Annotated in this window: 54 protein-coding genes (1 of these 54 running past the window's edge); 22 read left to right on the forward strand and 32 right to left on the reverse strand. The window is 66.4% G+C overall.

What is annotated here, in order from left to right; genetic code table 11:
• Positions 1-215: 215 nt before the first annotated feature.
• A complete protein-coding gene (locus AC5O77_RS13745) occupies positions 216-2,144 on the reverse strand; it encodes a M1 family metallopeptidase (protein WP_478057561.1) in 1,929 nt (642 codons plus the stop codon).
• A gap of 302 nt (positions 2,145-2,446) precedes the next feature.
• Positions 2,447-3,208 (reverse strand): bifunctional demethylmenaquinone methyltransferase/2-methoxy-6-polyprenyl-1,4-benzoquinol methylase UbiE, encoded by a 762-nt coding sequence (gene ubiE, locus AC5O77_RS13750; RefSeq protein ID WP_005411082.1) that lies wholly within the window; start codon positions 3,206-3,208, stop codon positions 2,447-2,449.
• An 80-nt stretch (positions 3,209-3,288) separates the two neighbouring features.
• Between ubiE and AC5O77_RS13755 the strand changes: the two genes are divergently transcribed.
• The 4 genes from AC5O77_RS13755 (at position 3,289) to AC5O77_RS13770 (ending at position 5,087) form a co-directional block, all read left to right on the forward strand.
• Complete coding sequence (locus AC5O77_RS13755; protein WP_094002387.1) at positions 3,289-3,741, forward strand: nucleoside deaminase; 453 nt, start codon at positions 3,289-3,291, stop codon at positions 3,739-3,741.
• Between the two features lie 198 nt (positions 3,742-3,939).
• Entirely contained in the window at positions 3,940-4,200 is a 261-nt protein-coding gene (locus AC5O77_RS13760) for a hypothetical protein (RefSeq protein ID WP_317216848.1), read from the forward strand.
• Positions 4,201-4,275: 75 nt separating this feature from the next.
• Positions 4,276-4,602 (forward strand): hypothetical protein, encoded by a 327-nt coding sequence (locus AC5O77_RS13765; RefSeq protein WP_014038526.1) that lies wholly within the window; start codon positions 4,276-4,278, stop codon positions 4,600-4,602.
• 62 nt (positions 4,603-4,664) lie between these two features.
• A complete protein-coding gene (locus AC5O77_RS13770) occupies positions 4,665-5,087 on the forward strand; it encodes a low affinity iron permease family protein (RefSeq protein WP_032129005.1) in 423 nt (140 codons plus the stop codon).
• An 83-nt stretch (positions 5,088-5,170) separates the two neighbouring features.
• Here the strand turns inward: AC5O77_RS13770 and smeF are convergent, their stop codons facing one another.
• The 3 genes from smeF to smeD form a co-directional block, all read right to left on the reverse strand.
• Complete coding sequence (smeF, locus tag AC5O77_RS13775) at positions 5,171-6,571, reverse strand: multidrug efflux RND transporter outer membrane subunit SmeF (RefSeq protein ID WP_478057562.1); 1,401 nt, start codon at positions 6,569-6,571, stop codon at positions 5,171-5,173.
• A 109-nt stretch (positions 6,572-6,680) separates the two neighbouring features.
• A complete protein-coding gene (smeE, locus tag AC5O77_RS13780; RefSeq protein ID WP_032129007.1) occupies positions 6,681-9,803 on the reverse strand; it encodes a multidrug efflux RND transporter permease subunit SmeE in 3,123 nt (1,040 codons plus the stop codon).
• 12 nt (positions 9,804-9,815) lie between these two features.
• A complete protein-coding gene (gene smeD, locus AC5O77_RS13785; protein WP_032129008.1) occupies positions 9,816-11,000 on the reverse strand; it encodes a multidrug efflux RND transporter periplasmic adaptor subunit SmeD in 1,185 nt (394 codons plus the stop codon).
• Between the two features lie 227 nt (positions 11,001-11,227).
• Here smeD and smeT point away from each other — a divergent pair, with 227 nt between their 5' ends.
• Together smeT and AC5O77_RS13795 are read left to right on the forward strand one after the other, a co-directional pair.
• Positions 11,228-11,887, forward strand: coding sequence for an efflux transporter SmeDEF transcriptional repressor SmeT (gene smeT, locus AC5O77_RS13790; protein WP_032129009.1), 660 nt, complete (start codon positions 11,228-11,230; stop codon positions 11,885-11,887).
• A gap of 45 nt (positions 11,888-11,932) precedes the next feature.
• Positions 11,933-12,925 carry a Gfo/Idh/MocA family protein gene (locus AC5O77_RS13795; RefSeq protein ID WP_478057563.1) on the forward strand — a complete coding sequence of 331 codons (993 nt, stop codon included), beginning with the start codon at positions 11,933-11,935 and terminating at the stop codon, positions 12,923-12,925.
• A 54-nt stretch (positions 12,926-12,979) separates the two neighbouring features.
• Here AC5O77_RS13795 and hslU read toward each other — a convergent pair whose 3' ends face one another.
• From hslU to AC5O77_RS13840, 9 genes are all read right to left on the reverse strand, one after another.
• A complete protein-coding gene (gene hslU / locus AC5O77_RS13800; RefSeq protein ID WP_014038532.1) occupies positions 12,980-14,353 on the reverse strand; it encodes an ATP-dependent protease ATPase subunit HslU in 1,374 nt (457 codons plus the stop codon).
• 103 nt (positions 14,354-14,456) lie between these two features.
• Complete coding sequence (gene hslV / locus AC5O77_RS13805) at positions 14,457-15,008, reverse strand: ATP-dependent protease subunit HslV (RefSeq protein WP_005411093.1); 552 nt, start codon at positions 15,006-15,008, stop codon at positions 14,457-14,459.
• 172 nt (positions 15,009-15,180) lie between these two features.
• A complete protein-coding gene (locus AC5O77_RS13810) occupies positions 15,181-15,381 on the reverse strand; it encodes a DUF3079 domain-containing protein (RefSeq protein WP_010481389.1) in 201 nt (66 codons plus the stop codon).
• Between the two features lie 77 nt (positions 15,382-15,458).
• Positions 15,459-16,349 (reverse strand): tyrosine recombinase XerC, encoded by an 891-nt coding sequence (gene xerC / locus AC5O77_RS13815; RefSeq protein ID WP_032129012.1) that lies wholly within the window; start codon positions 16,347-16,349, stop codon positions 15,459-15,461.
• 13 nt (positions 16,350-16,362) lie between these two features.
• Positions 16,363-17,037, reverse strand: coding sequence for a DUF484 family protein (locus AC5O77_RS13820; protein WP_032129013.1), 675 nt, complete (start codon positions 17,035-17,037; stop codon positions 16,363-16,365).
• Complete coding sequence (dapF, locus tag AC5O77_RS13825) at positions 17,034-17,885, reverse strand: diaminopimelate epimerase (RefSeq protein WP_164081256.1); 852 nt, start codon at positions 17,883-17,885, stop codon at positions 17,034-17,036. Before dapF ends, AC5O77_RS13820 begins: the two co-directional genes overlap by 4 nt.
• A complete protein-coding gene (gene lptM, locus AC5O77_RS13830) occupies positions 17,878-18,150 on the reverse strand; it encodes an LPS translocon maturation chaperone LptM (protein WP_478057564.1) in 273 nt (90 codons plus the stop codon). Before lptM ends, dapF begins: the two co-directional genes overlap by 8 nt.
• A gap of 82 nt (positions 18,151-18,232) precedes the next feature.
• A complete protein-coding gene (locus tag AC5O77_RS13835; RefSeq protein WP_478057565.1) occupies positions 18,233-18,658 on the reverse strand; it encodes a YbaN family protein in 426 nt (141 codons plus the stop codon).
• Between the two features lie 54 nt (positions 18,659-18,712).
• On the reverse strand, positions 18,713-20,824 hold the full coding sequence (locus tag AC5O77_RS13840; protein ID WP_478057566.1) for a S9 family peptidase: 2,112 nt from the start codon (positions 20,822-20,824) through the stop codon (positions 18,713-18,715).
• A gap of 192 nt (positions 20,825-21,016) precedes the next feature.
• Between AC5O77_RS13840 and AC5O77_RS13845 the strand changes: the two genes are divergently transcribed.
• Positions 21,017-22,204, forward strand: coding sequence for a pyridoxal phosphate-dependent aminotransferase (locus AC5O77_RS13845; RefSeq protein ID WP_478057567.1), 1,188 nt, complete (start codon positions 21,017-21,019; stop codon positions 22,202-22,204).
• A gap of 136 nt (positions 22,205-22,340) precedes the next feature.
• Here AC5O77_RS13845 and AC5O77_RS13850 read toward each other — a convergent pair whose 3' ends face one another.
• Complete coding sequence (locus AC5O77_RS13850; RefSeq protein ID WP_478057568.1) at positions 22,341-24,437, reverse strand: prolyl oligopeptidase family serine peptidase; 2,097 nt, start codon at positions 24,435-24,437, stop codon at positions 22,341-22,343.
• Between the two features lie 69 nt (positions 24,438-24,506).
• Complete coding sequence (locus AC5O77_RS13855) at positions 24,507-24,833, reverse strand: hypothetical protein (RefSeq protein WP_049399225.1); 327 nt, start codon at positions 24,831-24,833, stop codon at positions 24,507-24,509.
• 127 nt (positions 24,834-24,960) lie between these two features.
• On the opposite strand from AC5O77_RS13855, the gene AC5O77_RS13860 reads away from it, so the two are divergent.
• Positions 24,961-25,563, forward strand: coding sequence for a lipocalin family protein (locus AC5O77_RS13860; protein ID WP_197615757.1), 603 nt, complete (start codon positions 24,961-24,963; stop codon positions 25,561-25,563).
• A gap of 40 nt (positions 25,564-25,603) precedes the next feature.
• On the opposite strand, the gene AC5O77_RS13865 is transcribed toward AC5O77_RS13860, so the two are convergent.
• From AC5O77_RS13865 to AC5O77_RS13885, 5 genes are all read right to left on the reverse strand, one after another.
• Positions 25,604-25,903 (reverse strand): HigA family addiction module antitoxin, encoded by a 300-nt coding sequence (locus AC5O77_RS13865; protein WP_049463234.1) that lies wholly within the window; start codon positions 25,901-25,903, stop codon positions 25,604-25,606.
• A 10-nt stretch (positions 25,904-25,913) separates the two neighbouring features.
• The gene (locus tag AC5O77_RS13870) at positions 25,914-26,192 is read right to left on the reverse strand and encodes a type II toxin-antitoxin system RelE/ParE family toxin (RefSeq protein WP_080356578.1); all 279 of its coding nucleotides are present in this window, start codon (positions 26,190-26,192) and stop codon (positions 25,914-25,916) included.
• Positions 26,193-26,456: 264 nt separating this feature from the next.
• The gene (locus AC5O77_RS13875; RefSeq protein WP_032129021.1) at positions 26,457-27,146 is read right to left on the reverse strand and encodes a methionine ABC transporter permease; all 690 of its coding nucleotides are present in this window, start codon (positions 27,144-27,146) and stop codon (positions 26,457-26,459) included.
• Positions 27,143-28,150: a methionine ABC transporter ATP-binding protein gene (locus tag AC5O77_RS13880; RefSeq protein ID WP_032129022.1), complete on the reverse strand. Its 1,008-nt coding sequence runs from the start codon at positions 28,148-28,150 to the stop codon at positions 27,143-27,145. The genes AC5O77_RS13875 and AC5O77_RS13880 overlap by 4 nt, the downstream gene beginning before the upstream one ends.
• A 200-nt stretch (positions 28,151-28,350) precedes the next feature.
• Positions 28,351-29,247 carry a DMT family transporter gene (locus AC5O77_RS13885; RefSeq protein WP_049399222.1) on the reverse strand — a complete coding sequence of 299 codons (897 nt, stop codon included), beginning with the start codon at positions 29,245-29,247 and terminating at the stop codon, positions 28,351-28,353.
• Between the two features lie 150 nt (positions 29,248-29,397).
• On the opposite strand from AC5O77_RS13885, the gene AC5O77_RS13890 reads away from it, so the two are divergent.
• On the forward strand, positions 29,398-29,880 hold the full coding sequence (locus AC5O77_RS13890; RefSeq protein ID WP_006471121.1) for a YajQ family cyclic di-GMP-binding protein: 483 nt from the start codon (positions 29,398-29,400) through the stop codon (positions 29,878-29,880).
• Positions 29,881-29,915: 35 nt separating this feature from the next.
• Here the strand turns inward: AC5O77_RS13890 and AC5O77_RS13895 are convergent, their stop codons facing one another.
• The 3 genes from AC5O77_RS13895 to AC5O77_RS13905 all read right to left on the reverse strand — a co-directional run bounded on the left by AC5O77_RS13895 (position 29,916) and on the right by AC5O77_RS13905 (position 33,784).
• A complete protein-coding gene (locus tag AC5O77_RS13895) occupies positions 29,916-31,010 on the reverse strand; it encodes a helix-turn-helix domain-containing protein (protein ID WP_478057569.1) in 1,095 nt (364 codons plus the stop codon).
• Between the two features lie 162 nt (positions 31,011-31,172).
• The gene (locus AC5O77_RS13900; protein ID WP_494506913.1) at positions 31,173-32,300 is read right to left on the reverse strand and encodes an NAD(P)-dependent alcohol dehydrogenase; all 1,128 of its coding nucleotides are present in this window, start codon (positions 32,298-32,300) and stop codon (positions 31,173-31,175) included.
• A gap of 17 nt (positions 32,301-32,317) precedes the next feature.
• Positions 32,318-33,784, reverse strand: coding sequence for a benzaldehyde dehydrogenase (locus AC5O77_RS13905; RefSeq protein WP_049421407.1), 1,467 nt, complete (start codon positions 33,782-33,784; stop codon positions 32,318-32,320).
• A 193-nt stretch (positions 33,785-33,977) separates the two neighbouring features.
• On the opposite strand from AC5O77_RS13905, the gene AC5O77_RS13910 reads away from it, so the two are divergent.
• Positions 33,978-34,544: a DUF1415 domain-containing protein gene (locus AC5O77_RS13910; RefSeq protein WP_032129027.1), complete on the forward strand. Its 567-nt coding sequence runs from the start codon at positions 33,978-33,980 to the stop codon at positions 34,542-34,544.
• Positions 34,541-35,344, forward strand: coding sequence for an SDR family oxidoreductase (locus tag AC5O77_RS13915; protein ID WP_478057571.1), 804 nt, complete (start codon positions 34,541-34,543; stop codon positions 35,342-35,344). The genes AC5O77_RS13910 and AC5O77_RS13915 overlap by 4 nt, the downstream gene beginning before the upstream one ends.
• 72 nt (positions 35,345-35,416) lie before the next feature.
• On the opposite strand, the gene AC5O77_RS13920 is transcribed toward AC5O77_RS13915, so the two are convergent.
• Entirely contained in the window at positions 35,417-37,447 is a 2,031-nt protein-coding gene (locus AC5O77_RS13920; RefSeq protein ID WP_478057572.1) for a M3 family metallopeptidase, read from the reverse strand.
• A 170-nt stretch (positions 37,448-37,617) separates the two neighbouring features.
• Between AC5O77_RS13920 and AC5O77_RS13925 the strand changes: the two genes are divergently transcribed.
• Entirely contained in the window at positions 37,618-38,022 is a 405-nt protein-coding gene (locus AC5O77_RS13925) for a hypothetical protein (protein WP_329913800.1), read from the forward strand.
• Positions 38,023-38,123: 101 nt separating this feature from the next.
• Here AC5O77_RS13925 and AC5O77_RS13930 read toward each other — a convergent pair whose 3' ends face one another.
• Positions 38,124-39,236: a PLP-dependent cysteine synthase family protein gene (locus tag AC5O77_RS13930; RefSeq protein ID WP_065724642.1), complete on the reverse strand. Its 1,113-nt coding sequence runs from the start codon at positions 39,234-39,236 to the stop codon at positions 38,124-38,126.
• 125 nt (positions 39,237-39,361) lie between these two features.
• On the opposite strand from AC5O77_RS13930, the gene gloA reads away from it, so the two are divergent.
• A complete protein-coding gene (gloA, locus tag AC5O77_RS13935; protein ID WP_478057573.1) occupies positions 39,362-39,877 on the forward strand; it encodes a lactoylglutathione lyase in 516 nt (171 codons plus the stop codon).
• Between the two features lie 90 nt (positions 39,878-39,967).
• Positions 39,968-40,396, forward strand: a complete 429-nt coding sequence (locus AC5O77_RS13940; RefSeq protein WP_012512160.1) for a VOC family protein — start codon at positions 39,968-39,970, stop codon at positions 40,394-40,396.
• A gap of 67 nt (positions 40,397-40,463) precedes the next feature.
• On the opposite strand, the gene AC5O77_RS13945 is transcribed toward AC5O77_RS13940, so the two are convergent.
• Entirely contained in the window at positions 40,464-40,895 is a 432-nt protein-coding gene (locus tag AC5O77_RS13945) for a CBS domain-containing protein (RefSeq protein ID WP_006394252.1), read from the reverse strand.
• 443 nt (positions 40,896-41,338) lie between these two features.
• The gene (gene glmS, locus AC5O77_RS13950; protein ID WP_049399202.1) at positions 41,339-43,177 is read right to left on the reverse strand and encodes a glutamine--fructose-6-phosphate transaminase (isomerizing); all 1,839 of its coding nucleotides are present in this window, start codon (positions 43,175-43,177) and stop codon (positions 41,339-41,341) included.
• A 203-nt stretch (positions 43,178-43,380) separates the two neighbouring features.
• On the opposite strand from glmS, the gene AC5O77_RS13955 reads away from it, so the two are divergent.
• The 7 genes from AC5O77_RS13955 to AC5O77_RS13985 all read left to right on the forward strand — a co-directional run bounded on the left by AC5O77_RS13955 (position 43,381) and on the right by AC5O77_RS13985 (position 51,179).
• Positions 43,381-44,658, forward strand: a complete 1,278-nt coding sequence (locus tag AC5O77_RS13955) for an efflux RND transporter periplasmic adaptor subunit (protein ID WP_180837270.1) — start codon at positions 43,381-43,383, stop codon at positions 44,656-44,658.
• Between the two features lie 35 nt (positions 44,659-44,693).
• Positions 44,694-45,419 (forward strand): ABC transporter ATP-binding protein, encoded by a 726-nt coding sequence (locus AC5O77_RS13960; RefSeq protein ID WP_032129038.1) that lies wholly within the window; start codon positions 44,694-44,696, stop codon positions 45,417-45,419.
• 10 nt (positions 45,420-45,429) lie between these two features.
• A complete protein-coding gene (locus AC5O77_RS13965; RefSeq protein WP_478057574.1) occupies positions 45,430-46,728 on the forward strand; it encodes an ABC transporter permease in 1,299 nt (432 codons plus the stop codon).
• Between the two features lie 20 nt (positions 46,729-46,748).
• Positions 46,749-47,966: an ABC transporter permease gene (locus AC5O77_RS13970; RefSeq protein WP_049399196.1), complete on the forward strand. Its 1,218-nt coding sequence runs from the start codon at positions 46,749-46,751 to the stop codon at positions 47,964-47,966.
• 16 nt (positions 47,967-47,982) lie between these two features.
• Positions 47,983-48,360 (forward strand): PDZ domain-containing protein, encoded by a 378-nt coding sequence (locus AC5O77_RS13975; protein ID WP_182267888.1) that lies wholly within the window; start codon positions 47,983-47,985, stop codon positions 48,358-48,360.
• A 123-nt stretch (positions 48,361-48,483) separates the two neighbouring features.
• A complete protein-coding gene (locus AC5O77_RS13980) occupies positions 48,484-49,830 on the forward strand; it encodes a sigma-54-dependent transcriptional regulator (protein ID WP_478057575.1) in 1,347 nt (448 codons plus the stop codon).
• Positions 49,827-51,179 carry a sensor histidine kinase gene (locus tag AC5O77_RS13985; RefSeq protein ID WP_478057576.1) on the forward strand — a complete coding sequence of 451 codons (1,353 nt, stop codon included), beginning with the start codon at positions 49,827-49,829 and terminating at the stop codon, positions 51,177-51,179. Before AC5O77_RS13980 ends, AC5O77_RS13985 begins: the two co-directional genes overlap by 4 nt.
• Positions 51,180-51,226: 47 nt before the next feature.
• On the opposite strand, the gene AC5O77_RS13990 is transcribed toward AC5O77_RS13985, so the two are convergent.
• Positions 51,227-51,760, reverse strand: coding sequence for a GNAT family N-acetyltransferase (locus AC5O77_RS13990; RefSeq protein ID WP_478057577.1), 534 nt, complete (start codon positions 51,758-51,760; stop codon positions 51,227-51,229).
• Positions 51,729-53,096 (reverse strand): bifunctional UDP-N-acetylglucosamine diphosphorylase/glucosamine-1-phosphate N-acetyltransferase GlmU, encoded by a 1,368-nt coding sequence (glmU, locus tag AC5O77_RS13995; protein ID WP_478057578.1) that lies wholly within the window; start codon positions 53,094-53,096, stop codon positions 51,729-51,731. The genes AC5O77_RS13990 and glmU overlap by 32 nt, the downstream gene beginning before the upstream one ends.
• Positions 53,097-53,179: 83 nt before the next feature.
• On the opposite strand from glmU, the gene AC5O77_RS14000 reads away from it, so the two are divergent.
• On the forward strand, positions 53,180-53,563 hold the full coding sequence (locus tag AC5O77_RS14000) for a GtrA family protein (RefSeq protein ID WP_164080126.1): 384 nt from the start codon (positions 53,180-53,182) through the stop codon (positions 53,561-53,563).
• 204 nt (positions 53,564-53,767) lie between these two features.
• Here the strand turns inward: AC5O77_RS14000 and AC5O77_RS14005 are convergent, their stop codons facing one another.
• Positions 53,768-54,190, reverse strand: a complete 423-nt coding sequence (locus AC5O77_RS14005; protein WP_005419509.1) for a F0F1 ATP synthase subunit epsilon — start codon at positions 54,188-54,190, stop codon at positions 53,768-53,770.
• 113 nt (positions 54,191-54,303) lie between these two features.
• Positions 54,304-55,439 carry the 3' portion of a F0F1 ATP synthase subunit beta gene (atpD, locus tag AC5O77_RS14010; RefSeq protein ID WP_032129045.1) on the reverse strand. 271 nt of this gene lie beyond the right edge of the window, so the window shows 1,136 of its 1,407 coding nt (coding positions 272-1,407); its start codon lies off the right edge, out of view; it ends in the stop codon at positions 54,304-54,306.

The raw sequence follows: 55,439 nt of genomic DNA on the forward strand, positions 1-55,439 counted from the left end.
GGGCGCGCGGTCGGCCGCGGGCGACATCGCCGCTGGGCCGCCCGCCGCCCCGCGGCCCCGGGCGCGCCCCCCCCTCACAAGCGCTCTACCCCGCGCGCCTCCGTCTTTTTAGAAACAATATCTGCAGCCGCACCCCCCCCCCCCCCCCCCCCCCCCCCCCCCCCCCCCCCCCCGACTCTACAAAAAAAGCGCCGGGGGATGCCCGGCGCGTTTTCTTACTTGGCTTCGGCCTTGGCCAGCATGTCCTGGACCGAGGCGGTGGTGATCGGGTGGTAGCCCGGCTTGGCCTTTTCGAAGGCCTGCTTGGCCAGCTCCAGCCCCTTCGGCGTCTTCACCAGTTCGGCGTAGATCGGCAGGATCAGCTTGCGACGGCCGACGCGCTCGATGAACGCAGCGGCCCCTTCGTTGGCCTGCTCGTAACCGCTGCGGATCGCCAGCGGGTACCAGCGCATGGCGATCTCGCCATTCGGGGTACCGGTGAAGTGGAACGCCTTGTCCAGCGTGGCCAGCTTGTCCAGCGGCTGTGTCGCGCCCAGGCCGTCGATGAAGCGCACCCATTCCTGCGTGCTCCAGTCGGCGATGACCTGGCTGCTCGGCACGGTGCCGGCGCTGGCAAAGGCGATGCGTGCGGTATCGACGCTGCTGAAGTTGCGCGACTGCGCCTTGGCCGCGAACGCCGGGATGCCCGGCTCGTCCAGCCACGCCTTCAGTTCGGCATCGGTCACTGCCGACGGATTCTTCGGCAGCAGGTTCTTCTTCAGGTACTCGACGAACTGGTCGGTGTTCGCGCTCTGGAAGGCGTGGTCATCGAACCAGCCACGCAGGAACGGATCGAAGGTTTCGCGGCCGAAGCGCTGCTCCAGGAATTCCAGGAACCACGAACCCTTGACGTAGGCGACCTGGCTCAGGGCTTCGTCGGGGTCACGCTCGTTCAGCGGCGGCAGCGCCAGCGCCTGGTCGGCCGGACTCATGTCCTTCACTTCGGCCAGCAGGTCGGTCTGGTCGATCTGCTTCTCCATCTCGGCCATTTCCTTGCCGTACAGAGCTTCGGTGATGCGGCCCTGGACGTAGGTGGTGAAGCCTTCATTGAGCCAGATGTCCTTCCAGCTGGCGTTGGTCACCAGGTTGCCCGACCAGCTGTGCGCCAGTTCGTGGGCGACCAGCGAGACCAGCGACTTGTCACCGACGATCACGGTCGGGGTGGCGAAGGTCAGGCGCGGGTTCTCCATGCCGCCGAACGGGAATGACGGCGGCAGCACCAGCATGTCGTAGCGGCCCCAGCGGTATTCGCCGTACAGCTTCTCGGCAGCACCGATCATCTTCTCGGTGTCTTCGAACTCCTTGGCGGCCTTGTTGACCATGGTCGGCTCGGCCCAGACGCCGGAGCGGCCGGAGATCGGCTCGAACACCAGGTCGCCGGCGGCGATGGCCAGCAGGTACGACGGAATCGGCTGCGGCATCTTGAAGGTGTAGTCACCGTCACGCGCGGCCTTCGGATCGTTGTCGGCGCTCATCAGCACCATCACGTCCGGGCGCGAGACCACGTGCGCGCTGTAGGTGAAGCGCACGCTCGGGGTGTCCTGCAGCGGCACCCAGGAACGGGCGTGGATGGCCTGCGACTGGCTGAACATGAAGGGCAGCTTCTTGCCCTCGGTCATCGACGGTGCCAGCCACTGCAGGCCCGAGGCGGTCGGCGCGGTGTGGTAGGTCACTTCCACCTTGGCCGGCTGTTCCGGGGCTTCGATGGTCAGCTTGCTGCCGAACACCTTGTCAGCGGCGGCCAGCTCGAACTTCAACGGGCTGCGCGCACCATCGCCAGCGACGGCCTCGACCTTGGACACGGTCAGCTCGCGGGTGTCGAGCACCAGCTGCTTGGCGTCCTTCTGCTTCCATTCCAGGGTGTAGGTGGCGGTGCCGCCGATCTGCTTCTGGTCGAAGTCCAGCTTCAGGTCCAGCGCGATGTCCTTGATGACGACCTTGTCCGGCTCGGCGTACGAGCTTTCGTCGTGGCTGCGGTTCTCGGCGTTCACGGGGGCGGCGGGGGCCTTGGCGGCAGTCGGGGCGGCGGCGGGCGCGGCCGCCTCCTGGGAGCAGCCGGCGGCCAGGGCCACGGCCAGCGGAAGGAGCATCAGCGGATTACGCATGAATCGGGACCGTTACGGGGATCAGACCCCCAATGGTAACTCCCTCCGGCCCCGCAGGCGTTGCGCGGTGCGGGGTAATGGCGGGCGGGGCCGATCCTGCGCCTCGGGCGCATGCCAACCAAGGTTGGCCTCTACCGGAATGGCAGCGGACGCGGTACGGGCGGCCGGGGCTGCGCTGCGCCTCCGGCGCATGCCAACCAAGGTTGGCCTCTACCGGTAGGTGCCAACCTTGGTTGGCACGGATCTTTCATCGCTCGCGGCCGGCGTGTGCCAACCAAGGTTGGTACCTACCAGAGCAGGAACTACAGCTTGTAGCCGGAGTGGATCGAGACGATGCCGCCGGTCAGGTTCTTGTAGTGGCAGCGCTCGAAGCCGGCCTGCCCCATCATCGCCTTCAGCTCATCCTGCGGCGGATGCTTGCGGATGCTTTCGGCCAGGTACTGGTAGCTGTCCGAATCGTTGGCGAACAGCTTGCCTAGCTTGGGCAGGATCTTGAACGAGTGGAAGTCGTAGATCGGCTTGAACCAGTCGGCGGTGACTTCGGAGAATTCCAGCACGCGGGCCTGGCCACCCACCTTCAGCACGCGGTACATCTCGCGCAGGCCAGCGTCCTTGTCGGTCACGTTGCGCAGGCCGAAGGCGATGGTGACCAGATCGAAGCTGTTGTCCGGGAACGGCAGGGCTTCGGCGTTGCACTGCACATAGTCCAGGCCGAGCACCAGGCCGCGGTTGGTCAGACGGTCACGGCCGACCGACAGCATGCCGGCGTTGATGTCGCCCAGCACCACCGAGCCCTCGGCGCCGACGCGCTCCTTCAGCAGGGCGGCGATGTCGCCGGTGCCGCCTGCCAGATCGAGCACGCGGTCGCCCGGCTTCACCTGCGCGGTCGCCACGTAGTAGCGCTTCCACGCCCGGTGCACGCCCAGGCTCATCAGGTCGTTCATCAGGTCGTAGTTGCGCGCGACCGAGGTGAACACCTGGCCGACCAGCTTCTGCTTGTCCTTGGCGGCGACGTCGCGGAACCCGAAATGGGTGGTACCGGCTTTGTAGGGGGATTCGCTCATGGCCCCGATTATCGCACCGCCGGGGGCCAGCGGCACCCCCTGCCCGTATCATGGCGGGCCACGACTTACCGGAGCCCCGCATGATCACCACGCCCGACTACCAGGCCCTGCTGCAGACCGCCATCGCCGAAGCCCGCCAGGGCCTGGCCGAAGGCGGCGTGCCGATCGGCGCGGCGCTGTACCACAACGACGGCCGCCTGCTCGGCTGCGGCCACAACCGCCGGGTGCAGGAAGGCGACCCGTCGGTGCACGGCGAGACCGATGCGTTCCGCAAGGCCGGCCGCCAGCGCCGCTACCAGGACACCATCATGGTCACCACCCTGGCGCCGTGCTGGTACTGCTCGGGCCTGGTGCGCCAGTTCAACATCGGCACCGTGGTGGTGGGCGAATCGCGCACCTTCCAGGGTGGCATCGACTGGCTGCGCGAAAACGGCGTCAACGTGATCGACCTGGACAGCCAGGAATGCGTGGACCTGCTGGGCGGCTTCATTGCGCAGTACCCGGAGATCTGGAACGAAGACATCGGTGAATGATCACCACGCAGTGTGCTGTTGAACCCGCTTAATGAACGCTTCAGTGCCGGCACGCCCTAGTGCCGGCAGCGTTTGCGGCCAATGCCGTGAACCTGTGCACAGTCAGCTGCGCTGCATGCACACGCTGCGGTAACACCCCACCCCGCTGCCGCGCCTAGGGTGGGGTTACCGGGACTTCCTTCCCCGGCGGAGCCAGCCATGTGCGCGCACGCCGTACGCCCCACGCCCGACCCGATCCTCGACGCCATTCGCAAGCGCCTGCAGCAGCAGTATGCGCTGCACCAGCGTGGCGCCCTGTTCTGGACCGCCTACCAGGGCCTGCAGCTGGAACTGGTGCGCGGCCACCCGCTCGACCATGAGCGCCTGTGCAACGCAATGGCCGACATGGCCGAAGACCTCGGCGCGGTCGAGCATGCGCAACTGATAGGCAATCGCAACGCCGGCTGCACATCGCGCTGACGCGGCTTCCACTGCCGCATCGGCCACACTCGGATGAACCCCCACTCCCTTTCCACTCAACCGAACTGGATTGTCATGCACGCTGAAGTCCCCACCATTCCCCCGGTCATCAACGTTGACGCCGAGCTTGACCACTGGCGCCGCCAGCATGCCGACGGCGCACTACCGCACAACTCGTTCGGCTCCTACGTGCCGTGGATCAAGTTCGCCTGTGATTCGCTGATCACCCAGCCGCGCGCCAGCAATGCGCAGCGCGACGAGATGTTCCAGACCCAGTACGCCCTGCAGATCATGCCGCGCCTGAGCGAAGCCCAGGCCCGCGAATTCGTCGACCGTTGCTGGCAGCACGTCTACCAGACCAGCCCGGTGCGCCTGCAGGACGCCCCGCGCCTGCGCGCCTGAGCTGCACGGCCCCTGCACGAGCCACCGCCGATCATCCTCGTCACCTGAGTGGGACGACGACGATGAAAGCACGCAACCTGTTCAATACGATCGCCAAGAAGGCCGCGGCCGCCACCGGCTCGCCGTGGACCTTCCTGGCCGCGGTAGCGATCGTGGTGATCTGGGGCATCAGTGGCCCGGTATTCGGTTTCAACGACACCTGGCAGCTGGTGATCAACACCGGTACCACCATCATCACCTTCCTGATGGTGTTCCTGATCCAGCACACGCAGAACGCAGATACCGCCGCGATGCAGATCAAGCTGGACGAGCTGATCCGCGCGACGGCCGAAGCCAACAACGAACTGTTGGATCTGGAAGAACTGGACGAGGAGCGGCTGGAAGAGATCCGGCGCGAGTACGAGCAGATGGCGCGCGAAGCTGGCGACGCGCTGGCGCGTGTGCGCGCCTGCCATGCAGCGCGGCGCGACGATGAAGCGGTGTAGCAGTTCCTGAAATGACAATGCCGGCCCGCGGCCGGCATTACCATCGATCATCAAGGTAGAGCCGGCCGCTGGCCGGCTGTCCTTCAGCTGCGCTCGTGCCAGCCGCCGCCCAGCACCTTGTACAGGGTGATGCGGTTGGCCTGCTGGGCCAGCTGCGCCTGCAGCTGGGTCTGCTGCGCGTTGTAGGCGGTACGGCGCGCATCAAGCAGGGTCACGAAGCTGTCCAGGCCAGCGTCGTAGCGTGCCTGCGACAGGCGGTTGGCCTGTTCGGCCGCTTCCACCAGGCGCTGCTGTGAACTCACCTGCTCATCCAGGCTGACGTTCAACGCCAGCGCATCGGCGGTTTCGCGGAAGCCCACCTGGATCGACTTCTCGTACTGCGCCAGCGCAATGTCACGGTCCGCATTGGCGATGGCCAGATTGGCGCGCAGCTTGCCGCCCTGGAAGATCGGCAGCGTGATCTTCGGCAGGAAGCTCCACACGCGGGTGCCACTGTCGAACAGGTTGGACAATTCGCTCGAACCACTACCGATGCTGCCGGTCAGCGAGATGCTCGGGAAGAACGCCGCGCGTGCCGCACCGATGTTGGCGTTGGCCGCCAGCAGCTGATGTTCGGCGGCCATGATGTCCGGGCGCTGCAGCAACACGTCGCTGGGCAGGCCGGCCGGCGGCGGTGCCAGTGCCAGCAGCTGCGGTTCGATGCTGTCCGGCAGCAGTGCCGGATCCAACTGGCCACCGGCCAGCAGCGCCAGCGCATTGCGGTCCTGGGCCAGCTGGCCACGCAGGCGTGCAGCATCCGTACGTGCGGTCTCGACCAGGGTACGGGTCTGGGTCAGCTCCAGCGCCGAACTGCCACCACGATCGTGGCGGGCCTCGGCCAGGCGCAGCGAATCCTCGTAGGTCTTCAGCGTGGCATCGGCGATCTTCAGCCGCTGCGCATCAGCCCCGTAGGTCAGCCACGCCGTGGCGGTCTCGGCTACCAGGCTCAGCTGCGCGTTGCGGCGGTTGGCGGCCACGGCGAAGTACTGCTGCAGCGCCGCTTCACTGAGATTGCGCACGCGGCCGAACAGATCCAGCTCGAACTCGGCTACGCCAACACCGGCGGTGAACTGCTCGGTGACACCGGCGTCGGTACCACGGCGGTCCATCTGGCCGGTGACGGCCACGCCGGGCACGCGATCAGCGCGCTGCACGCGGTACTGGCCGCGCGCGCGTTCAACGTTGAGTACGGCCACGCGCAGGTCGCGGTTGTTCTGCAGCGACTGGTCGATCACCTGCTGCAGGCGCGCATCGGTGAAGAAGTCGCGCCAGCCGACGGCGGCGACATCGGCCACCTCGCCCTGCACAGCCTCGGCCGGCCACTGCGCCGGAATGGCCGGAGCAACGGCGGTGTTCTTCGGCACCAGGGTGGAGCAGCCGGCGAGCGCGAGCGCGGCGGCAATGGAAAGAAACAGGGATGCACTTTTCATGGGAATGACTTCCATCGGTACTGCCGGATGGCAGGAGGTAGTGCCGGCCGCTGGCCGGCAACCTCGTTGGATTCACATCACGCGGGCAGTAGGTGCCGGCCAGCGGCCGGCACTACCGTCTCGCTTACGTGGAGGATTTGCGCTTGAACACGCGCTGCACCACCACGAAGAACAGCGGCACGAAGAACACGCCGAGCACGGTGCCGACGATCATGCCGCCAAGCACGCCGGTGCCGATCGCCTGCTTGGCACCGGAGCCGGCACCGGTGGAGATTGCCAGCGGCACCACGCCCATGCCGAAGGCCAGCGAGGTCATCACGATCGGGCGCAAGCGGTCGCGCACGGCGTGCATGATCGACTCGATCAGGCTGGCCCCCTTCTCCAGGTTTTCCTTGGCGAACTCGACGATCAGGATCGCGTTCTTGCTGGTCAGGCCCACCGTGGTCAGCATCGCCACCTGGAAGTAGATGTCGCGTTCCAGGCCCTTGAAGGTATTGGCCAGCACCGCGCCGAGGATACCCAGCGGGGCCGCCAGCAGCACCGCGGTCGGCACGCTCCAGCTTTCATACATCGCGGCCAGGCACAGGAACACGATCATCAGCGACAGCGTGTACAGCAGCGGCGTCTGCGAGCCGGCCTGGCGTTCCTGGTAGGACATCGCCGTCCACTCGATGCCGAAGCCCGCCGGCAGCTGCTTGGCCAGCTGTTCGATCTCGGCCATGGCATCACCGGACGCGACACCCGGGGCCGGTTCGCCCTGGATTTCCATCGCCGACACACCGTTGTAGCGCTCAAGACGCGGCGAACCATAGTCCCAGTGCTTGGTGGCGAACGCGCTGAACGGCACCATCTCGCCCTTGTCGTTCTTCACGGACCACAGATCGAAGTCCTCCGGCACCATGCGGAACGGCTGGTCGGCCTGCACGAACACACGCTTGACGCGGCCACGATCGACGAAGTCGTCGATGTACGAGCTGCCCCATGCGGCGGCCAAGGTACCGTTGATCTGGTCGATCGACAGCCCCAGCGAGGTCGCCTTGGCTGCATCGATGTCGATGCGGAACTGCGGCGTGTCTTCCTGGCCGTTCGGGCGCACGTTGGCCAGCTTCTTGCTGCCGGCGGCGAGGCCCAGCAGCTGGTTGCGCGCGGCCACCAGTGCCTCGTGGCCCTGGCCGCTGTTGTCCTTCAGGAAGAAGGTGTAGCCCGATGCGGTACCCAGTTCCGGAATGGCCGGCGGCGGGAAGGCGAAGATGAAGGCATCCTTGATCTGGCCCAGTGCCGCCATCGCGCGACCGGTGATCGGCATCACGCCATTGTCGGCGTCACGCTCGCTCCAGTCCTTCAGCTTGACGAATGCCATGCCCGCGTTCTGGCCCATACCGGCGAAGCTGAAGCCCTGCACCGAGAACACCGAGTCCACCGCATCCTTCTCGTTCTGCAGGAAGTGGTTTTCCAGTGCCGCGATCGATTCCAGCGTACGTTCCTGGGTGGCACCGACCGGCGCCTGCACCAGCGCCATCAGCACGCCCTGGTCTTCGTTGGGCAGGAACGAGCTGGGCAGGCGCACGAACAGCACGCCCATCAGCACGAACAGTGCCGCCACGATGCCCATGAAGCGCCACGGACGGTGGATGATGCCGCGCACACCGCGCTGGTAGCTTTCGCTGGTGCGGTCGAAGCCGCGGTTGAAACCATTGAAGAAACGACCGGACCAGCCCTTGTGTGCGACGTGGTGCTCACCCTTCTTCAGCGGCTTGAGCATGGTCGCGCACAGCGCCGGGGTCAGCACGATCGCGACCAGCACCGACAGCGCCATCGCCGAAACGATCGTGGCCGAGAACTGGCGGTAGATCACGCCGGTGGAGCCGCTCATGAAGGCCATCGGCACGAACACCGCCGACAGCACCAGGCCGATACCCACCAGCGCGCCGGTGATCTGGCCCATCGACTTGCGGGTGGCCTCAAGCGGCGACAGTCCTTCCTCGGACATGATGCGCTCGACGTTCTCCACCACCACGATGGCATCGTCCACCAGCAGGCCGATCGCCAGCACCATCGCGAACATGGTCAGCATGTTCACCGAGAAGCCCAGCATCGCCAGCACGCCGAAGGTACCCAGCAGCACCACCGGCACGGCGATGGTCGGGATCAGGGTGGCGCGGAAGTTCTGCAGGAACAGGTACATCACCACGAACACCAGCACGATCGCTTCGATCAGGGTCTGCACCACGCCCTTGATCGACACGCGCACGAACGGGGTGGTGTCGTACGGGATCTCGGCCTTCAGGCCGGCCGGGAAGAAGCTCTTCATGTCCTGCAGCGCGGCATCCACGCCGGCCGCGGTATCCAGCGCGTTGGCGCCGGTGGCCAGGGTAACCGCCAGGCCGCTGGCCGGCTGGCCGTTGTAGCGGGTGACGAAGTCGTAGGACTCTGCACCCAGTTCGACGCGGGCGACATCGCCCAGGCGCAGTTCGGCACCGTCCTGCGCACCGCGCACGATGATGTTGCGGAACTGTTCCGGGGTCTGCAGGCGCGACTGCGCATTGATGGTGGCGTTGAGCTGCTGGCCCTTGATCGACGGCGCGCCGCCGAGCTGGCCGATGGCCACCTGGGCGTTCTGTGCCTTGACTGCTGCGGTCACTTCCGCAACCGACAGGCCATAGGTATGCAGCTTGTTCGGGTCCAGCCAGATGCGCATGGCGTACTTGCCACCGAACACCTGGATGTTGCCCACGCCCGGCACGCGGCTCAGACGGTCGACGACATTGGAACCGACGTAGTCGGCGATGTCGTTGGCGTCCATGCTGCCGTTCTCGGACACGAACGCAATGACGTTCAGGAAGCCCGAGCTGGACTTGGCCACGTTGATGCCCTGCCGCTGCACTTCCTGCGGCAGCAGCGGCATGGCCAGCTGCAGCTTGTTCTGCACCTGCACCTGGGCGATGTCCGGGTTGGTGCCGCTCTCGAAGGTCAGGGTGATGGTGGCCTGGCCGTTGGACGAGCTGTTGGAGGAGAAATAGATCAGGCCATCAAGGCCCTTCATGTTCTGCTCGATGATCTGCGTCACCGAGTCCTCGACCACCTTGGCCGATGCACCCGGGTAGGTGGCGCTGATTTCCACCGCCGGCGGTGCGACGTTGGGGTACATCGAGACCGGCAGCTTGAACAGGGCCAGGCCGCCGGCGAGCATGATGATGATGGCGATCACCCATGCAAAGATGGGTCGATCGATGAAAAAGCGTGCCATGGGGTTCTCCGCTTACTTCGCGTCGCCGGCCGGAGCGGCAGGCTGGGCGGCCGCTGCCGGCTTGGCCGGAGCAGCGCCCTTCTCGGTGGCCTTGACCGGCATGCCGGGGCCGATCTTCTGCAGGCCTTCGACAATGACCTTGTCGCCGGCCTTCAGACCGTCCTCGACCAGCCACTTGTCGCCGACCGTGCGGCTGACCTTGACCGGGCGCACTTCGACCTTGTTGTCCTTGTCGACCACCATCGCCGAGGTGTCACCCTTCGGATCGCGGGCGATGCCGGCCATCGGCACCAGCACTGCATCGCTGCGCACGCCGCCGCCGATCACCGCGCGCACGTACGTGCCCGGCATCAGCAGGCCGTCCGGATTGTCCACCTTCACGCGCAGGCCGAAGCTGCCAGTGGCCGGGTCGACGCTGACTTCGGAGAACTCCAGCGTGCCCTTGTGCTCGAAGGTGCTGCCGTCTTCCATCAGGATGCTGACCGGCAGCGTCTGGTTGTCCTGCAGGCGGCCCGCGGCCAGCTCACGGCGAAGCTGCAGCAGCTCGGCCGAGGACTGGGTCAGGTCGACATAGATCGGGTCCAGCTGCTGCACGGTGGCCAGCGCATTGGCCTGGCCGGCGCTGACCAGCGCACCCTGGGTGACGCTGGACTTGCCGATGCGGCCGCTGATCGGCGCGGTGATGCGGGCGTAGCCCAGAGTGACGTTGGCCGCATCCAGCGATGCCTTGGCGGCGCCGACGTCAGCCTCGGCCTGCTTCTGCGCGGCCACCGCGTTTTCCAGGTCCTGCTGGCTGACCGCATCAACCTTGGCCAGCTCGGTGATGCGCTTGGCGCTCAGGCGCGCGGCGTTGGCGGTGGCCTCGGCACGCGCCAGCTGGGCACGGGCACTGTTGGCCTGCGCGCGGTAGCTCGCATCCTCGATCTGGTACAGCGGCTCGCCGGCCTTGACCATGCCGCCCTCGGTGAACAGGCGCTTGGCGACGATGCCGTTGACCTGCGGACGCACTTCGGCGACCAGGAAGGCGTTGGTACGGCCCGGCAGCTCGCGGGTGAGGCCCACGGTCTCGGACTTCAGCGTGACCACGGTGACGTCACCCGGGCCCTGTTCGGGGGCCTGGGGTTGGCCGCCGCAGGCAGCCACGGTCGCGGCGATTGCCAGCGACAGTGCAAAGGGTCGGATTCGGCTCAGCAACATGACGGAAAGGCTCTTGAAGGAAAGGGTCTCAGCCAGCGCTGATACGGCGGACCCTCCACCAGCGAAGGTGAAGACCGTGCGAACAGCGCCCACCCGGGCGGAGTGGGAGCCGGACGGGCCTGCCACGCACACGACGGGAATGATGGGTGCGAAATATACATACATGCTTGTTTGTTTGTAAACCGGTACAATTCAGCCACGTTTCACCCGCACTCGTACCCACACCCATGGCCCGCAAGACCAAAGAGGACACCCAGGCAACCCGGGAAGGCATCCTTGACGCCGCCGAAGCCTGCTTCCATGAACACGGCGTGGCCCGTACCACGCTGGAGATGATCGGTGCCCGCGCCGGCTATACCCGTGGCGCGGTGTACTGGCACTTCAAGAACAAGAGCGAGGTGCTGGCCGCGATCGTCGAACGGGTGCACCTGCCCTTCATGCAGGAACTGGAGCGCACCTCCACCGACCAGCGCGACACACCGGTGCACGACCTGCGCGCAGTGATGATCCACTCGTTCATCGAGCTGTCCGAGGACGAACGCCTGCGCAAGACCATGGAGATCATGCTGCGCAGCGACGCCTCGGCCGATACCAAGGTGCTGACCGAAATGCAGCAGGCCGGCTTCCGCGACGCGCTGGACCGGATGGAGCGCGCCCTGCGCCGGGCCCAGGACCTGGGCCAGCTGCGCGAAGGCGCGGACCCGAAGATCGCCGCGCGCATGCTGCACGCCACTGTGCTGGGCGTACTGCATGGCGCGATGGTCGAACCGGAACTGATGGACCTCAAGCGCGACGGCATGCTTGCGCTGGACATGACCCTGGCCGCCTACGTGAAAGAAGGCGTGTTCGTGCCCGGAACGGTGCCCGAGCCGCTGCCGGAAGCATGAGTAGAGCTGCTGCCGCCACCGCGACACTCATCTGAGGACGAACCCATGATCCTGGACAACGTGGTGTGGGGCTTCATCGGCTGTGGCAGCGTCACCGAGAAGAAGAGCGGGCCGGCCCTGGCCAACACGCCGGGCTCACGGGTGGCGGCGGTCATGCGCCGCAATGCGGCGTTGGCCGAGGATTATGCGCGGCGCCATGCGATTCCCCGCTGGTACGCGGACGCCGATGCACTCATCGCCGACCCGGAAGTGAACGCGATCTACGTTGCGACGCCGCCCTCCACGCACATGCACTACGCGTTGCAGGCGATTGCCGCGGGCAAGCCGGTCTACATCGAAAAGCCGATGGCCATGGATCACGCGGAATGCGAACGCGTACTGGAGGCCAGCGCGCGCAGCGGCGTGCCGGTGTTCGTGGCCTACTACCGCCGCGCCCTACCCCGCTTCGCGCAGGTGAAGCAGCTGCTGGACAGCGGCGCGATCGGCACACCGCGCAGCGTGCGCGCCACCCTGCACCGGCCGCATTCGGCGAATGCCACATCGCCGGACTTCTGGCGGACCAACCCGGCGATCGCCGGCGGCGGGCTGTTCGTCGATCTGGGCTCGCATACCCTGGACCTGCTGGACCATCTGCTGGGGCCGCTGAGCGATGTGCGTGGCCTGGCCAGCTCGTTGACCGGCGCCTACGTCGCCGAGGACAGCGTTTCGATGTGCTTCCGCACCGGGACGGGGGCGCACGGCATCGCGCAATGGAGTTTCTGCGCGTTCCGCCGCCAGGATGAGATCGAGATCACCGGCGATCGCGGACAACTGCGCTTTGCCACCTTCGAGGACATCCCGGTGGTTCTGGAGACCGAGGCCGGCGTGCAGGCGTTCGACATCCCGAACCCGCCGTCGATCCAGCAGCCGTTGATCGCCACTCTGGTGGATGAGCTGCGCGGCAACGGCCACTCGCCATCGAACGGCATCAGCGCCGCCCGCACCAGCGCGGTGATCGACCAGGTGCTGCAGGCCTACCGCACACGGCACTCGCGCTGACTGCCAAAGCAAAAGGCCGCCTTTCGGCGGCCTCATGCTTTGCAGCGTCGGGCGTTACAGGATGTAGCGGCTCAGGTCCGGGTCCTGCACCAGCTCACCCAGATGTGCATCGACGTAAGCGCTGTCGATGGCCAGGGTTTCGCCGTCGCGGTCCGGTGCCTCGTAGCTGAGCGAATCCAGCAGCCGCTCCAGCACCGTATGCAGGCGACGGGCACCGATGTTCTCCTGGCGCTCGTTCACCTGGAAGGCGATCTCGGCCAGACGATCGATGGCGTCGGCAGTGAAGCTGACCTTGACGCCTTCGGTGGCCAGCAGCGCTTCGTACTGTTTGGTCAGCGCGGCCTTCGGCTCGGTCAGGATGCGCACGAAATCACCCTTGCTCAGCGCACCCAGCTCCACGCGGATCGGGAAGCGGCCCTGCAGCTCCGGAATCAGGTCGCTGGGCTTGGCCAGATGGAACGCGCCCGAAGCAATGAACAGGATGTGGTCGGTCTTGATCGTGCCGTACTTGGTCGACACGTTGGAGCCTTCCACCAGCGGCAGCAGGTCGCGCTGCACGCCTTCGCGCGACACGTCGCCACCACCGACGTTGTCACCACGCTTGGCGACCTTGTCGATCTCGTCGATGAAGACGATGCCGTGCTGCTCGCAGGCCTCGATCGCGGCAGTGCGGATGTCGTCCTCGTTGACCAGCTTGCCGGCTTCTTCCTCGATCAGCAGCGGACGCGCGGCCTTGATGGTCAGCGTGCGCTTATGCGCCTTGGCTCCACCGCCGAGGTTGGCGAACATCGACTTCAGCTGCTGGCCCATTTCCTCCATGCCCGGCGGGGTCATGATGTCCATGCTGACGTTGGCAGCCAGGTCGAGCTCGATCTCGCGCTCGTCCAGCTCACCGTTGCGCAGCATCTTGCGGAACTTGATGCGGGTCTCGTTGTCCTGCGCCGACGGTTCGTTGCGGGCGACTTCCGGATCGAAACCGATGCCACCGCTGCGGCGCGGCAGCAGCGCATCGAGGATGCGGTCTTCGGCGCGTTCTTCGGCCTGGGTACGCACGCGCACCTTGGCCTGTTCGCGGTACAGCTTGACCGCGGTATCGGCCAGGTCGCGGATGATCTGCTCGACGTCCTTGCCGACGTAGCCGACTTCGGTGAAGCGGGTGGCTTCAACCTTGACGAACGGCGCGTTGGCCAGGGTGGCCAGTCGACGCGCGATCTCGGTCTTGCCGACGCCGGTCGGGCCGATCATCAGGATGTTCTTCGGCATCACTTCATTGCGCAGCTCGGGCACCAGCTGCATGCGGCGCCAGCGGTTGCGCAGGGCAATGGCCACGGCGCGCTTGGCGTCGTGCTGGCCCACGATATGCCGGTCCAGTTCCTGCACGATCTCGCGCGGGGTCATGGTGGCGGAGGAAACTTCGATCTTCGACATGGATGTGCTCACGGATTCAGTGTCGGTAGTGCCGGCCACTGGCCGGCAACCAGGCACGCGTGCGGGGGATCATGAGGTTGCTGGCCAGCGGCCGGCACGACCCTCACAGCTCCTCGACCACCACGTTGCGGTTGGTGTAGATGCAGATGTCGCCGGCAATGCCGATCGCTTCGCTGGCAATGGTGCGCGCATCCAGTTCGGTGTGCGCCATCAGCGCGCGCGCGGCCGACAGTGCATAGGAACCACCGGAACCGATGGCGATGATGCCGTCCTCCGGCTCGATCACATCACCGGTGCCGCTGATGATCAGCGAGGTTTCCTTGTCGGCCACTGCCAGCAGGGCCTCGAGCTTGCCGAGGCGGCGCTCGGTGCGCCAATCCTTGGCCAGTTCGACCGCAGCGCGCTGCAGCTGGCCGTGCTTTTCCAGCTTGGCCTCGAACAGCTCGAACAGGGTGAAGGCATCGGCGGCGGCACCGGCGAAGCCGGCCAGCACCTGGCCGTCTCGGCCGAGGCGGCGCACCTTGCGCGCATTGCCCTTCATCACGGTGTGGCCCAGCGTGACCTGGCCGTCGCCGGCAATGGCCACGTGCTCGCCGCGACGGACGCAGACGATGGTGGTGGCGTGGAAAACGTTGGGATTCTGACTGGGGTCCATGCGGCCTCCGATAGCTGTTCCCGGGACATGGGGACAGCGCCGGGTGCGATCAAGCCTGTGCGGATGGCTGCCGTTCAGCGCTTGGCGGCGCCCCATGGGAAGAGGGCGCCCTTTTAACGAGCGCATCGCAATGCGCGCGGACCCCGCCGCCCGAACGTGGAACGCCTGCCGTTCAGCGCTTGGCCTGCGAAGGCCGATCCGGATTCGGCTCGATGCCCCAGGCGATGTACCAGTCCTCACCCTGCGTCTCGATCGGGTGCTGGGTGCGGCCGGAGCCATTGCCGCAGGCCAGCGCGTCAGCCGCGCAGTAGCGATCGCAGCCCCAGCAGATGCGCTCGGGATGCCTGGGGTGCAGCGGAATGGGCTTCGCCATGGTGGCGGGTTCCTCGTGGCCTGCGGCCACGATGCGCCGGTAGCGCGCGCCCTGCCCTGATCCAGATCAAGGGCGGTCTATTCAGCCTTGTCGTCCTTGCTGCGACGCTTCGCACGTGGATGCGCGGCGTCGTAGACCTTGGCCAGGTGCTGGAAATCAAGGTGGGTGTAGATCTGGGTGGTTGCGATGTCGGCATGGCCAAGCAGTTCCTGCACACCGCGCAGGTCGCCGGACGATTCCAGGATATGGCTGGCAAAACTGTGCCGCAGCATGTGCGGGTGCACGTGCTTGAACAGGCCCTGGCGCTGCGCCAGCTGGCGGATGCGGATCTGCACCGCACGCTGGCTGATCGGCCCGTTGCGACCGGGAAACACCGGCGAGGCCGGGCCGCCGCCACTTTCCGCACGCCACGCCTGCAGCGCTTCGCGCGCCGGCCGGCCGAACGGCACACGACGCTGGCGGTTGCCCTTGCCCAGCACGTTGACCAGGCCGCTGTCGAAATCCAGATCCCGCCAGGTCAACGCGCAGACTTCGCTCAGGCGCAGGCCAGAGGAATAGAACAGTTCCAGCAGCGCGCGGTCACGGCGGCCGAGCTCACCTTCCGGTTCCAGCTCGACCAGCTGCACGGCTTCGTCGGCGTCAAGCACCTGCGGCAACCGGCGCGGCGCACGCGGCGCCTTCAGCGTCGCCGCCGGACTGACCTCGATGCGCCCGTGCTTGAGCAGCCAGGCGTAGAAGCTGCGGCAGGCCGACAAGCGGCGCTGCAGGCTCTTGGCTGACAGGCCTCTGCGGTGCTCGTCGGCAACGAACTGGCGCAGCGCCTCGGCATCGAGTGCGTCCACCGCAACACCGCGCGGCTCGGCCCAGACCGACAACGCGTCCAGGTCGCGGCGGTAGGCGTCGAGCGTATGTGCCGACATCCGCCGCTCTACCTGCAGATGCTGCAGGAAGGCCTGTACCGCGCTCATCGTCGTATCCTGCTCAGCCCGGGAAGCGCTTCAGGCCGGTGGCCAACGCATCGCCCATCATGCGCAGGAACAGCGTGCCCATGCCCGGGTAGAAGCGGTTCGGGTCGTGGCTGCCCACAGCAATCAGGCCCACGCCCGGCAACGGCAGCAGCGCGGTGGTCTGCACTTCTTCGCTGCGCACGCCGTACAGGACGGCATTCTTTTCCGGCTGCAGGCGCCCGCAGATCGGCTCGCCGTCCTTCAGGCAGTCGCGGAACGGGCCCAGCTGCGCATCATCGGCGGCGATCACCTGCAGCCAGTCGGCCTGTTCCAGCCCGGCCACCGGCGTGTGCACCACCAATCGCACCAGGTCGCCGGCGAAATCTTCCTGCAGCGAGGCAGCCATCGCACGCAGGGTGTCGGCGGCGTTGTCCTGCTTCATCAGCGCCAGGGTCAGCTGATGCGTGCGCACTGCCAGGCGTTCATTGACCTGGGCGGTGGCGCCCAGATCGGCCAACCGTCGTGCCAGCTCGCGGTTCTTCTCGCGCAGCACTTCCAGCTGGTAGCTGGCCAGCGACGCGGTCGGGCCGTCGTCGCGTGGCACCACCAGGGTCAGGGCCAGGTCCGGGAACTGCTTGAGGAAGCCGGGATGTCGCCGCAACCACGCAGCGACTTCATGGGCCCCGAGCTTGTCGACGGTTTCGGTCATGCGATCCACTCCCCTTCGAAGACGAATGCGGTCGGGCCGGCCATCACCACCGGCTGGCCATCGCCCGGCCACTGGATGCGCAGGTCCCCCCCGGGCAGGCTGATGCGCGCATCGCGCTGCAGGCGGCCACGCTGCATCAGGGTCACCGCAGCGGCGCAGGCGCCGCTGCCGCAGGCCAGGGTTTCGCCGACGCCACGTTCATTCACACGCAGACGTGCATGCGCCGGGCCCATCACCTGGGCAAAACCCACGTTCACCGAGCGCGGGAACGAGGCATGCTGCTGCAGCAGCGAACCGACGCGCTCGACCGGTGCTGCATCGATCAGGCCCACTTCGATCACCGCATGCGGATTGCCCATCGACACCGCGGCGAAGCGTATGCTCTCGCCCTGCAACGGCAGCAGGTACTCCTCGCGTGCATGGGCGAAGCCCACCAGCGGCACGTTGACCGGCTCGAACGCAGGCACGCCCATGGTCACAGCGAACTGGCCATCGCCCAGGGCCTTCACCTCATGACTGGCCAGCGGGCTGTCGATGACGAACTGATCCCCCTGCGCACTGCCCTCACGCACCAGCCAGGCCGCGATGCAGCGCGCGCCGTTGCCGCACTGCTCGGAGTTGGAACCGTCGGCATTCCAGATGCGGTACGACGCCACCGAACCTTCCGCGCGCGGCGCTTCGATGGTCAGGATCTGGTCGCAGCCGACGCCGGTGTGGCGGTCAGCCAGGCGCGCGGCAAGTTCAGGCGTGGGCGGCGCGCTGCCGTCACGCAGGTCGATCACTACGAAATCATTGCCCGCGCCATGCATCTTGCTGAAGCGCAGCGCCTTGGAACCGGCCTTACTCATTCCCGCCGCCCACCTTCTTCGCAGGCGCAGGCGCCGGTTGCGTGGTCGGTGCAGCCGGCTCTACGGTCGTGGCCGGGGTGCCGCTGCCTTCGGTCTGCGCCGGGGTCGCTTCGGTAGCGGGCACGGCAACCGGTTCGACGGTTTCTTCCACCGGCACCGGCTTCTGCGGCAGTACCAGCGGGCCCTTGTTGCCGCAGGCGGCGAGGAGCAGCAGCGAGGCCGCTGCCAGCGGAATCAGGATGGCGTTTCGATGGGGGATCTTCATGCCCCGAGTATAGCCATTGGCGGCTGAGCGGTTGGTGCAGGGGATCGGGTTGCCGGCCAGCGGCCGGCACCACCGCAGGCGCTCAATCTGCAGGCGGCGGCAGCGGCCGGGTCCACAGCCAGATCGCCACCATGGTCATGCTGCCGATCGAGAACCACTTCACCCAGGCGATCGGCACGCACCACAGCATGATGCCGGCGCACACTGCCATGGTGATCGTGGCCATCCACTTGCCGTAGCGGCTGACCGCCCCGTGTGCCTGCCAGTTGGCAATGGCCGGGCCGAAGCGCGGGTGCTGCAGCAGCCAGTTGTGCAGGCGCTCGGAACCACGCGAGGCAGCCCAGGCCGAGATCAGGATGAATACGGTGGTGGGAAGGCCCGGCACGAAGATGCCGACGATACCGGTGCCCAGGCTGACGTAGGCCAGCAGCCACCACGCCCAGCGGAAACGCACCACGCGCGGTGGCGTGGCAGCATCGCGGGGTGCGGAGGGGTCGGGCTGGCTCATGGCCGCTAGGATAGCGGTTCGGGATGCCAGGCAACGCCCGGCACCCCTGTGCCCTTACGGTTGGGCGATGCCCAGCTGCTGCAGCACGAACGCATACGACTCGGACAGCTCGCGGTAGCGCTGGAAGCGACCCGACTTGCCACCGTGGCCGGCTTCCATGTTGGTGCGGAACAGGATCGGGTAGTGGCCGGTGTTGTCGTCACGCAGCTTGGCCACCCACTTGGCCGGCTCCCAGTACTGCACCTGCGAATCCCACAGGCCGGTGCCCACGAACAGCGCCGGGTACGCCTGCTGCTTCACGTTGTCGTAGGGCGAGTAGGACAGCATGTAGTCGTAGTACGGCTTCTGCTCCGGGTTGCCCCACTCGTCGTACTCGTTGGTGGTCAGCGGAATGGTCGGGTCGAGCATGGTGGTGACCACGTCGACAAACGGTACCTGCGCCACCATCACCCGGTAGTCCTGCGGCGCCTGGTTGGCCACCGCGCCCATCAGCAGGCCACCGGCGCTGCCGCCGGACGCGGCGACGCGATCCTTCGCCGCCCAGCCCTGTGCGACCAGACCGCGGGTGACGTCGATGAAGTCGTTGAAGGTGTTCTGCTTGTGCAGCAGTTTGCCGTTCTCGTACCAGTCACGGCCCATCTCCTGGCCGCCACGGATATGGGCGATGGCATACACCACGCCACGATCGAGCAGGCTTACCGCGGTCTGGTTGAAGTACGGATCCATCGACATGCCGTAGCTGCCATAGGCGTACTGGAACAGCGCGCCCTTGCCATCCTTCTGGTAGCCCTTGCGGTAGACCAGCGACACCGGCACCTTCACGCCATCGCGCGCGGTGATCCAGACACGATCGGTTTCGTACTTCGACGCGTCATAGCCGATCACCGGCTGCACCTTCAGCTGGCGCCGCTCACCGGTGGCGGTGTTCAGCTCGAACACGGTGGTGGGGGTGGTCATCGAGGTGTAGACGTAGCGCAGCCATGGCGTATCGGCCTCGGTGTTGTCGCCCAGGCCCATCGAGTACGCCGGCTCATCGGCCTTCACGTAGTCACTGCGGCCATCCTTGAACAGCAGGCGGATGCGCTCCAGGCCCTCGGACCGTTCGGCGATGGCGGTGTAGCTGTCGAACAGCTCGAAGCCTTCGATGAACACCGCATCGTCATGCGCGATCCAGTCCTTCCACTGTGCGCGCGAGGTCGCATCGGTCGGTGCGGTGACCAGCTTGAAGTTCTTCGCACCGTCGTTGGTGCGGATCACCCAGCGGCCGTCGTAGTGGTCAGCGTCGTACTCCACATCGCGCTGGCGCGGCGCCAGTACGGTGAACGTGGTCGGGTCGCTGGCCGGCGCGTAGCGCTCTTCCGAGGACACAGTGCTGTGCACGCCGATGGTGATGAAGCGATCGTCGCGGGTGCGGCCGATGCCCATGTAGAAGCTGTCGTCCTTCTCTTCGTAGACGACGGTGTCGGCACTGGCCGGGGTGCCCAGCACGTGCTTCTTCACGCGTACGGTCAGCAGCGTTTCCGGATCGTTCTCGACATACAGCACGGTGCGGTTGTCGTCGGCCCAGACCAGGTCGCCGGAGCTGCCGGTGATCACATCGGGCAGCACCTTGCCGGTAGCCAGGTCCTTGAAGCGGATGGTGTACTGGCGGCGACCGACATCGTCATCGGCCCAGGCCAGCAGCTGGTTGTCCTGGCTGACTTCCATCGAGCCGACGCTGAAGTAGCCCTTGCCGGCGGCCATCGTGTTGACGTCCAGCAGGATTTCCTCGGCGGCATCCATGCCGCCCTTGCGGCGTGCGTGGATCGGGTAGTCCTGGCCGGTCTCGAAGCGGCTGTAGTACCAGTAGCCACGCTCGCGCGCCGGCACACTGGAATCGTCCTGCTTGATGCGGCCGACGATCTCCTTGTACAGGGTGTCTTCCAGCGGCTTCAGCGGCGCCAGCAACTGGTCGGCGTAGGCATTCTCGGCCTGCAGGTAGGCCAGCATGTCCTTGTTCTCGCGCTTGTCGTCGCGCAGCCAGTAATAGTCGTCGTTGCGGGTCGCGCCGAACGGCGCCTTGACCACATGCGGATGCTTGGCGGCATCCGGCGGAACGGGCGGCGTGGCGGCGGTGGCAGTGGTGGTCATCAGGCTCGCAAGCAACAGGCAGAGGGTGGATTTCATGAGATAAGGCTCCTTGAGCCGCAATGCAATGGCGTCCTTGTGCTCGAGTCTGGGTTGCAGGAGGGTTGCGGGCAACCCTGCGGATCGTCATGGGTCGTGCTGGCCGCTGGCCGGCAACCTCGGGATAAACAGAGGCGGGGGGTTGCCGGCCAGCGGCCGGCACTACCAGGACGCGCGGCGTACCATGGGCACATGAGTACCCTGCCCCACACGCCGGGCTACAGCCGGCGCAGCCATGAAATCGCTCCGTTCCACGTGATGTCCCTGCTGGCCCGCGCGCAGGCGCTGGAACAGGCGGGCCACGATGTGATCCACCTGGAAATCGGCGAACCGGACTTCACCACGGCCGAACCGGTCGTGCGTGCCGGCCAGGCCGCATTGGCCGCCGGCCATACCCGCTACACCGCCGCACGTGGCCTGCCGGCCCTGCGCCAGGCGATCAGTGGCTTCTATCGCAGCCACTACGGGCTGGATATCGATCCCGAACGCATCCTGGTCACTCCCGGCGGCTCCGGTGCGCTGCTGCTGGCCAGCAGCCTGCTGGTCGATCCGGGCCGCCACTGGCTGCTGGCCGACCCCGGATATCCCTGCAACCGTCATTTCCTGCGCCTGGTGGAAGGCGGTGCACAGCTGGTTCCGGTCGGCCCGGACACCGCCTACCAGCTCACACCGTCGCTGGTGGAACAGCACTGGAATGCCGACAGCGTCGGCGCACTGGTGGCCTCCCCCGCCAATCCGACCGGCACCGTGCTGTCCGCCGACGAACTGGCGGCACTGTCGCAGGCCCTGCACGCGCGTGGCGGCCATCTGGTGGTGGACGAGATCTACCACGGCCTGACCTACGGCCTGGATGCACCCAGCGTGCTGCAGGTGGATGACAGCGCGTTCGTGCTGAACAGCTTCTCCAAATATTTCGGCATGACCGGCTGGCGGCTGGGTTGGCTGGTGGCGCCGCCGGCGGCGGTGCCGGACCTGGAGAAGCTGGCGCAGAACCTGTACATCAGCGCCTCAAGCATCGCCCAGCACGCCGCACTGGCCTGCTTCAGCGAGGAATCGATGGCGATCTTCGAACAGCGCCGCGAGGCGTTCCGCCAGCGCCGTGATTTCCTGCTGGCCGCGTTGCGCGAGCTGGGTTTCCGCATCGAGGTCGAGCCGCAGGGCGCGTTCTACCTGTACGCCGATGTCAGCGCGTTCACCGATGACGCGCAGGCGTTCTGTGCGCACTTCCTGGAAACCGAACACGTGGCGTTCACCCCGGGGCTGGATTTCGGTTTCCATCGCGCCAACCAGCATGTGCGCCTGGCCTATACCCAGGAAGTGCCGCGGCTGCAGGAGGCGGTGGCGCGGATTGCACGCGGGTTGAAGAGCTGGGGCGCCTGATCGATCTGCGCGAACGGCATCCACGCATGGCGTGGATCTACTGACCCAGCGCACGATACGTAGGTAGATCCACGCCATGCGTGGATACGTGAACCCAACGAAAAACGCCGCCCTGGGGCGGCGTTTTCCGTTCTGCTTACTTGCCGCCCAACCGCTCCCACAGGAAGCTGTAGGCCAGTGCGGACATGTGTGCGGCCTGCGCGTTGTTGGCTGCGCCGCCGTGGCCACCTTCGATGTTCTCGTAGTAGGTCACGTCCTTGCCGGCGTCGATCATCTTCGCCGCCATCTTGCGGGCATGGCCCGGGTGCACGCGGTCATCGCGGGTGGAGGTAGTGAACAGCACCGGCGGGTAGTTCTTCTTCTCGTTGAACAGATGGTACGGCGAGAAGGTCTTGATGAACTCCCAGTCGCTGGTGTCCGGGTTGCCGTATTCGGCCATCCACGAGGCACCGGCCAACAGGTGGCTGTAGCGCTTCATGTCCAGCAGCGGCACCTGCACCACCACTGCACCGAACAGTTCCGGGTACTGGGTCAGCATGTTGCCGGTCAGCAGGCCACCGTTGCTGCCACCCTGCACGCCCAGGTGCTTGGCGCTGGTGATCTTGCGCTTGACCAGATCGCGCGCCACCGCAGCCATGTCTTCATAGGCCTTGTGACGGTTCTGCTTCAGCGCTGCCTGGTGCCAGCGCGGGCCGTACTCGCCACCACCACGGATGTTGGCGACCACGTACACACCGCCCTTCTCCAGCCAGGCGCGGCCCATGCCACCGGAGTAATTCGGGGTCAGCGAGATCTCGAAGCCACCATAGCCGTACAGCAGGGTCGGGTTGGAGCCGTCCAGCTTCATCGCCTTGTCGTGCACCACGAAGTACGGCACGCGGGTGCCGTCCTTGCTGGTGGCGAAGTGCTGCTCGATCACCTTGCCCTTGGCATCGAAGAAGGCCGGCATGGTCTTCAACGTTTCCGGCGCCTGGCCGATCTCGGCCAGAGCCAGCGTGGTCGGGGTCAGGTAGTCGGTGGCGGTCAGCCACACCGCATCGCTGTCGTTGCTGTCCACTGCGCCCACGGCCAGCGTGCCAAAGGCCGGCGCGCCGACGAAGCGGCTGGTCTGCCAGCCATCGGCGCCCGGGGTCAGCACCGACAGGCGGTTCTTGACGTCATCCAGCACGTTCAGCACCAGGTGGCTCTTGGTCCAGGTGGCGCCGGCCAGCGAGGTGGTCGCGGTCGGGGTGAACAGCACCTCGAAGTCGCGCTTGCCGGCCAGGAAGTCGTCCAGCTTCGTCGCCAGCAGCGAACCGGACGCGTAGGTCTTGCCGCCCACGGTCCACGGATCGCGCAGTTCCAGGGTCAGCCACTGCTTGTGCAGGCCCTTCTCGGCCGAGTTCGGCGCGTCGATCTTGGTCAGCGTGCCATCGTCGCCACGCAGGTAGAGCTCGTTGTTGTAGAACGCCAGCGTGCGGCTGACCAGGTTGCGCTCGAAGCCCGGGGTGTCATCGTGCATCGCCGCGATGTACATGTCTTCCGGCTTGCCTTCGTACACCACGGTGGCCGAGGTCATCGGCGTGCCGCGCTTCCACAGCTTGGCCACGCGCGGGTAGCCGGAGGTGGTCATCGAGCCCGCACCGAAGTCGGTGTAGACGAACACGGTGTCGCGGTCGACCCAGTTGAGGCCGCCCTTGGACTCGGGACGGAAGAAGCCGTCCTTGATCCAGGTCTTGTTGGCCAGGTCGAACTCACGGGTGACGTCGGCGTCGGCGCCACCGCGCGACAGCGCGATCAGGCAGCGGCTGTAATCCGGGCGCAGGCAATCGGCGCCGTGCCAGACCCAGTTCTCACCCTCGGCCTTGTTCAGCGCATCCAGGTCGAGCACGGTTTCCCACTGCGGCGAGGCCTTGCGGTACTCGGCCAGGGTGGTGCGCCGCCACAGGCCGCGCTCGTGCTGCTGGTCCTTCCAGAAGTTGTAGTAGTAGTCGCCGATCTTCTGCACGCCGGGGATCTTGGCATCGGAGTCGAGCACCTCGCGCATGCTGGTCTCCATCTGCTTGAAGGCCGGGGTCTGCGCCAGGCGCGCCTCGGACTTGGCGTTCTGTTCCTTGACCCAGGTCAGCGGCTTGTCGCCGGTGACGTCTTCGAGCCAGGCGTAGCGATCGGTGTCTTCAGCGGCCACGGCGGTCCCCACCGAGGCAGCGGTCATCATGCCGGCCAGCAGGCAGGCGGAAGCGAGTCGAGACATTGCAGCTCCAGGCAGTCATAAGCCGTGGAACGCTAGCATGGATCGCCGCGGCCGCCCCCGTGTCGAAGGTCAGGCCGCGGCGGTGGAGCCGCGACGGCCTCGCGCCGCCCCGCCGCTACGGCGACGTGCCTGTCCACCGGTACGACGCGCCAGCCGCAGCCACGACAGGCGCGGCAACGGAAAGCGCAGCAACGCCCACCAGGCCACCAGCGGCATGCCCACCAGCCACATGGGTAGCCAGCCCAGCCAGGCACTGCTGCCGCGCGCGGCCGGCCAGACCAGTACCAGCGCCATACCGGCCAGGGCCAGCTGCTGCACGCTGCGCAGCAGGCGCGGGTCGGCACGCTCGAGAATGACGCGTTCAGTTGCAGAGCGGCGGACGGAACGTGCGTTCATGGGGCTTCTCCGGTGGACAATGCAACACAGCATGGGCAACCCCCTTCTCACAGGTTGCGACACCATTGACGGATCGCGTGCACACAGTCGACCATGCGCGTGCAAGCCCACTGGAGCCCGCTCCCGCATGACTTCGATCCGCCCGCTCTGCGCCGCGCTGCTGGCCCTTTCCCTGGCCGGCCCCGCCGTGGCCGCCAGTGAGCCGCCGTCGCCCCGTACCAGCGCCTCTGGTGCGGCTGCCCTGGACGCACCGATCGACCTGAAGCGCTTCATGGGTACCTGGTACGTGATCGGCCGCGTACCGAACTTCATCGAGCGCGGCCATGTGGCCAGCGTCAATAACTACGAACTGCGCGACGAGCACAAGGTCGGCATTACCTACCGCTACCGTGATGGCTTCGGCGAACCGCTGCAGGAAGTGCGTGCCCGCGCCAGCGTCGACCCGGACAGCGGCAACCACGGCTGGCGCACCTGGTTCTACCGTGTCGTGCCCACCCATTCGAGGGTGCTGGAAGTAGCGCCGGATTACTCGTGGGCGCTGATCGGCTATCCCGGCCGTGAAATGGCCTGGATCTTCTCGCGTACGCCGGACATGGACAAAGCCCTGTACAAGGAGCTGGCCGAGCGCCTGCGTGACGAGTACGGCGTGAACACCGACAAGCTCAAGCGCGTGCCGCAGCACCCGGAGCAGGTCGGCAAGCTGGGCTACGAAGTACCGAACGTGCGTTGACTGGATTGTGGCCGCGGACCTCGGTCCGTGCGCCCCGAATTCACGCTGCCCGCGGCTGTACCCGTCGCTCGATCTCGCTGCGCGTTGGCAATGTCTTGAGGTCGTAGGCCGCCTGCATCGCAAGCCAGGACGCGGCATCCCCACCAAAATGTCGCGCCAGCCGTGCCGCGGTATCGGCCGAAATACTGCGCTCCCCGTGCACGATGGCGTGCAGCCGTGTTGCGGGAACATCCAAGGCCCTTGCCAGCGCGTTCACGCTCAACGCCAGAGGCATCAGGAACTCTTCGCGCAGGATCTCGCCAGGATGGATGGCGCGCATGCCGTTGTGGGGACGCTTCATGGCGGGCACCTCAGTGATAGTCAACAATTTCCACGGCATCGGCACCGTTGTCAGTCCAGGTAAAGCACAGCCGCCACTGGTCATTGATACGCAAGCTGTACTGCCCTCTCCGATCACCTGACAGCGCCTCGAGTCGGTTCCCGGGCGGGCTGCGCAGGAATGCCAACGTCTGTGCCGAGTCGAGCAGCTGCAGCTTGCGCTCGGCAGCCCGCCGGATCGAAAGCCAGGCACGTGGACAGGTTCCTTCAAACAGGGCACGGGTCTGCTTGCAGCGGAATGAACGGATCATTCCGTAAAACGTATTACGTTGAACGGAACATACCAAGGAACGGGGTGTGCTGCCAGTCCCAGTCTGGCGATATCGATTCCTGATGGGTGTGGCGGCTTCCAGAGCCTGGCGCTATGACAGGTACACTGTCGAAGTTCTGCAGGTTCTGCGGGCTCTGCCGGCCAGCGGCCGGCACTACCGTTTCCAGGCAATGGGGTAGAGCCGGCCGCTGGCCGGCTGCCGCGATGCACCGGGCGACGCCGGGGGCAGCGCCCCGGCGCCTCGTCATTTGCGGCTGTAATGCGCGACCAGGCGGTCGCCGAGCATCTGCAGCAGCTGCACCAGAACCAACAGCAGCACCACGGTAACCAGGGCCACGTCGGTGTGCGAACGCTGGTAGCCATCGCGGAACGCCAGGTCACCAAGGCCGCCGGAACCAATCGCACCGCCCATCGCGGTGAAGCCGATCAGCGCCACGGTGGTGACCGTCGCACCGGCGATCAGGCCGGGGCGTGCCTCGGGCAGCAGCACGCGGGTGACCAGCTGCCAGGTGGTGGCACCCATCGACTGGGTCGCTTCGATCACGCCACGGTCCACTTCGCGCAGTGCGGTTTCGACCAGGCGCGCGTAGAACGGCGCGGCACCGATCACCAGCGGCACGATCGCACCGCGTACCCCCAGCGACGTCCCCATCAGGAACAGGGTGACCGGGATCAGCACGATCATCAGGATGATGAAAGGCACCGAGCGCAACAGGTTCACCACCAGCGCCAGCACGCCGTAGGCGAACGGACGGCGCTTCATCTGCGGCGCACCGAACAGGTACAGCAGCACGCCCAGCGGCAGGCCGATGGCCAGGGTCAGCGGCAGCGAACCGAGCAGCATCAGAAGAGTGTCGATGGTGGCCTGGCCGATGTCGGCCCACTTGCCCGCATCCAGGTGGCGGAAGAATCCGCCGGCAGTGGCGATGATCATCGACGCAGCTCCTCAACGTGCACGCCGGCAGCCACGAACGCGGCCTGCGCGGCGGACTGGTCACCGCCCACCAGGGCGACCACCAGCTGGCCATACGGGGTGTCCTTGATCCGGTCGATACGGCCGGACAGGATGTTGTAGTCGACCCCGGTCTCCCGCGCGACACTGCCGAGCAGGGGTTCGTAGGTGTCTCCGCCGAGGAAGGTCAGCCGCACGATGCGGCCACCGACGGCATCGAAATCACGATGCAGCGCGCCTTCGTCCACGTGCTCCGATTCGCTGACGAAACGGCGCGTGGTCGGGTGCTGCGGATGCAGGAACACCCGGGTGACCGGCCCGGTCTCGACCATCTGGCCGGCGTCGAGCACGGCGACACGGTCGCAGACACGGCGGATCACATCCATCTCGTGGGTGATCAGCACGATGGTCAGGCCCAGCTCGCGATTGATCTTCGACAGCAGCGACAACACCGAGGCGGTGGTCTGCGGGTCCAGCGCACTGGTGGCCTCGTCGCACAGCAGGATCTGCGGGCGTGTCGCCAGCGCACGGGCGATGCCGACGCGCTGCTTCTGGCCACCGGACAGCTGTGCGGGGTACTTCTGCGCATGCGCCTCCAGGCCCACGGTCTGCAGCAACTCGGCCACGCGCGCGTCGATCTCCGCCTTCGGCGTGCCGGCCAGCTCCAGCGGGAAGGCGACATTGCCGGCCACCGTGCGCGACGACAGCAGGTTGAAGTGCTGGAAGATCATGCCGATGCGCCGGCGCAACGCGCGCAGGCCATCCGCGTCCAGTGCGGTGACATCCTCGCCACCGATCAGCAGGCGACCACCGCTGGGCTCTTCCAGGCGGTTGATCATGCGGATCAGGGTCGACTTGCCGGCGCCGGAATGGCCGATGATGCCGAATACCTCACCGGCCTCGATGGTCAGGTCCAGCGGCTGCAGCGCGCTGACTGCGCGGCCGGCAACGGCATAGGATTTGTGCAGGCGCTGGAACTCGATCACGGGCGTGGCTCACCGGCTGGGTGACGGAAGGGGGCGTGCAGCCTACCAGCGCAAGCGGTCGCGCGCCCGCGCCATGGACCAGAATGTTATTCCTTTTGGTTCTAAGTCGCCCGCACCCGGTAGTGTCGGCCGCTGGCCGGCACCTGCAGCGATCCCTCCGGGGCAAGGAGTTGCCGGCCAGCGGCCGGCACTACCCCGGCTCAGGGATGATCCAGCGGCTTCGGCGGTTCCTGCCGGTTCACCCGCTCACGGTGCAGCAGGTACAGCCCCGAGGCGACGATGATCGCCGCGCCCACCCAGGTATAGCTGTCCGGCAGCTGGCCCCAGAAGGCCAGGTCCCAGCCGATCACCCACACCAGGCCGCTGTACTCCAACGGCGCGATCATCGACGCCTCTCCCAGCTGGAAGGCCTTGGTCAGGGCGATCTGACCGAGCGCTCCGGCCAGACCCATGCCGGCGATCAGCGGCGCATGCGCCAGCTGCAGTGGCACCCAGCCGGGAAGGGCCAGCAGGCCGGCACCGATGGCCATGATCACCAGGAACCAGACCACCATCGATTGCGAGGTATCGGTGCGGGTGAGCAGGCTGACCGTGATCGCCGCCACGGCATACGCGGTGGCCGCGGCCAGCACCATCAGCCCCGGCACCGAAATGAAGCCGTCCACGCCCGGCCGCAGCACCACCAGCACGCCGACCAGGCCGATGCCGATGGCCACCCAGCGCCGCGGGCCAACCCGCTCACCCAGCAACGGCACCGACAGCGCGGCGATCAGCAGTGGGGCAACGAAATAGATGGTGTAGGCGGTGGACAGCGGCAGGTCACGCAGGGCGAACACGAAGCAGCCGATCATCGCCATGCCCAGCCCGCCACGCAGCAAGTGCAGGCCCCAGCGGCGCGGGATCAGCGAGCGCGGGCCGGCGCTGACCAGCACCCAGACCAGCACGAACGGCAACGAAGCCGCACCACGCAGGAAGGTCACTTCCAGGGTCGGATAGCTGGCCGACAGCTGCTTCATGCCAGCATCCATCAGCGAGAAACAGGCGACCGCAGCGACCATCCAGGCCACCGCACGCGAAGGGGAGCGTTGCACGTTCATGGCCCATTATCGCCCGCCTGTTGCTCTTATGTAGCGCCGAGCCATGCTCGGCGGGCCGCCTTGTAGAGTCGAGCATGGCTCGACTCTACAAAACGGGTATGCAGCCAGCACGATAGAATGACCGCCACTGAATTCTGCGGAGCACCGCCCATGCCTTCCTTCGACGTCGTGTCTGAAGTCGACACCCACGAGCTGACCAACGCCATCGACCAAGCCAATCGCGAACTGGCCACCCGCTTCGACTTCAAGGGCGTGGACGCCAAGTTCGAGCGCGATGGCGATGTGATCAACCAGACTGCGCCGACCGAGTTCCAGCTCAAGCAGATGAACGACATCCTGCGCGCACGCCTGGCCGCGCGCGGCATCGACGTGCTCAGCCTGGAGTTCGGCGACATCGAAACCAACCTGGCCCAGGCCCGGCAGAAGATCACCGTCAAGCAGGGCATCGAGCAGAAGATCGCCAAGAAGATCGCGGCGGCACTGAAGGACGCCAAGCTGAAGGTGGAAAGCCAGATCAACGGCGACAAGCTGCGCGTGCAGGGCAAGAAGCGCGACGATCTGCAGGACGCCATCGCCGTGCTCAAGGCCGGCAAGTTCGAACTGCCGCTGCAGTTCAACAACTTCCGCGACTGATGCCCCCGCCGGGCCCTGCCCGGTGGACTACGCGGTCAATCGCGCAGCAGCTTGTACAGCGTGGTGCGCGAGATTCCCAACTGGCGTGCGGCCAGGCTGAGGTTGCCGTCAGCGGCCAGGGCCGCGCGACGCGCGGCCTCACGCTGCTGGTCACGCAGCAGCGGCGCGACCGGATCTGCCGGGGTGCTCCGCTGAGTAGACCGGTGCGCCCCGCCCCGCGGCCCCTGCAGACGCTGCAGGTAGACCGCACTGCCTTCGCCCAGCCGGACACGATGCGCTGCGCCCGGTTGCAGCAGGCGACGCCGTTGCGCCGCACTGGCACCGGCAAACAGCGCTTCCAGCCCCAGCAGCGGCAACGGGCCGCGCCGTGGCAGGCCCAGCAGGCGCCGTGCAACGCGGTTGGCTGCACGCAGCTGGCCATCCTCCTGCACCGCCAGCAGTCCCTGCAGCGGTGATGCCAGCCAGCGCGGATCATGTTGCACGGCCAGCAGATGCACGTCGGTGAGGCTGTGGAACAAGCGATTTTCGCTGGCCAGCGCAGCCTGCCGGAAATAGCCCTGCAGCAGGGCGGGATCGCGCTCGCCAAGACCGGTGATGTCGATCACCCCGCAGACCCGGCCGTCGAGATCGTGCAGTGGCTCGCTCAGGCAGAACACCGGCGCGAATCGCTGCAGGTAATGTTCGTTGCCGCGCACCAGTGCCGGCACATCGTCGGCCAGACTGACCGCCGGCGCGGTGGTGCCGATCTCCGTCTCGCCAAGCTGTCGCCCAACCTGGATCGGCCGCAGCAAGGGAGCATCTTCCAGCCCGTGGGCCTGCTGCGCGATCACCATGCCGTCGCGGTTGGCGCAGAACATCGTCCAGCCACGCCCGCCGAAGGCCGCCCAGAGCTGTTCCAGCTCCGGCTGCACGCAACGTGCCAGGCGCCGGTCGTCGGGATGCGGGAGACGCTGTCCACGCCCCAGCAGCGGCCGATAGTCCGGCTCCTGCCCCGGTTGCAGGCCCGCCGCGCGCGAACGCAGCCATGACTGCTGAAGCGGCAGCGGCAACACGCCCAATGAGCGCGCATCGCCCTCGGCGAAAGCGGCACGTGCCGCCACCAGTTGTTGCTGCCCGACTGTCGTGGCCATCATGGACGCAGCGTACACCCGCCAGCGGCAACGCCATGTTACGTCTTCACAACGGAGCGTTTCCGTTTCAAGACGCGTTCAAACAAAGGGGCAGAGCCGTTATCTTCTGGAAAACGGATCTGCCCCATGCCGGCCAGCGGCCGGCACTACCAACAGGGGAAACTACGCCGCGATGCGCAGCACCGGCTTCAGGGTGATGCCACGGGTGCTGTCTTCGGCCGCCTGGTTGATCTGTTCCAGCGGATAGAACTTGACCAGCTTGTCGAACGGGAAGCGCCCCTGCTGGAACAGGGTCACCAGCTGCGGAATGAACACCTGCGGCACACTGTCGCCCTCGACGATGCCGCGGATGCTGCGACCGCCGAGCAGCAGGTTGTTCACATCGAAACTGGCGGTGGTGCCCAGCTTCGGCGCACCGACCACGCCCATCATGCCCAGCCCACCCAGCGCCTCGACGCCAGCGGACAGCACGTCCGGACGACCGGTCGATTCCAGCGCGAAGTCAGCACCCCCACCCGTGATCGCACGCACCGCCTCGACCACATCGGTCTCCCGGCTGTCGACCACGTGGGTGGCCCCCAGCTCCAGAGCAAGCTCCAGGCGCGAAGGCACCACGTCGATGGCAATGATGGTCGTGGCCCCGGCCACCCTGGCCGCCATCACCGCGCTCAGGCCCACCGCACCGGCACCATAGCTTGCAAAGCTGCTGCCCGACCGCACCTGCAGCGAGTTGAGCACCGCACCGGCACCGGTCTGGATGCCGCACCCCAACGGGCCCAGCAGTTCCAGTGGTGCGTCATCAGGCACCTTGATCGCATTGATCTCGCGGGCCAGCGCGTAGGTGGCAAACGAGGACTGGGCGAAGAAATGATCGTGCAGCGGCTGGCCCTGCGCATCGGTGATCGCGGTATGGCCGTGGCCATCATCGCCACCGAAGTTCAGGGCGAAGAAATCCCTGCAGTAAGCACCGTGTCCACCCCGGCAGGGATTGCAGTGACCACAGGCGCCGTAGGTCAGCACCACGTGATCCCCCGCCTTGAGGTCGCGCACGTTCGGGCCAACCGCTTCGACGATGCCCGCCCCCTCATGGCCCAGCACCGCCGGCAGCGGCACCGGATAGTACTGATCGCGCACGATCAGGTCGGTATGGCACAGGCCGGTGGCCACCACCTTCACCAGCACCTCGTCGCCCTGGGGACCGCGCAGCGTCGCCTGCTCGATGACGAAGGGCTGCTCCTTGCCGCGTACCACGGCGGCGGTGATCTCACGCGTTGCGTTGTTGTCGTTCATCGGGATGGCTCCTTCGATCAGATCGGGTAAGCGGGCGCTTCGCCCTTGACGGTCAACCACTGCCACTGGGTGAACTCCTCGCCGTTGGCCGGGCCACCGATGCTGGTGCCGTTGCCGGACGCGCCGACGCCGCCGAAGGGGTTGATCACCTCGTCATTCACGGTCTGGTCGTTGATGTGCAGCAGACCGGTACGCAGGCGCTCGCCGATCTTCAGCGCGCGGCCGACGTTGCTGGACACGATCGCCATCGACAGCCCGTACTCGCTGTCGTTGGCCAGGCGCACCGCTTCGTCGTCATTGTCGAACGGCACCACCACCGCTACCGGCGCGAAGATTTCCTCGCTGAAGGCCGGATTGTCGGCCGCAACGTTGCCGAGCACGGTGGGTGCGAAGAACAGCTCCCGGTGTGTGCCGCCCGCTTCCAGCGTGGCACCGGCCTGCACCGCCTGCTCGACCACGCGTGCAGCATGGTCGCGCTGGCCAGCATTGATCAGCGGGCCGATCGCCACGTCCTCACGTGCCGGGTCGCCTACCTTCAGCGCGTTGGCCTTGGCCACCAGTTTCTGCAGGAACGTGTCATGGATCTTCCGGTGCACCAGCACGCGGCCGGTCGCCATGCAGATCTGGCCCTGGTGCAGGTAGACGCCCCACGCGGTGTTGGCCACCGCCAGGTCCAGGTCCGCATCGTCCAGGATGATCAACGAATTCTTGCCACCCAACTCCAGCGAAACCTTTTTCAGGTGCTTGCCCGCCGCTTCGCCGACCTTGCGCCCGGCGGCGGTGGAACCGGTGAACTGGATCATCGCCACGTGCGGGTCACTGGTCAGCGCGGCCCCGGCCGCGCCATCGCCGGGCAGCATGTGCAGCACGCCTGCCGGCAGGCCCGCCTGCTCGAACAGGCGTGCGATCACCGCGCCACCACACACTGCCGTACGCGGGTCCGGCTTGAGAACCACAGCGTTGCCCAGCGCGATCGCCGGGGCCACCGCACGCATCGCCAGATAGAGCGGGAAGTTGAACGGCGAAATGACCCCGACCACACCCAGCGGGCGGCGCCGCGCCAGATTCAGCTTGCCCGGCTCGGAGGGCAGGATCTCACCCGTGCTGCGCGACGGCAGTGCGGCGGCCTCGTGCAGCGCCTTGATCGTCACCTTGGCCTCGAAGCCGGCCTTCAGGCGGGTCGAGCCGCTTTCGCGCACCAGCCACTCGACCAGGGTGTCGATGTTCTCTTCGGCCAGACGCGCGGCCTTGCGCAGCACGTCGGCACGCTGTTCGTAGGGCGCCGCCGCCCAAGCCTGCTGCGCCTGTGCCGCGGCAGCCGCCGAACGCGCGATCTGCGCCGGGTCGGCCAGGCCGATCTCGCCCAGCTCCCGGCCAGTGGCCGGTTCAATCACCGGGTGCCGTTGCGGGGCAGCCTGCCAGTGGCCATCAAAGAAGGCGCCGGCCCAGAGGGCGTCCGGCAGCCACGGGGAAGATGCAGTCATGGGTGTCCTCCTGTGTCGTGCATCCATTCCACGCCCGTCGCCCCGGACTGGCAATCGGCCATCCATCGGTAGCGCGCAACGGTTTGAATCTTCAGGAATTTCCAGCTTCGCCACTGTTCAGTTCCTGCACAGTGGACAGCGCAGCACCGGCACACTGCCTACAATGGCGGCCCCGCCAGCCCACGTGCCCGCCATGACCGATTCCCACCTGCCCACCGATGACCCGATCGCCGCCACCCGCCTGTGGCTGGAGCGCATCGTCATCGGCCTGAACCTGTGCCCGTTCGCCAAGGCGGTGTACGTGAAGGACCAGGTCCGCATCGTGCTCAGCGATGCGACCACGCCGGAAGCGCTGGTTGAACAGCTGGCCGAGGAGCTGGTGCTGCTGCGCGATACGCCGGCCGAGCAGATCGACACGACGCTGATCGTGCATCCGCAGGTGCTGACCGATTTCCTCGACTACAACGATTTCCTCGACAACGCCGATGCGGCGATCGAGGCACTGGACCTGCAGGGCATCCTGCAGGTGGCCAGCTTCCACCCGGACTACCAGTTCGATGGCGTGGCCGCGGACGACGCCAGCAACTACACCAACCGCGCACCCTTCCCCACCCTGCACCTGCTGCGCGAAGACAGCGTGGCACGCGCGGTGGATGTCTATCCGGACCCGGACGTGATCGTCGAGCGCAACATCCAGACCCTGGACCGCATCGGTGTGGACGGCTGGCATCGCCGCCTGCGCGGCGAAGACCTGACGTGAGCACGGTGCCGCCGATCGCCGCATGGCCGGCCGCGCCACTGTCAGGCAAGGTTGTGCTGGTCACCGGCGGTGCCAACGGCATCGGCCGTGGTATTGCCCAGGCCGTACTTGGTGCCGGTGGACGCGTGCTGATCGGCGACCTGGACGTGGAGGCCGGAGAAGCGTGTCTGGCGGAATGGCAGCGCGGCGAGGATGCCGCGTTCCAGCGCCTGGACATCACCGACGAAGCCAGCGTGCGCGACTTCATCGCCGTGGCCCTGCAGCGTTTCGGCCGTATCGACGGGCTGGTGAACAACGCGGGCATCGCCGGTCCACACGGCACAAAGTTGCAGGATATGGACTGGGACGAGTGGCAGCGCCGCCTTTCGTCGCTGCATGGTGCGTTCCTGTGCAGCAAGCATGCGCTGCCGGCACTGTCGGCGAATGCTGCCGGCACAATCATCAACATCGCCTCGACCCGCGCGTGGCAATCCGAATCACATAGCGAAGCCTATGCCGCAGCCAAGGGTGGACTGGTCGCCTTCACCCACGCACTGGCGATCAGCAGCGGGCCGGCGGTGCGGGTGAACAGCATCAGCCCCGGCTGGATCGGCACCTCTGACTGGCAGGCGCCCTCACGCCGACACGCGCCGCAGTACTCGGCCGAAGACCATGCACAGCATCCAGTGGGGCGTGTTGGACGCCCCGGGGACATCGGCGCCCTGGCGGTGTACCTGCTGTCGTCGTTGTCCGGTTTCACTACTGGCCAGGACTTCGTCGTGGACGGCGGCATGACCCGGAAGATGATCTACGCCGAATAGAAAAAGGGGACGGAGGGGATTAAGTCGTTTTTGCACAAACGACTTAATCCCCTCCGTCCCCTTTTTTTGCGCTTACGCCATGCCCGAGTGGCGCAGCAGCGCGTCGATCTGCGGCGCGCGGCCACGGAAAGCCTTGAAGTTCTCCGCCGCCGGGCGGCTGCCACCGCGCGACAGGATCTCTTCGCGGAAGCGCGCGCCGGTTTCAGCCAGCGCCTGCGGCGCCTCCTCGAACGCCGCATAGGCATCGGCGCTCAGCACCTCGGCCCACTTGTAGCTGTAGTAACCGGCTCCGTAGCCGCCGGCGAAGATGTGGCTGAACTGATGCGGGAAGCGGTTCCAGACCGGCGGGTGGTTCACCGCCACTTCCGCGCGCACACGATCGAGCAGTGCCAGAACGCTGTCCTGCGCCGGCTCGAACTGGCTGTGCAGCAGCATGTCGAACAGGCCGAACTCCAGCTGGCGAACGGTCGCCATGCCGCTATGGAAATTGCGTGCGGCCAGCATGCGCTCGTACAGCGCGCGCGGCAGCGGCTCACCCGTTTCCACATGCGCGGTCATGCCCTGCAGGTGGTCCCATTCCCAGCAGAAGTTCTCCATGAACTGGCTGGGCAGCTCCACCGCGTCCCATTCCACGCCGTTGATGCCAGCCACACCCAGTTCGCCGATGCGGGTCAGCAGCTGATGCAGGCCGTGGCCCATTTCATGGAACAGGGTGGTCACTTCGTTGTGGCTGAAGGTGGCCGGCTTGCCATTGGCACCACGGCCGAAGTTGCACACCAGGTAGACCAGCGGCGTCTGCACGCTGCCGTCGGCACGCTCGCGACGGTTGCGGCAATCATCCATCCACGCGCCACCGCGCTTGCCTTCGCGCGCGTACAGATCCAGGTAGAACTGGCCCACCAGCGCGCCCTGCGCATCGACCAGGCGGAAGAAGCGCACATCCTCGTGCCAGACCGGCGCGCTGTCTTCCTGTACGCGCAGGCCGTACAGCTGTTCGATCACCGAGAACAGGCCGCCTAGCACCTTGGGCTCGGTGAAGTACTGCTTCACTTCCTGCTCGGAATAGCTGTAGCGCGCCTGCTTGAGGCGGTCGGCGGCGAATGCCAGGTCCCAGGCCTGCAGGCTGTCGATGCCGAGCTGTTCGCGTGCGAACTGCTCCAGTTCGGCGCGGTCCTTGGCCGCGAACGGCTTGGCGCGTGTAGCCAGGTCACGCAGGAAACCAAGCACCTCGGCCGGGTCCTGCGCCATCTTGGTCGCTACCGAATAATCACCATACGAGCCGAAACCGAGCAGCGCGGCCAGTTCAGCGCGCAGGGCCAGGATCCGGTCGATGTTGCCGCTGTTGTCCAATGCATCGTCGCCGAACTCGGACGCACGCTGCGCGCTGGCGCGATACAGGATCTCGCGCAGATCGCGATCTTCAGCCCAGGTCTGCACCGGCTGGTAGCACGGCATCTGCAGAGTCAGTTTCCAGCCGGTCTTGCCGTCTTTCTCTGCTGCGGCATGCGCGGCGGCCTTCACGTCAGCGGGGACGCCGGCCAGACGGTTTTCATCCTCGACGATCAGCGACCACGCATCGGTGGCGTCGAGCACGTTCTGCGAGAACTTCGCCGACAGCGCCGACAGCTCTTCCTTGATCGCGGCGAAACGCTGCTGCGCCTCGGGTGCCAGCTCAGCGCCACCCAGGCGGAAATCGCGCAGCGTGTTGTCCAGCACCTTGCGCTGGGCCTCGTCAAAGTGCGCCGCCTCGGCGCTGGCAGCCAGGGTCTGGTACTGCCGGTACAACGCCAGGTTCTGGCCCAGCGCACTGGCGAAACGGGTCACCCGTGGCAGGTTGCTGTTGTAGGCCTCGCGCAGTTCCGGGGTGTTGACCACGCCCTGCAGGTGGCCGACCAGGCCCCAGGCACGCCACAGGCGCTCGGTGGCATCGTCCAGCGGGGCAACGAAGGTCTCCCAGCGTACCGGCTGCACCTGCTCGGCTGCGCTGACGGCGGCTTCGGCCTCGGCCAGCAGCACGTCCAGCGCCGGCGCCACGTGCTCGGGGCGGATCGCCTCGAAGCGCGGCAGGCCGGAAAAATCGAGCAGGGGGTTGTCAACGGTCACGGCAGATCTCCAGGGTACGGGCCCGACAGGCGGGCAGCACCGTAGATATGGCGCTGCCGGGCGTGGCTGACAAGGGGGCGCTGCCCGGTATTCACGTCGGCCTTACGGTCGCGGTTCGAAGCTCTGGCTGCGGGGGAGTCCGCAGCGGTAGGTACCCAACGAGGCCCCACATGGAAGGTCTGGCTGCAGTTGCATCCGTCTCATCGGCGCGGTCGCTGGCGTTGTCTGCCAGCACGGCCGAGCTGACCTGGATCGCCGCGCTGTGCGATGCCGGCGACGACGCCCCGCGCCACCTGCAGCAGTTGCAGGCCGTTCTGCAGCAGGGCGGCACCTTCAACGATGCCCAGGAGTGGTACCCGTTCGAGGTGATCGAACGCGGCGCCAGCCAGCTGCGGCTGGGCCATGAGCGAGAGTTTGTGATCTGCGTGCTGCTGTGGCTGCAGGCACTGGCCCAGGGCCGGGCCAGCGGCCTGGACCCAAGCCTGCACCTGGATGATCGCGCGATGGACATCGAGGCATTGCCCGATGCGCTGCGTGATGCGGTGCTGGATGCGTTCACCGCAGCGGGGTATTGATCGGGGTGCGACACACTGCTGCGCTCGCCGGGCATGGCCCGGCGCTACCCTTTCAGCACGATCGGTAGCGCCGGGCCATGCCCGGCGGAAATGCCGACCGGCTACAGTGCTTCCAGGCTGCACCACGGCAGTTGCGGCAGGCCCTGCCCGGCTACCGCAGCAGCCAGCTGCGCGTCGGCCCCCTGCACATCGATCCCCTGCCGTGCATACCACGCCGGGTCGTAGTAGCTCTGCGCATAGCGCTCGCCGCTGTCGCACAGGATGCTGACGATGCTGCCCTGGTGGCCGGCCTCGCGCATCCACTGCGCAGCCTGCAGCACACCGATGAAATTGGTACCAGTGGAGCCCCCCACGCGTCGACCGAGCTGGCGGCTGACATGGCGCATCGCGGCCAGGCTCAGTGCATCGGGCACCTTCACCATCGCATCCACACTGGTCGGAATGAAGCTCGGTTCCACCCGCGGCCGGCCGATGCCTTCCACGCGCGAACCGCCGCTGCAGGTCAGGCCACGCCAGTCCTGCTGGCCGGCCACGGCAGCCTGATAGCCATCGAAGAACACCGACACTTCCGGGTCCGCGCAGAGGATGCGGGTGTCATGCCGGCGGTAGCTGACATAGCGGCCCAGCGTCGCTGCGGTACCGCCGGTACCGGGGCTGCACACGATCCATTCCGGAACCGGGCTGGGTTCTTCGGCCATCTGCTTGAAGATGGATTCGGCGATGTTGTTGTTGGCGCGCCAGTCGGTGGCACGCTCGGCGTAGGTGAACTGATCCATGAAGTGGCCGCCGGTTTCGCGGGCCAGCTTCTCCGAATCACAGTTGAGGTCGCAGGCGCGCTCGACCAGATGGCAGCGGCCACCATGGAACTCGATCGCGGCAATCTTCTCCGGCGAGGTCGTGGCCGGAATCACCGCGATGAATGGCAGGCCCAGCAGACGCGCGAAATAGGCTTCGGACACCGCGGTCGAGCCGCTGGATGCCTCGATCACCGGCCGCCCCTCGCGCAACCAGCCGTTGGTCAACGCATACAGGAACAGCGAGCGGGCCAGCCGGTGCTTGAGGCTGCCGGTGGGATGGCTCGATTCATCCTTCAGGTACACATCGATGCCATCGAACCCGGGCAGCGCCAACGGGATCAGGTGGGTATCGGCGGAACGGTTGAAATCGGCTTCGATCTTGCGGATGGCGGCGGCCACCCATTCACGCTGCGACATGGCGGGCAATGGTCATCAGGACGGAACGGTGCGATCCAGCCATTGTACGTCGCGGTGCCGTCAGGTGGCGGCCGGTAGAATAAGCACATCCGGCCGGCAACGGCCCTGTCTGAAGGACCTCCCCCATGACCATTCCCGCCCTGCGCGATGTCCCCGGCGTCGCCGCCCAGGCTCCGGCCGAAACCACCGGCTTCGTGTTCAACCACACCATGCTGCGGGTGAAGGACATCACCGCCTCGCTGGACTTCTACACGCGCGTGCTGGGCTACCAGCTGATCGACAAGCGCGACTTCGCCGAAGCCCAGTTCAGCCTGTACTTCCTGGCCTACGTACCGGCCGGCGCCGTGGTACCCGAGGATGACGACGCCCGCCGCGTGTGGATGGCCGGCCTGCCGGGCGTGCTGGAACTGACCCACAACCACGGTACCGAGAGCCAGGACGGCGCGGTCTACCACGACGGCAACAGCGACCCGCGCGGCTTCGGCCACATCTGCGTGTCGGTGCCGGACATCGAGGCCGCCTGCCAGCGCTTCGAGGATCTGGGCGTGACCTTCCAGAAGCGCCTGACCGATGGCCGCATGAAGAACCTGGCCTTCATCAGGGACCCGGACGGCTACTGGGTCGAGATCATCGCCAACTGATAAAAAGGGGACGGAGGGGATTAAGTCGTTTCTGGCACTATTAGCCGGAAGCGACTTAATCCCCTCCGTCCCCTTTTTTGCGAGGTTGGTATGGAAACGATGGAACTGCACCGCGGACGACTGATCGACCACATCCAGCTGGTCGTACGCGACCTGGCCGCCAGCCGGCGCTTCTACCAGGCGGTGTTCGATACGATCGGCATCCCGATCGCCGGCGAAGGCGATGATTACTTCTGGGCCGACGAGCTGTTCATTTCCAGCGCCAGCAGCGAAGCCGCCGCCGGCCAGCTGACCGGCCGCCACCACCTGGCGTTCCAGGCGCGCGACAGCGCCACCGTCGATGCCTTCCACACGGCGGCCATCGCCGCCGGAGGCAAGGACAACGGCGCACCCGGCGAGCGCCCTTACCATCCCGGCTACTACGGCGCCTTTGTGCTCGATCCGGATGGCAACAACATCGAAGTGGTCTATCACGGTCCGGCGAACTACAGCGCCGATTCGGTGAAGGTCACTTTCTGATATCACCAAAGCCGTGAACGAAGAAGCCGGGCAATGCCCGGCTTCTCTACATCCAAGGGTCCAGCCCTCAGTGGGCGGCCATGTAGATGTCCTGCAGCACGGCCTTTTCCAGTTCCAGCTCACCCAGCAGGTTCTTCACGATGTCGCCCAGGCTGAGGATGCCCACCAGCAGGGTACCTTCGGTGACCATCAGATGACGGCGCCGCGAGTACGTCATCAACGACATGGCCTGCTTCAGGGTGGCCTCCGGCGCAATGCCTTCCAGACCGGTGGACGGCAGGCTGGAGATCACCCGTCGGCCGGCCTGCGGGCCGTCGTCGGCCAGGGTACGCACGATGTCCTTCTCGGAAATGATGCCAACCGGGGCATCGTCCTTCATCACCACCAGCGCAGCGATCTTGTTCGCGCTCATCTTGTGGGCGGCTGCACCGATGGTGTCTTCGGCGTCGATGGTGATGACAGCTTCTTTCTTGGATTGCAGGAGTTCGCGGACGTTCATTCTTGTTTCCTGGTGCAGGTCACTAAGTCAAAAAGTGTGCTCTTCCGATGCGCCCCCTCCCCGGGAACAGACCTTTCAGTGCACGTCTGGCGCACCCGACTGCCGCTTGGAATGGATCGGCAGACATCGTGCTGCAACGCGAGCGAGGTGGGTTCAACCGCTCAACCCGGCCCTCGGTCAAATCGATTCTACGACTGCGACCATCGGTCACTACCGGCATCGATAGGACAGTTCGTCGTGGGAACCAACTGACGATCCAGAGAATGGCACCGCGGCTGAAACCGCCGCTGAATACAGGCGATGTCGCGCATTAAAGATTGATTGCCTGCTGCCGACAGCGGACAGAACACCCGGCGGCTGTCCCACTTGGCACGACCACCGGCGCAAACGAAAGGGGCCACGTGGGCCCCTTTCGCATGCAGTTTCCAGCGGTTCCGGCGGAGTTACTCCACCGTCACGCTCTTGGCCAGGTTGCGTGGCTTGTCCACGTCGGTGCCACGTGCCAGTGCGGTGTGGTACGCCAGCAGCTGCACCGGGATGGTGTGCACGATGGGGCTGAGCACGCCGGCATGGCGCGGCGTACGGATCACATGCACGCCTTCGGACTCGTTGAAGTTGCTGTCCTGGTCGGCGAACACGAACAGCTCGCCGCCGCGCGCGCGTACTTCCTGCATGTTCGACTTCACCTTCTCCAGCAGGCTGTCGTTGGGCGCGATCACCACTACCGGCATGTCCTCGTCCACCAGCGCCAGCGGGCCATGCTTCAGCTCGCCCGCCGGATAGGCCTCGGCGTGGATGTAGGAGATTTCCTTGAGCTTGAGCGCGCCTTCCAGCGCGATCGGGTAATGCAGGCCACGACCCAGGAACAGTGCGCTGCTCTTGCGCGCGAAACGCTCGGCCCAGGCGGCGATCTGCGGCTCCATGTTCAGCGCGTGCTGCACGCTGCCCGGCAGGAAGCGCAGCTGCTCCAGGTAGTCCGCTTCCTGCGCCGCGTCGATGCGGCCATGCAGCTTGCCCAGCACCACGGTCAGCTGGAACAGCGCGGCCAGCTGGGTGGTGAAGGCCTTGGTCGACGCCACGCCGATCTCGGCGCCGGCGCGGGTGTAGCAGACCAGCTCGCTGGCGCGCGGAATCGCGCTTTCCGGCACGTTGCAGATCGACAGCGTGTGCTTGTGGCCAAGCGACTTGGCGTACTTCAGCGCCTCCATCGTATCCAGCGTTTCGCCGGACTGGGAGATGGTGACGATCAGGTGCTTCGGGTTCGCATAGGCGGCGCGGTAGCGGTACTCGCTGGCAATCTCCACGCTGCACGGCAGGCCGGCGATGGCTTCGATCCAGTAGCGCGCGGTCAGGCCGGCGTAATAGCTGGTGCCGCAGGCGATGATCTGCACGCCTTCGATGCCTGACAGCACGGCCTCGGCATTCTTGCCGAACAGTTCGGCCGGAAAACCACCGGCGTCGATCGCTGCCTCGATGGTGTCGCCCAGCGCGCGCGGCTGCTCGTGGATTTCCTTCTGCATGAAGTGGCGGTACGGGCCCAGCTCCAGCGATGCCAGCGATACGTCGGACAGGTGCACCTCGCGCTCGATCGGCTGGTCATGCTCATCGAAGATGCGCACACCGTCGCGGCGGATCTCCGCGGTGTCGCCCTCTTCCAGGAAGATCACCTTGCGGGTGGCCGAGATCACCGCCGAAACGTCGGACGCCACGAAGTTCTCACCCTCGCCCAGACCGATCAGCAGCGGGCAGCCCATGCGCGCGCAGACGAAGCGTTCCGGCTCGGCGCGGCTGACCACGGCCAGTGCGTAGGCACCGGTCAGCTCCTTCACCGTGTGCTGCAGCGCCACCAGCAGGTCGTCGCCGTCCTTCAGGTGGTGATGGATCAGGTGCGCGATGACTTCGGTGTCGGTCTGCGACTCGAAGGTGTAACCCAGGGCACGCAGCTTCTCGCGCTGCTCCTCGTGATTTTCGATGATGCCGTTGTGCACCAGCGCCACGCCGTGGCTGATGTGCGGATGCGCGTTGGCCTCGGTGACACCACCGTGGGTGGCCCAGCGGGTGTGACCGATGCCCAGCACTGCATTGAAGCCCTCGGCCTCGGCCGCAGTGGCCATTTCCGACACACGGCCGGTACGACGCACGCGGCGCACATCCGGCCGTTCGGCATGGTCGATCACCGCGATGCCCGAGGAATCGTAACCACGGTACTCAAGGCGCTTCAGGCCTTCGATCAGCACCGGCACTACGTCGCGATCAGCGATCGCACCCACGATTCCACACATGTCACGCGTTTCCTTGAAGACGATCGCCGCATTCTAGCCTGCGGGCCCGCGCTCCCCCTCCTGTCCGCTTAATGAAAGTGTCCGGAAAGGTGTCCGCGGACACCCGGACACTTCAGGGCGCCTCCCAACCCATTGACCCACAAGGAAATAAAGTTGGCACGCTACGTGCTTGGTACCCACTACCACCGTCAGGCACGCACCCGATGATCCGCGACACCTCCGCACAGGACCAGATCGTTTCCTCCGCCCCGGCCGGCACCACCCGCGCCAACTGGCAGCGTTACCGCTGGCCGGCACTGGGCGCCATCGCGCTGCTGGCCGGCATCGGCTGGGCCGTGTACGCCTGGTCCAACGCCAGCCGCTCCTACGACAGCAGCCGCGTGCGCATCGCCGAAGTGAAGCGCGGTGACCTGGTCCGCGACATCGCCGCCGACGGCCGCGTGATCGCCGCCAACAGCCCGATCCTGTACGCCATCTCGGCCGGTACCGTGGACCTGAAAGTCGTTGCCGGTGACGTGGTCAAGAAGGACCAGGAGCTGGCGGTCATCGACAGCCCGGAACTGCGCAGCAAGCTGGCCCAGGAGCAGGCCACCCTGGCCGGCCTGGAAGCCGAGGCCAGCCGCGCCGCGCTGGACGCCACCCTGGCCCGCGCCAAGTCGCGCAAGGAAACCGACCAGGCCACCATCGAGCGCCAGGCCGCCGACCGCGACCTGCAGCGCTACCAGCGCGGTTACGACGGCGGTGCAGTACCGCAGATCGATCTGGCCAAGGCCAAGGACTCGCTGAAGAAGGCCGACATCACCCTGGCCAACGCCACCACCGATGCACGCCTGCAGAGCCAGGGCGCTGACCTGGACGCCCGCAACAAGCGCCTGCTGGCCGACCGCCAGAAGGCCGTGGTGGCCGAGGTGCAGCGCCAGGTGGACGCGCTGACCCTGCGCGCGCCGTTCGACGGCCAGGTCGGCCAGGTGCAGGCTATCCAGTCCACCAACCTGGCCGCCAATGCGCCCGTGCTGGGCGTGGTCGACCTGTCCAAGTTCGAGGTCGAGATCAAGGTGCCGGAAAGCTTCGCCCGCGACCTGGCGATCGGCATGCCGGCACAGCTGACCGGCGGCAACGGCAAGCCGTTCCCGGGCGAGATCAGTGCGGTGTCGCCGGAAGTGGTCAACGGCGAGGTCAACGCCCGCGTGCGCTTCGCCAGCGCGCAGCCGGAAGGCCTGCGCCAGAGCCAGCGGATGTCGGTGCGCGTGCTGCTCGACACCCGCAAGGACGTGCTGAAGGTCGAGCGCGGCCCGTTCGTCGAACAGGGCAACGGCATCGCCTACGTAATGGACGGCCGCACTGCGGTGCGGCGTCCGGTGGAACTGGGCGTCAGCAGCCTGGGCGAAGTGGAAATCAAGTCGGGTGTGCAGCCGGGCGACCGCATCGTGGTCTCTGGCAGCGACCTGTTCAAGGACGCCGAACGCGTCTCCGTCAACTGATACCTGATACCTGAATCCTGGAGAGAGGACACCCCATGTACATGCTCGAAATGCGTTCGGTCGCCAAGGTCTTCCGCACCGAACAGGTGGAAACCCACGCACTGCGCTCGCTGGAACTGCAGGTCAAGGAAGGTGAGTTCGTCGCCGTCACCGGCCCGTCAGGCTCCGGCAAGACCACCTTCCTCAATATCGCCGGCCTGCTGGAAACCTTCACCAGCGGCACCTACATGCTTGACGGCCAGGACGTGAGCACGCTGGGCGATGATGCGCGCAGCCGCCTGCGCAACCAGAAGATCGGCTTCATCTTCCAGGGCTTCAACCTGATCCCCGACCTGAACCTGTTCGACAACGTCGACGTGCCGCTGCGCTACCGGAAGATGAGCGCCAACGAGCGCCGCGAACGTATCGAGAAAGCGCTGAGCCAGGTCGGCCTCGGCTCGCGCATGAAGCATTATCCGAATGAACTGTCGGGTGGCCAGCAGCAGCGCGCGGCCATCGCGCGTGCGCTTGCCGGCAGCCCACGCCTGCTGCTGGCCGACGAACCGACCGGCAACCTGGACACACAGATGGCCCGCGGCGTGATGGAACTGCTGGAGGAGATCAACGCTGCCGGCACCACCATCGTGATGGTCACCCACGACCCGGAACTGGCTGCGCGCGCGCAGCGCAACGTGCACATCGTCGATGGCCAGGTGACCGACCTGGTGCGCGAGCCGGTGCTGGCCACCCCGCCGCGCCACATCGTCGCCGTCAACGAGTGAGGGCCCGACCATGTTCGCCTACTACGTCCGATTGGCGGTGCGCAGCTTCCGCCGCAACAAGGTACTGACCGCGCTGATGGTGATCGCTATCGCGCTCGGCATCGGCGCCTCGATGACCACGTTGACCGTGTTCCACGTGCTGTCCGGTGACCCGATTCCCGGCAAGAGTGACCGCCTGTTCTATGTGCAGCTTGATGCCGCGACCGGCGCCTATGTTGCTGGCGAGGAACCGGAAACCCAGCTGACCCGCTTCGACGGTGAAGCCCTGCTGCGCGAAGCCAAGGGCGAGCGCCAGGCACTGATGAGCGGCGGCGGCGGTACCATCGAACCGGACAACAGCACTCTCAAGCCCTTCAGCATCGACACCCGCTGGACCTCGGCCGACTTCTTCCCGATGTTCGAGGTGCCCATGCAGTACGGCCGCCCCTGGACGCGCGAGGACGATGAAGGCCGTGCACGCGTGGTGGTCATCTCCAAGGCGCTCAATGACAAGCTGTACCAGGGCGCCAACAGCGTGGGCCGCGACCTGCGCATGGAAGGGCAGAGCTACCGCATCGTCGGCGTGATGAAGGAATGGAGTCCGGAGCCGCACTTCTACGACCTGACCACGGGCAGCTACGGCAAGAACGAGGACCTGCTGCTGCCGATCTCCACCTCCTTCGACCTGAAGCTGGGCAACAACGGCAACATGAACTGCTTCGGCGAGAATCCCGACGGCAACAGCTACTCGCTCAACGCACCGTGCGCGTGGCTGCAGTACTGGGTGGAGATGGACCCGGCCAAGGCCGCCGACTACCGCCGCTACCTGGAGAACTATTCGACCCAGCAGCGCGAGGCCGGCCGCTTCAAGCATCCGCCGAACGTGCGCCTGCGCACCGTGATGGAATGGCTGGACTTCAATGGCGCGGTCCCCAGCGATGTGCGCCTGCAGCTGTGGCTGGCGCTGGGCTTCCTGGGCGTCTGCCTGGTCAACACGGTGGGCCTGCTGCTGGCCAAGTTCCTGCGCCGCAGTGGTGAGATCGGCGTGCGCCGCGCCCTCGGTGCCAGCCGTGGCCAGATCTTCCTGCAGTGCCTGGTGGAAGCCGGTGCGGTCGGTGTGGTCGGTGGCGTGCTGGGTATCGGTCTGGCCCTGCTTGGCCTGTTCGCGGTGCGCCAGCAACCGGTGGAATACGCAAAGCTGGCCCACCTGGACGGCAACATGCTGCTGCTCGCGCTGGGCCTGACCCTGCTCGCCAGTCTTGCCGCCGGGTTCCTGCCCGCCTGGCGCGCCATGCAGGTCACCCCGGCCATCCAGCTCAAGTCGCAGTAAGCACCCGAACGAGGACTCCCATGGACATCCGCCCCATCCTCAGCACGCTGCGCCGGCACAAGACCGCCGCTGCCCTGATCGTGCTGGAAGTCGCACTGACCTGCGCCATCGTCTGCAACGCGCTGTTCCTGGTCAGCCAGCGCGTGGAGAAGATCAGCATGCCCAGCGGCATCGCCGAGAGCGAACTGGTCATGCTGCGCGTCAGCGGCATCGGCAAGCAGACCGACGCCATGGCCCGCACCCGCGAGGACCTGGCATCGCTGCGCGCGATTCCCGGCGTCAGCAACGTCACCATCATCAACCAGGTCCCCTTCCGCAACGGCTCCTCCAGCAGCAGCATTTCGCGTGTGATCGACCAGGAACGGCCGACCACCAACGCCTCGATGTACACCCTGTCCGAGAACGGGCTGGCTACGATGGGCATCAACCTGATCGCAGGCCGCGATTTCCTGCCCGACGAGTACCAGAACTTCGAAGACGCCAGCAAGGGCGGCGCAAAGGAGAACGCGATCCCGGTCATCCTCACCCAGGCCACCGCCGCCAAGATGGAACCCAATGGCAGTGCGCTGGGCAAGACCTACTACATGGGCAAGCAGCCGCTGCATGTGGTCGGCATCGTCGACACGCTCAGCACGCCCAACGGCTGGAATGACAACTGGACCAACTCGATGCTGCTGCCCATGCGGCGCACCTTCGACGAAGGTGGCACGTATGTGCTGCGCACTTCGCCGGAACGCCGTAAGGAAGTACTCGATGCCGGTGCCGCCGCGCTGGAACGCAACGACCCCAACCGGCTGATGCGCGACAAGCTGACCTATGAAGACCAGCGCAAGGACTTCTTCAAGAATGACCGCGCGATGGTCGGCCTGCTGATCACCGTCAGCATCTCGCTGCTGGTGGTCACCGCGCTGGGCATCATCGGCCTGGCCAGCTTCTGGGTGCAGCAGCGCAGCAAGCAGATCGGCATCCGCCGTGCGCTGGGCGCGACCCGTGGGCAGATCCTGCGCTACTTCCAGACCGAGAACTTCCTGCTGGCCACGCTGGGCATCGTGCTGGGCATGCTGGCGGCCTACGCCATCAACCTGGCGCTGATGAACCTGTACGAGCTGCCGCGCATGCCGCTGTACTACCTGCCGCTGGGTGCACTGCTGCTGTGGGTGCTGGGCCAGATCGCCGTGTTCGGGCCGGCGCGGCGTGCGGCAGCGGTGCCGCCTGCGGTCGCCACGCGGGGCGCGTGAGATGCGTGCCCGCGCGATGTGCCTGATGCTGCTCCTGCCATTGCCGGCGCTGGCCGGCGGTGGCAGTGCGCAGACACTGGAGTGGCGCCAGGATGCCGCGCGGTTGTCATTGCGCTCAACGGAGGGCCAGGTGCGCGTGGAGGCCGCCAGCCCGGAAATGCGCTTCGGCGTGCGCAGTGGCGATCGCATCCTGCGCGTGGACGACACGGCGGTGCGCCGGGTCGAACACCTTGCCGAGGCCCTGCGTCATTCCAACGCAGCCACCGCCTATCTGTTGCTGCGCCGCGACAAGCGCGAACTGACGGTGGCGGTCGACGCCGCAGCCTGGCGCCAGGCGCTGGAGGTGCCGCCGCCACCTGCGCCGCCACGGCCCCCGGCGCCTCCCCGGCGCTGAGCGAGGGCCGCTCCTGCACAGCCACGGGTTTGGCTATGCTTGATGGGTGGCGCCGGGCTCTCCCGGTGCGTGGACACGAACGGCTCCAACGGCGCCGCCCATCCCTTTCTGCAGAACCGCTTGATGCCTGCGATCCTGATCATCGACGACAACGCCAGCGTGGGTACCGCGCTGGACGTGCTGTTCTCCCTGCACGACATCGACACCCTGCAGGCGCAGAGCCCGTCCGAAGGGCTGGCCCTGCTGGAGTCGCAGCCGGTCGACCTGGTGATCCAGGACATGAACTTCAGCGAGGACACCACCTCCGGCGAAGAAGGCGAGGCCCTGTTCGCGCAGATCCGCGCGCGCCATCCCGATCTGCCGGTGATCCTGCTGACGGCCTGGACCCACCTCAGCAGCGCGGTGGATCTGGTCAAGGCCGGTGCGGCCGACTACCTGGCCAAGCCCTGGGACGACCGCAAGCTGATGACCACGGTCAACAACCTACTGGAACTGTCCGAGGCGCGCCGCGAACTGGACCGGCGCCGCAGCCGTGAACTGCGCCAGCGCAATGCGCTGGAAGAGAAGTACGACCTGTGCGGCGCGGTCTTCGCCGACCCTGCCAGCGAGCGCGTCATCGCACTCGCCTGCCAGGTCGCACGCTCGGAACTGCCGGTACTGATCACCGGCGCGAACGGTGCCGGCAAGGAGAAGATCGCACAGATCATCCAGGCCAATTCCCTGGTGGCCAAGGGTCCATTCGTGGCGGTCAACTGTGGCGCGCTGCCTTCGGAACTGATCGAGGCCGAACTGTTCGGTGCCGAGGCCGGTGCGTATACCGGCGCCAACAAGGCACGCGAAGGCAAGTTCGAGGCCGCCGATGGTGGCACCCTGTTCCTGGATGAGATCGGCAACCTGTCGCTGGGCGGGCAGATGAAGCTGCTGCGTGTACTGGAAACCGGCCGCTTCGAGCGCCTGGGCTCCAACCGCGAACGCCAGGTCAAGGTCCGCGTGGTCAGCGCGACCAATGCCGACCTGCCGGCGATGATCCGCGACGGCACCTTCCGCGAAGACCTCTATTACCGCCTCAACACGGTGGAACTGGTGCTGCCACCGCTGGCCGATCGCCCGGGCGACATCGTGCCGCTGGCCGAGCGCTTCCTGACCGCTGGCAAGCCCCTGTCCAGCGCCGCCACCGCCGCCCTGCAGCGGCACCCGTGGCCAGGCAACGTGCGCGAACTGCGCAACGTGATCCAGCGCGCCGAACTGCTGGCCACCGGCAACCGCATTGAAGTGGCCGATCTCAACCTCCCGCGTGCAGCCGCCGCACCGCGCCCGACCCCCAGTGCGGGCAATGACCCCGACCGCGCGCGCATCGAAGAGGTACTGGCGCGCAACCATGGCGTCATCGCCCAGGCCGCCGCCGAACTCGGCCTGAGCCGCCAGGCGCTGTACCGGCGCATGGACCGCCACGGTATCCCGCGAGAATGAAACGGCGCTCGTTCACTTTCCGCCTGTTCCTGCGCCTGCTGCCGGTGCTGGCGCTGGCCGCCGCGTTGCCGTGGCTGCTGGCCTACTGGATGGACCATGGCTGGGTGGTGACCACGGTGTCGGCGTTGATCCTGCTATCGCTGATGTGGTGGACCCTGCGTCGCGCTACCGCCCCGGTGCGGTCACTGATGCGGGCCCTGGCGGGCACCACCAGCAGCTATCGCGACGGCGAATACAACTTCGGGGTGCACTGGCCCGGCAATGACGAGCTCGGCGACCTGGTGCAGGCGCACCGCGAACTGGGCGATGTGCTGCGTGCACAGCGGCAGGGCCTGGTGCAACGCGAACTTCTGCTGGACACGATGGTGCAGAACACGCCGGTGGCGATGCTGCTGATCGCCTCGGGCGGTGATGGCATCGCCCGCGTGGTGTTCTCCAATCTGGCCGCGCGCAAGCTGCTGCATGGCGGCTGGAAGCTGGAAGGCCAGCGCCTGGAGGACGTGCTGGAACAGGTGCCGGTGGAGCTGCGCGATGCCATCGCCCGCGGTGGCGACAGCCTGTTCGCGGTGCATGCCGAGGGCGAGGACGGCGATGAGGACGACGAGCAGGTGTACCACCTCTCGCGCCGCGCCTTCCAGCTCAATGGTCGTCCGCACGACCTGCTGCTGGTGCGCCTGCTGACCGCCGAGCTGCGCCGCCAGGAAGTACAGACCTGGAAGAAGGTGATCCGGGTGATCAGCCACGAGCTCAACAACTCGCTGGCACCGATTGCCTCGCTGGCCCACTCCGGCGGTGTACTGGTGCAGCGTGAGCGCTTTGACCGGCTGCCGGATATCTTCACCACCATCGAGGATCGTGCACGCCACCTGGAAGGCTTCATCCGCGGCTATGCGCGCTTTGCCAAGCTGCCGCAACCGCAGTTGCAGACCGTGCACTGGGCCCCCTTCCTGTCCAGCCTGCGCCAGCAGATCCCATTCGGCATGGAACGTGAGCCGGACGAGGAACTGAGCAGCCGCATCGACATCGCCCAGTTCGGGCAGGCACTGCTGAACCTGTTGAAGAACGCGCACGAAGCCTGCGCCGAAGCAGAACCGCCCAACGACGACGTACAGGTGCAACTCACGCGGCTGCCGCAGTGGCTGCGCCTGGACGTACTGGATCGCGGCAAGGGCATGAACGAGCAGGTGCTGCAGAATGCGCTGATGCCGTTCTATTCGACCAAGCGCAATGGCACCGGGCTGGGCTTGGCCTTGACCCGCGAGATCGTGGAAGCGCATGGCGGCCGGGTATCACTGCAGAATCGCGGCGATGGCGGGTTGTGCGTGTCGATCCTGTTGCCGGTGGGTTGAGCGGGTAGGTCCACGCCATGCGCGGATGTGCCGACCAAGGTCGGCACCTACCAAACCTGCCGCATCGCCACCCGCAGGTGCATCGGAAACCCGAGCGCAGCCTCTTCGGCCATCACCGCGCGCAGGCCATCGTTCCACTGCGCCTCGGGCACTACGTCGAATCCTTCGCTGGCATAGAAGGCCGCATTCCACGGCACATCGGACAGCGTGGTCAGCACCGCGGCCGCGTAGCCTCCCGCCCTCGCCTGCGCCAAGGCATGGCGCAGCAAAGCGCGGCCGTGGCCACGCCGCGCGTGTGCGGGATCCACGTCCATCTGCAGCACATGGAATTCACCGCAGAGTTCGCCGGCCAGCAGGTAACCCGCGATACCACCGTCAGCCGCATCCACCACCCACAACTGGCCACGTTGAAGGCCATCCTGCAGCGTCGGCAGGTCCAGACCATGCCCGGCAAACACCGGGTAGGCCTGGTGACCCTTCAGCAGTTCACCGGCACGTTGTTCAATTGCCGGCAGCATGCCGAGTTCGTCGGCTTGCGGGATGCGTGGCTCAGGACTTCTTGAGCGGGCGCTTCCAGCCATCGATGGTTTCCTGTCGTGCACGTGCCAGTGTCAGCTTGCCATCCGGGGCGTCGCGGGTGATGACCGAACCGGCGGCAATCGTCGCGCTGTCGCCAATGGTCACCGGTGCTACCAGCGAACTGTTGGAACCAATGAAGGCGTTGTCGCCGATGGTGGTGGTCGACTTGTTCACGCCGTCGTAGTTGCAGGTGATGGTGCCGGCACCGATGTTTACCTTGCTGCCGATCACCGCATCGCCCAGGTAGGTCAGATGGTTGGCCTTGCTGCCAACACCGAGGGTGACCTTCTTGGTCTCGACGAAGTTGCCCACGTGCACGCCATCGGCGAGCACGGTCCCCGGGCGCAGCCGCGCGAACGGTCCCACCAGTGCTGCGCCTTCGGTGACCACGCCTTCAAGATCACAATGCGCGCGCACTTCGGTGCCCGGGCCAAGATTGACGTCCTTCAGCCGGTTGAACGGGCCCACGGTGACGCCGTCGCCGAGCACGATGTGGCCTTCCAGAACGACGTCGACATCGATCAGCACATCGCTGCCCACGGTGACGGTGCCACGGATATCCAGTCGTGCCGGGTCACGCACGCGCGCGCCCTGCGCGCACAGGGCCCGTACCGCGCGGCGCTGCCAGGCACGCTCCAGCTGCGAAAGCTGCCAGGGATCGTTTGCCCCTTCGGCTTCCTGCGCGTCGGCCACCAGTGCCATTTCGGCCGGGGTGTACTCGTGCGCGGCAAAGGCGAACACGTCGGTCAGGTAGTACTCGCCCTGAGCGTTGCTGTTGGACAACTGCGACAGCCAGCGCCGCAGCGCGGTCGACTCGGCGGCAATGATGCCGGTATTGATCGTGCGCACACGCAGCTGGTCGCCGGTAGCGTCCTTCTGCTCGACAATGGAGCCCACCTTGCCTTCGGCATCGCGCAGCACGCGGCCGTAGCCGGTCGGGTCATCGACATCGGCGACCAGCACCGCCAGGCGACCCGGCTGCGCCAGCAGGTCGCGCAGGGTCTGCGCGCGGATCAGCGGCACGTCGCCGTACAGCACCAGCACCTGCGCGGCGTCGGGCACCTGCGGCATCGCCTGGGCCACCGCATGGCCGGTGCCGAGCTGCCGTGCCTGTTCAGCCCATTGCAGGTCGGGCTGGTCGGCGAAGTACTGGCGCACCGCTTCACCACCATGGCCGTAGACCACGTGGATCGCCGAGGGCTGCAGTTCGCGGGCCGCATCGATCACATGCGCCAGCATCGGCTGGCCGGCGATCGGCTGCAGCACCTTCGGCAGCACCGACTTCATGCGCTTGCCCGCGCCAGCGGCGAGGATGATGACGTGCAGGGGTTGGGTCATGGAAACGGCAGTCCGTGGTTCGTTGCCGATGATTCTAGAGGGTGGGCCGTTAACATGTGCATCCCACCTCCTTCACCGCACTGATGGGCCTCGTCCGCCAGGGAAGCACCTATCTCATCATCGGGCTCGTGCAGCTGCTGCTCGACTGGCTGGTGTTCGTCGCCGCGACCGCGCTGGGCCTGCCGGTGGTGCCTGCCAACATTGCCGGACGCCTGGCCGGGATGCTGCTGGGCTTCTGGCTCAACGGCCGTTACACCTTTGCCAACGCAGGTGATGCGCGCCTTGGCTGGCGTCGATTTTCACGCTTCTTCGGGCTGTGGCTGCTGCTGACCGCGACAAGCACGTTGCTGGTGAGCCTGGTCGACCACGCGCTGGGCCTGCAGTACACCTGGCTGGCCAAGCCGCTGGTGGAAGGCGGGCTGGCGTGCGTTTCCTTCCTGCTGATGCGCTACGTGGTCTACCGCTGATACGGCGCTGGGATCGGGATCGGGATCGGGATCGGGATCGGTAGAGTCGACTGTTGGTCGACTGCTCTTCCATCAGACTGCGGAAATCCCGCGCTGCGCGCGATAGTCGACTGACAGTCGACTCTGCCCAGCCGACACTCTACCTCGCACAAACAAAAACGCCGGCACAGGGCCGGCGTTCTCGTGGATGCAGCGCGAGAAACCTCAGTGCTTGAGGTTCTTGCGCAGGCGCTCCAGGGCCTGCAGCTGGACGACGGCTTCGGCCAGCTTCTGCTGGGCTTCAGCCACTTCCATCGCCTCGCCGCGGTTGGCCAGGATGCGCTCGGCTTCTTCCTTGGCCTTGCGGACCGAGGCTTCGTCGATGTCCTGCGCGCGGATCGCGGTGTCGGCCAGCACGGTCACCACCTGCGGCTGCACTTCCAGGATGCCGCCGGAAATGGCGAAATCCAGCTGCTCGCCGTTCGGCGTGGTTACCACCACCTTGCCCGGCTTCAGGCGGGTGATCAGCGGCGCGTGCTTGGGCGCGATGCCCAGTTCGCCCAGCTCACCGGTGGCCACGACCAGGGTCGCTTCGCCACGGAAGATTTCCTGCTCGGCGCTGACGATGTCGCAACGGATCGTGCTCATGCAAATCTCTTCGCTGTTCGCGGCGGCGCAATGCCACCGTGGGAGTCCACCGGCGCGGGCGGTTACCCGGCGCCGGCGTCAGGTCGGGCAGGATCGCTCCCGCCCGTCCCGGATCAGGCCTTCTCGGCCATCTTCTTGGCCTTCTCGACCGCTTCTTCGATGCCGCCGACCATGTAGAACGCCTGCTCCGGCAGGTGGTCGTACTCGCCATCGACGATGGCCTTGAAGCCACGGATGGTGTCCTTCAGCGGCACGTACTTGCCCGGCGAACCGGTGAACACTTCGGCCACGTGGAACGGCTGGCTGAAGAAGCGCTCGATCTTACGGGCGCGCGACACAGCCTGCTTGTCCTCTTCGGACAGCTCGTCCATGCCCAGGATCGCGATGATGTCCTTCAGTTCCTTGTACTTCTGCAGGGTCTGCTGGACGCGCTGGGCGGTGTCGTAGTGCTCGTGGCCGATGACCAGCGGGTCCATCTGGCGGCTGGTGGAGTCCAGCGGATCGACGGCCGGGTAGATACCCAGCGAGGCGATCGAACGCGACAGGGTGACGGTCGAGTCCAGGTGGGCGAAGGTGGTCGCCGGCGACGGGTCGGTCAGGTCGTCCGCGGGAACGTAGACGGCCTGGATCGAGGTGATCGAACCGTTCTTGGTCGAGGTGATGCGCTCCTGCAGAACGCCCATTTCCTCGGCCAGGGTCGGCTGGTAACCCACGGCGGACGGCATACGGCCCAGCAGTGCCGACACTTCGGTACCGGCCAGGGTGTAACGGTAGATGTTGTCGACGAACAGCAGGACGTCCTTGCCCTTGCCGTTTTCGTCCTTCTCGTCGCGGAAGTACTCGGCCATGGTCAGGCCGGTCAGGGCGACGCGCAGACGGTTGCCCGGCGGCTCGTTCATCTGGCCGTACACCATCGCCACCTTGTCGAGGACGTTGGAGTCCTTCATTTCGTGGTAGAAGTCGTTGCCCTCACGGGTACGCTCACCCACGCCGGCGAACACGGACAGACCGCTGTGCGCCTTGGCGATGTTGTTGATCAGCTCCATCATGTTGACGGTCTTGCCGACGCCGGCGCCGCCGAACAGGCCGACCTTGCCGCCCTTGGCGAACGGGCACATCAGGTCGATGACCTTGATGCCGGTTTCCAGCAGCTCGGTAGCCGGGGACTGGTCTTCGTACGACGGGGCCGCACGGTGGATTTCCCAGCTGTCGCTGGCGGCCACCGGGCCGGCTTCGTCGATCGGACGGC

The sequence above is a fragment of the Stenotrophomonas sp. INTA L402-1 genome (assembly GCF_059295135.1).

What these genes read in the sequence shown, in the direction of transcription:
- AC5O77_RS13970 (WP_049399196.1), top strand. Translation starts at nt 46,749, where the DNA reads ATGGACATCCGCCCCATCCTCAGCACGCTGCGCCGGCACAAGACCGCC.
- smeF (WP_478057562.1), bottom strand. Translation starts at nt 6,571, where the DNA reads ATGGAAGTCATTCCCATGAAAAGTGCATCCCTGTTTCTTTCCATTGCC.
- AC5O77_RS13910 (WP_032129027.1), top strand. Translation starts at nt 33,978, where the DNA reads ATGACCGATTCCCACCTGCCCACCGATGACCCGATCGCCGCCACCCGC.
- gloA (WP_478057573.1), top strand. Translation starts at nt 39,362, where the DNA reads ATGACCATTCCCGCCCTGCGCGATGTCCCCGGCGTCGCCGCCCAGGCT.
- AC5O77_RS13765 (WP_014038526.1), top strand. Translation starts at nt 4,276, where the DNA reads ATGCACGCTGAAGTCCCCACCATTCCCCCGGTCATCAACGTTGACGCC.
- AC5O77_RS13905 (WP_049421407.1), bottom strand. Translation starts at nt 33,784, where the DNA reads ATGACTGCATCTTCCCCGTGGCTGCCGGACGCCCTCTGGGCCGGCGCC.
- smeD (WP_032129008.1), bottom strand. Translation starts at nt 11,000, where the DNA reads ATGTTGCTGAGCCGAATCCGACCCTTTGCACTGTCGCTGGCAATCGCC.
- AC5O77_RS14000 (WP_164080126.1), top strand. Translation starts at nt 53,180, where the DNA reads ATGGGCCTCGTCCGCCAGGGAAGCACCTATCTCATCATCGGGCTCGTG.
- smeT (WP_032129009.1), top strand. Translation starts at nt 11,228, where the DNA reads ATGGCCCGCAAGACCAAAGAGGACACCCAGGCAACCCGGGAAGGCATC.
- AC5O77_RS13885 (WP_049399222.1), bottom strand. Translation starts at nt 29,247, where the DNA reads ATGAACGTGCAACGCTCCCCTTCGCGTGCGGTGGCCTGGATGGTCGCT.
- AC5O77_RS13770 (WP_032129005.1), top strand. Translation starts at nt 4,665, where the DNA reads ATGAAAGCACGCAACCTGTTCAATACGATCGCCAAGAAGGCCGCGGCC.
- AC5O77_RS13955 (WP_180837270.1), top strand. Translation starts at nt 43,381, where the DNA reads ATGATCCGCGACACCTCCGCACAGGACCAGATCGTTTCCTCCGCCCCG.
- lptM (WP_478057564.1), bottom strand. Translation starts at nt 18,150, where the DNA reads ATGAAGATCCCCCATCGAAACGCCATCCTGATTCCGCTGGCAGCGGCC.
- AC5O77_RS13945 (WP_006394252.1), bottom strand. Translation starts at nt 40,895, where the DNA reads ATGAACGTCCGCGAACTCCTGCAATCCAAGAAAGAAGCTGTCATCACC.
- AC5O77_RS13940 (WP_012512160.1), top strand. Translation starts at nt 39,968, where the DNA reads ATGGAAACGATGGAACTGCACCGCGGACGACTGATCGACCACATCCAG.
- AC5O77_RS13980 (WP_478057575.1), top strand. Translation starts at nt 48,484, where the DNA reads ATGCCTGCGATCCTGATCATCGACGACAACGCCAGCGTGGGTACCGCG.
- AC5O77_RS13975 (WP_182267888.1), top strand. Translation starts at nt 47,983, where the DNA reads ATGTGCCTGATGCTGCTCCTGCCATTGCCGGCGCTGGCCGGCGGTGGC.
- AC5O77_RS13795 (WP_478057563.1), top strand. Translation starts at nt 11,933, where the DNA reads ATGATCCTGGACAACGTGGTGTGGGGCTTCATCGGCTGTGGCAGCGTC.
- AC5O77_RS13965 (WP_478057574.1), top strand. Translation starts at nt 45,430, where the DNA reads ATGTTCGCCTACTACGTCCGATTGGCGGTGCGCAGCTTCCGCCGCAAC.
- AC5O77_RS13890 (WP_006471121.1), top strand. Translation starts at nt 29,398, where the DNA reads ATGCCTTCCTTCGACGTCGTGTCTGAAGTCGACACCCACGAGCTGACC.
- AC5O77_RS13820 (WP_032129013.1), bottom strand. Translation starts at nt 17,037, where the DNA reads ATGACCGAAACCGTCGACAAGCTCGGGGCCCATGAAGTCGCTGCGTGG.
- dapF (WP_164081256.1), bottom strand. Translation starts at nt 17,885, where the DNA reads ATGAGTAAGGCCGGTTCCAAGGCGCTGCGCTTCAGCAAGATGCATGGC.
- AC5O77_RS13985 (WP_478057576.1), top strand. Translation starts at nt 49,827, where the DNA reads ATGAAACGGCGCTCGTTCACTTTCCGCCTGTTCCTGCGCCTGCTGCCG.
- xerC (WP_032129012.1), bottom strand. Translation starts at nt 16,349, where the DNA reads ATGAGCGCGGTACAGGCCTTCCTGCAGCATCTGCAGGTAGAGCGGCGG.
- AC5O77_RS13960 (WP_032129038.1), top strand. Translation starts at nt 44,694, where the DNA reads ATGTACATGCTCGAAATGCGTTCGGTCGCCAAGGTCTTCCGCACCGAA.
- AC5O77_RS13855 (WP_049399225.1), bottom strand. Translation starts at nt 24,833, where the DNA reads ATGAACGCACGTTCCGTCCGCCGCTCTGCAACTGAACGCGTCATTCTC.
- ubiE (WP_005411082.1), bottom strand. Translation starts at nt 3,208, where the DNA reads ATGAGCGAATCCCCCTACAAAGCCGGTACCACCCATTTCGGGTTCCGC.
- AC5O77_RS13745 (WP_478057561.1), bottom strand. Translation starts at nt 2,144, where the DNA reads ATGCGTAATCCGCTGATGCTCCTTCCGCTGGCCGTGGCCCTGGCCGCC.
- AC5O77_RS13835 (WP_478057565.1), bottom strand. Translation starts at nt 18,658, where the DNA reads ATGAGCCAGCCCGACCCCTCCGCACCCCGCGATGCTGCCACGCCACCG.
- AC5O77_RS13810 (WP_010481389.1), bottom strand. Translation starts at nt 15,381, where the DNA reads ATGGCGAAGCCCATTCCGCTGCACCCCAGGCATCCCGAGCGCATCTGC.
- AC5O77_RS13875 (WP_032129021.1), bottom strand. Translation starts at nt 27,146, where the DNA reads ATGATCATCGCCACTGCCGGCGGATTCTTCCGCCACCTGGATGCGGGC.
- AC5O77_RS13895 (WP_478057569.1), bottom strand. Translation starts at nt 31,010, where the DNA reads ATGGCCACGACAGTCGGGCAGCAACAACTGGTGGCGGCACGTGCCGCT.
- AC5O77_RS13755 (WP_094002387.1), top strand. Translation starts at nt 3,289, where the DNA reads ATGATCACCACGCCCGACTACCAGGCCCTGCTGCAGACCGCCATCGCC.
- AC5O77_RS13760 (WP_317216848.1), top strand. Translation starts at nt 3,940, where the DNA reads ATGTGCGCGCACGCCGTACGCCCCACGCCCGACCCGATCCTCGACGCC.
- hslV (WP_005411093.1), bottom strand. Translation starts at nt 15,008, where the DNA reads ATGGACCCCAGTCAGAATCCCAACGTTTTCCACGCCACCACCATCGTC.
- AC5O77_RS14005 (WP_005419509.1), bottom strand. Translation starts at nt 54,190, where the DNA reads ATGAGCACGATCCGTTGCGACATCGTCAGCGCCGAGCAGGAAATCTTC.
- AC5O77_RS13850 (WP_478057568.1), bottom strand. Translation starts at nt 24,437, where the DNA reads ATGTCTCGACTCGCTTCCGCCTGCCTGCTGGCCGGCATGATGACCGCT.
- AC5O77_RS13990 (WP_478057577.1), bottom strand. Translation starts at nt 51,760, where the DNA reads ATGGCTGGAAGCGCCCGCTCAAGAAGTCCTGAGCCACGCATCCCGCAA.
- hslU (WP_014038532.1), bottom strand. Translation starts at nt 14,353, where the DNA reads ATGTCGAAGATCGAAGTTTCCTCCGCCACCATGACCCCGCGCGAGATC.
- AC5O77_RS13840 (WP_478057566.1), bottom strand. Translation starts at nt 20,824, where the DNA reads ATGAAATCCACCCTCTGCCTGTTGCTTGCGAGCCTGATGACCACCACT.
- glmS (WP_049399202.1), bottom strand. Translation starts at nt 43,177, where the DNA reads ATGTGTGGAATCGTGGGTGCGATCGCTGATCGCGACGTAGTGCCGGTG.
- glmU (WP_478057578.1), bottom strand. Translation starts at nt 53,096, where the DNA reads ATGACCCAACCCCTGCACGTCATCATCCTCGCCGCTGGCGCGGGCAAG.
- AC5O77_RS13870 (WP_080356578.1), bottom strand. Translation starts at nt 26,192, where the DNA reads ATGATCCGTTCATTCCGCTGCAAGCAGACCCGTGCCCTGTTTGAAGGA.
- AC5O77_RS13925 (WP_329913800.1), top strand. Translation starts at nt 37,618, where the DNA reads ATGGAAGGTCTGGCTGCAGTTGCATCCGTCTCATCGGCGCGGTCGCTG.
- smeE (WP_032129007.1), bottom strand. Translation starts at nt 9,803, where the DNA reads ATGGCACGCTTTTTCATCGATCGACCCATCTTTGCATGGGTGATCGCC.
- AC5O77_RS13865 (WP_049463234.1), bottom strand. Translation starts at nt 25,903, where the DNA reads ATGAAGCGTCCCCACAACGGCATGCGCGCCATCCATCCTGGCGAGATC.
- AC5O77_RS13930 (WP_065724642.1), bottom strand. Translation starts at nt 39,236, where the DNA reads ATGTCGCAGCGTGAATGGGTGGCCGCCGCCATCCGCAAGATCGAAGCC.
- AC5O77_RS13860 (WP_197615757.1), top strand. Translation starts at nt 24,961, where the DNA reads ATGACTTCGATCCGCCCGCTCTGCGCCGCGCTGCTGGCCCTTTCCCTG.
- AC5O77_RS13900 (WP_494506913.1), bottom strand. Translation starts at nt 32,300, where the DNA reads ATGAACGACAACAACGCAACGCGTGAGATCACCGCCGCCGTGGTACGC.
- AC5O77_RS13845 (WP_478057567.1), top strand. Translation starts at nt 21,017, where the DNA reads ATGAGTACCCTGCCCCACACGCCGGGCTACAGCCGGCGCAGCCATGAA.